At 52.3% G+C, this 57,671-nt stretch carries 55 protein-coding genes (2 of these 55 only partly in view); 19 read left to right on the top strand and 36 right to left on the bottom strand.

What is annotated here, in order from left to right:
* The 11 genes from dtpA to blr all read right to left on the bottom strand — a co-directional run.
* Positions 1-724, bottom strand: partial view of a dipeptide/tripeptide permease DtpA gene (dtpA, locus tag HVZ52_RS11760; RefSeq protein ID WP_016153003.1) — the start only. Its footprint begins 782 nt before the window's first position; the window shows 724 of its 1,506 coding nt (coding positions 1-724); its start codon is at positions 722-724; its stop codon lies off the left edge, out of view.
* A gap of 613 nt (positions 725-1,337) precedes the next feature.
* The gene (nth, locus tag HVZ52_RS11755; RefSeq protein WP_016153004.1) at positions 1,338-1,973 is read right to left on the bottom strand and encodes an endonuclease III; all 636 of its coding nucleotides are present in this window, start codon (positions 1,971-1,973) and stop codon (positions 1,338-1,340) included.
* Positions 1,973-2,665: an electron transport complex subunit E gene (locus tag HVZ52_RS11750; RefSeq protein ID WP_016153005.1), complete on the bottom strand. Its 693-nt coding sequence runs from the start codon at positions 2,663-2,665 to the stop codon at positions 1,973-1,975. The genes nth and HVZ52_RS11750 overlap by 1 nt, the downstream gene beginning before the upstream one ends.
* Before the next feature lie 3 nt (positions 2,666-2,668).
* A complete protein-coding gene (gene rsxG / locus HVZ52_RS11745; protein WP_016153006.1) occupies positions 2,669-3,289 on the bottom strand; it encodes an electron transport complex subunit RsxG in 621 nt (206 codons plus the stop codon).
* Between the two features lie 9 nt (positions 3,290-3,298).
* Positions 3,299-4,351, bottom strand: coding sequence for an electron transport complex subunit RsxD (rsxD, locus tag HVZ52_RS11740; RefSeq protein WP_094169213.1), 1,053 nt, complete (start codon positions 4,349-4,351; stop codon positions 3,299-3,301).
* Complete coding sequence (gene rsxC, locus HVZ52_RS11735; protein WP_181598265.1) at positions 4,352-6,469, bottom strand: electron transport complex subunit RsxC; 2,118 nt, start codon at positions 6,467-6,469, stop codon at positions 4,352-4,354.
* Positions 6,462-7,040, bottom strand: coding sequence for an electron transport complex subunit RsxB (rsxB, locus tag HVZ52_RS11730; RefSeq protein WP_006684670.1), 579 nt, complete (start codon positions 7,038-7,040; stop codon positions 6,462-6,464). Before rsxB ends, rsxC begins: the two co-directional genes overlap by 8 nt.
* The gene (gene rsxA, locus HVZ52_RS11725) at positions 7,040-7,621 is read right to left on the bottom strand and encodes an electron transport complex subunit RsxA (protein ID WP_003029144.1); all 582 of its coding nucleotides are present in this window, start codon (positions 7,619-7,621) and stop codon (positions 7,040-7,042) included. The genes rsxB and rsxA overlap by 1 nt, the downstream gene beginning before the upstream one ends.
* A gap of 76 nt (positions 7,622-7,697) precedes the next feature.
* Positions 7,698-8,138, bottom strand: a complete 441-nt coding sequence (locus HVZ52_RS11720) for a DUF2569 domain-containing protein (protein WP_016153009.1) — start codon at positions 8,136-8,138, stop codon at positions 7,698-7,700.
* A gap of 91 nt (positions 8,139-8,229) precedes the next feature.
* On the bottom strand, positions 8,230-8,445 hold the full coding sequence (gene ydgT / locus HVZ52_RS11715) for a transcription modulator YdgT (protein WP_003832804.1): 216 nt from the start codon (positions 8,443-8,445) through the stop codon (positions 8,230-8,232).
* Positions 8,446-8,738: 293 nt separating this feature from the next.
* Positions 8,739-8,864: a division septum protein Blr gene (blr, locus tag HVZ52_RS11710; RefSeq protein WP_019076739.1), complete on the bottom strand. Its 126-nt coding sequence runs from the start codon at positions 8,862-8,864 to the stop codon at positions 8,739-8,741.
* A 241-nt stretch (positions 8,865-9,105) separates the two neighbouring features.
* On the opposite strand from blr, the gene HVZ52_RS11705 reads away from it, so the two are divergent.
* A complete protein-coding gene (locus HVZ52_RS11705) occupies positions 9,106-10,146 on the top strand; it encodes an oxidoreductase (protein WP_016153010.1) in 1,041 nt (346 codons plus the stop codon).
* A gap of 52 nt (positions 10,147-10,198) precedes the next feature.
* Here the strand turns inward: HVZ52_RS11705 and add are convergent, their stop codons facing one another.
* From add to malX, 3 genes are all read right to left on the bottom strand, one after another.
* Complete coding sequence (add, locus tag HVZ52_RS11700; RefSeq protein WP_016156440.1) at positions 10,199-11,200, bottom strand: adenosine deaminase; 1,002 nt, start codon at positions 11,198-11,200, stop codon at positions 10,199-10,201.
* Between the two features lie 100 nt (positions 11,201-11,300).
* Positions 11,301-12,473, bottom strand: a complete 1,173-nt coding sequence (locus HVZ52_RS11695; protein ID WP_094169217.1) for a MalY/PatB family protein — start codon at positions 12,471-12,473, stop codon at positions 11,301-11,303.
* Positions 12,474-12,483: 10 nt separating this feature from the next.
* Positions 12,484-14,076 (bottom strand): maltose/glucose-specific PTS transporter subunit IIBC, encoded by a 1,593-nt coding sequence (malX, locus tag HVZ52_RS11690; RefSeq protein ID WP_016153013.1) that lies wholly within the window; start codon positions 14,074-14,076, stop codon positions 12,484-12,486.
* Positions 14,077-14,245: 169 nt separating this feature from the next.
* Between malX and HVZ52_RS11685 the strand changes: the two genes are divergently transcribed.
* Positions 14,246-15,274, top strand: coding sequence for a Mal regulon transcriptional regulator MalI (locus HVZ52_RS11685; protein ID WP_016153014.1), 1,029 nt, complete (start codon positions 14,246-14,248; stop codon positions 15,272-15,274).
* A gap of 45 nt (positions 15,275-15,319) precedes the next feature.
* Here the strand turns inward: HVZ52_RS11685 and HVZ52_RS11680 are convergent, their stop codons facing one another.
* Both HVZ52_RS11680 and manA read right to left on the bottom strand, forming a co-directional pair.
* A complete protein-coding gene (locus HVZ52_RS11680; RefSeq protein WP_029139531.1) occupies positions 15,320-16,828 on the bottom strand; it encodes a YdgA family protein in 1,509 nt (502 codons plus the stop codon).
* A 106-nt stretch (positions 16,829-16,934) separates the two neighbouring features.
* Complete coding sequence (gene manA / locus HVZ52_RS11675) at positions 16,935-18,110, bottom strand: mannose-6-phosphate isomerase (protein WP_101700684.1); 1,176 nt, start codon at positions 18,108-18,110, stop codon at positions 16,935-16,937.
* Positions 18,111-18,372: 262 nt separating this feature from the next.
* Between manA and fumB the strand changes: the two genes are divergently transcribed.
* The gene (gene fumB, locus HVZ52_RS11670; RefSeq protein ID WP_016153017.1) at positions 18,373-20,019 is read left to right on the top strand and encodes a class I fumarate hydratase; all 1,647 of its coding nucleotides are present in this window, start codon (positions 18,373-18,375) and stop codon (positions 20,017-20,019) included.
* A gap of 142 nt (positions 20,020-20,161) precedes the next feature.
* Positions 20,162-21,565 carry a class II fumarate hydratase gene (gene fumC / locus HVZ52_RS11665; protein ID WP_016153018.1) on the top strand — a complete coding sequence of 468 codons (1,404 nt, stop codon included), beginning with the start codon at positions 20,162-20,164 and terminating at the stop codon, positions 21,563-21,565.
* Here the strand turns inward: fumC and tus are convergent.
* On the bottom strand, positions 21,562-22,491 hold the full coding sequence (gene tus / locus HVZ52_RS11660; protein WP_047500512.1) for a DNA replication terminus site-binding protein: 930 nt from the start codon (positions 22,489-22,491) through the stop codon (positions 21,562-21,564). The genes fumC and tus overlap by 4 nt on opposite strands.
* A gap of 73 nt (positions 22,492-22,564) precedes the next feature.
* Positions 22,565-23,866 (bottom strand): two-component system sensor histidine kinase RstB, encoded by a 1,302-nt coding sequence (gene rstB / locus HVZ52_RS11655; RefSeq protein ID WP_181598264.1) that lies wholly within the window; start codon positions 23,864-23,866, stop codon positions 22,565-22,567.
* Positions 23,867-23,931: 65 nt separating this feature from the next.
* Here rstB and HVZ52_RS11650 point away from each other — a divergent pair, with 65 nt between their 5' ends.
* Positions 23,932-24,276 (top strand): DUF1294 domain-containing protein, encoded by a 345-nt coding sequence (locus HVZ52_RS11650; protein ID WP_181598263.1) that lies wholly within the window; start codon positions 23,932-23,934, stop codon positions 24,274-24,276.
* A gap of 22 nt (positions 24,277-24,298) precedes the next feature.
* Here the strand turns inward: HVZ52_RS11650 and HVZ52_RS11645 are convergent, their stop codons facing one another.
* Complete coding sequence (locus HVZ52_RS11645) at positions 24,299-25,090, bottom strand: MBL fold metallo-hydrolase (protein WP_181598262.1); 792 nt, start codon at positions 25,088-25,090, stop codon at positions 24,299-24,301.
* 190 nt (positions 25,091-25,280) lie between these two features.
* Between HVZ52_RS11645 and HVZ52_RS11640 the strand changes: the two genes are divergently transcribed.
* Positions 25,281-26,120, top strand: a complete 840-nt coding sequence (locus tag HVZ52_RS11640; RefSeq protein WP_181598261.1) for an aminoglycoside phosphotransferase family protein — start codon at positions 25,281-25,283, stop codon at positions 26,118-26,120.
* Between the two features lie 120 nt (positions 26,121-26,240).
* Complete coding sequence (locus HVZ52_RS11635) at positions 26,241-27,269, top strand: HoxN/HupN/NixA family nickel/cobalt transporter (protein ID WP_016153024.1); 1,029 nt, start codon at positions 26,241-26,243, stop codon at positions 27,267-27,269.
* A 148-nt stretch (positions 27,270-27,417) separates the two neighbouring features.
* On the opposite strand, the gene rstA is transcribed toward HVZ52_RS11635, so the two are convergent.
* A complete protein-coding gene (gene rstA, locus HVZ52_RS11630; RefSeq protein WP_047417562.1) occupies positions 27,418-28,161 on the bottom strand; it encodes a two-component system response regulator RstA in 744 nt (247 codons plus the stop codon).
* A gap of 117 nt (positions 28,162-28,278) precedes the next feature.
* Between rstA and HVZ52_RS11625 the strand changes: the two genes are divergently transcribed.
* Positions 28,279-28,614, top strand: a complete 336-nt coding sequence (locus HVZ52_RS11625) for a GlpM family protein (RefSeq protein WP_016153026.1) — start codon at positions 28,279-28,281, stop codon at positions 28,612-28,614.
* Here the strand turns inward: HVZ52_RS11625 and folM are convergent.
* The 3 genes from folM to ydgH form a co-directional block, all read right to left on the bottom strand.
* Positions 28,611-29,333 carry a dihydromonapterin reductase gene (gene folM, locus HVZ52_RS11620; protein ID WP_104652090.1) on the bottom strand — a complete coding sequence of 241 codons (723 nt, stop codon included), beginning with the start codon at positions 29,331-29,333 and terminating at the stop codon, positions 28,611-28,613. The two genes, HVZ52_RS11625 and folM, sit on opposite strands and share 4 nt — an antisense overlap.
* Before the next feature lie 36 nt (positions 29,334-29,369).
* A complete protein-coding gene (locus HVZ52_RS11615) occupies positions 29,370-30,752 on the bottom strand; it encodes an amino acid permease (RefSeq protein ID WP_181598260.1) in 1,383 nt (460 codons plus the stop codon).
* Positions 30,753-30,996: 244 nt separating this feature from the next.
* Entirely contained in the window at positions 30,997-31,941 is a 945-nt protein-coding gene (ydgH, locus tag HVZ52_RS11610) for a DUF1471 family protein YdgH (protein ID WP_016156455.1), read from the bottom strand.
* A gap of 525 nt (positions 31,942-32,466) precedes the next feature.
* Here ydgH and pntA point away from each other — a divergent pair.
* The 3 genes from pntA (at position 32,467) to HVZ52_RS11595 (ending at position 36,751) form a co-directional block, all read left to right on the top strand.
* Positions 32,467-33,996, top strand: coding sequence for a Re/Si-specific NAD(P)(+) transhydrogenase subunit alpha (gene pntA, locus HVZ52_RS11605; protein ID WP_109017372.1), 1,530 nt, complete (start codon positions 32,467-32,469; stop codon positions 33,994-33,996).
* Between the two features lie 10 nt (positions 33,997-34,006).
* A complete protein-coding gene (pntB, locus tag HVZ52_RS11600; RefSeq protein ID WP_016153031.1) occupies positions 34,007-35,395 on the top strand; it encodes a Re/Si-specific NAD(P)(+) transhydrogenase subunit beta in 1,389 nt (462 codons plus the stop codon).
* Positions 35,396-35,554: 159 nt separating this feature from the next.
* On the top strand, positions 35,555-36,751 hold the full coding sequence (locus HVZ52_RS11595; RefSeq protein WP_181598259.1) for a multidrug effflux MFS transporter: 1,197 nt from the start codon (positions 35,555-35,557) through the stop codon (positions 36,749-36,751).
* Between the two features lie 25 nt (positions 36,752-36,776).
* Here the strand turns inward: HVZ52_RS11595 and HVZ52_RS11590 are convergent, their stop codons facing one another.
* Positions 36,777-37,811, bottom strand: coding sequence for an AI-2E family transporter (locus HVZ52_RS11590; RefSeq protein WP_019076755.1), 1,035 nt, complete (start codon positions 37,809-37,811; stop codon positions 36,777-36,779).
* A 416-nt stretch (positions 37,812-38,227) separates the two neighbouring features.
* Between HVZ52_RS11590 and mdtJ the strand changes: the two genes are divergently transcribed.
* Together mdtJ and mdtI are read left to right on the top strand one after the other, a co-directional pair.
* On the top strand, positions 38,228-38,593 hold the full coding sequence (mdtJ, locus tag HVZ52_RS11585) for a multidrug/spermidine efflux SMR transporter subunit MdtJ (RefSeq protein ID WP_161623250.1): 366 nt from the start codon (positions 38,228-38,230) through the stop codon (positions 38,591-38,593).
* On the top strand, positions 38,580-38,909 hold the full coding sequence (gene mdtI / locus HVZ52_RS11580) for a multidrug/spermidine efflux SMR transporter subunit MdtI (protein WP_016153035.1): 330 nt from the start codon (positions 38,580-38,582) through the stop codon (positions 38,907-38,909). The genes mdtJ and mdtI overlap by 14 nt, the downstream gene beginning before the upstream one ends.
* Positions 38,910-38,943: 34 nt before the next feature.
* Here mdtI and HVZ52_RS11575 read toward each other — a convergent pair whose 3' ends face one another.
* From HVZ52_RS11575 to msrP, 5 genes are all read right to left on the bottom strand, one after another.
* Positions 38,944-39,765 (bottom strand): serine protease, encoded by an 822-nt coding sequence (locus tag HVZ52_RS11575; protein WP_016156459.1) that lies wholly within the window; start codon positions 39,763-39,765, stop codon positions 38,944-38,946.
* A gap of 270 nt (positions 39,766-40,035) precedes the next feature.
* On the bottom strand, positions 40,036-40,344 hold the full coding sequence (gene asr / locus HVZ52_RS11570; RefSeq protein WP_181599291.1) for an acid resistance repetitive basic protein Asr: 309 nt from the start codon (positions 40,342-40,344) through the stop codon (positions 40,036-40,038).
* 137 nt (positions 40,345-40,481) lie between these two features.
* Positions 40,482-41,969, bottom strand: coding sequence for a carboxypeptidase M32 (locus tag HVZ52_RS11565; protein ID WP_016156460.1), 1,488 nt, complete (start codon positions 41,967-41,969; stop codon positions 40,482-40,484).
* 46 nt (positions 41,970-42,015) lie between these two features.
* Complete coding sequence (gene msrQ / locus HVZ52_RS11560) at positions 42,016-42,642, bottom strand: protein-methionine-sulfoxide reductase heme-binding subunit MsrQ (protein ID WP_115190598.1); 627 nt, start codon at positions 42,640-42,642, stop codon at positions 42,016-42,018.
* Positions 42,643-43,647 (bottom strand): protein-methionine-sulfoxide reductase catalytic subunit MsrP, encoded by a 1,005-nt coding sequence (gene msrP / locus HVZ52_RS11555; RefSeq protein WP_181598258.1) that lies wholly within the window; start codon positions 43,645-43,647, stop codon positions 42,643-42,645.
* Between the two features lie 189 nt (positions 43,648-43,836).
* On the opposite strand from msrP, the gene HVZ52_RS11550 reads away from it, so the two are divergent.
* From HVZ52_RS11550 to HVZ52_RS11540, 3 genes are all read left to right on the top strand, one after another.
* A complete protein-coding gene (locus HVZ52_RS11550) occupies positions 43,837-44,559 on the top strand; it encodes a response regulator transcription factor (RefSeq protein WP_016153040.1) in 723 nt (240 codons plus the stop codon).
* Positions 44,556-46,046, top strand: coding sequence for an ATP-binding protein (locus HVZ52_RS11545; protein ID WP_047358412.1), 1,491 nt, complete (start codon positions 44,556-44,558; stop codon positions 46,044-46,046). The genes HVZ52_RS11550 and HVZ52_RS11545 overlap by 4 nt, the downstream gene beginning before the upstream one ends.
* A 152-nt stretch (positions 46,047-46,198) precedes the next feature.
* Positions 46,199-46,885, top strand: coding sequence for a CPBP family intramembrane glutamic endopeptidase (locus HVZ52_RS11540; RefSeq protein WP_181598257.1), 687 nt, complete (start codon positions 46,199-46,201; stop codon positions 46,883-46,885).
* Between the two features lie 33 nt (positions 46,886-46,918).
* Here HVZ52_RS11540 and HVZ52_RS11535 read toward each other — a convergent pair whose 3' ends face one another.
* Entirely contained in the window at positions 46,919-48,172 is a 1,254-nt protein-coding gene (locus HVZ52_RS11535) for an MFS transporter (RefSeq protein WP_181598256.1), read from the bottom strand.
* A 107-nt stretch (positions 48,173-48,279) separates the two neighbouring features.
* Between HVZ52_RS11535 and HVZ52_RS11530 the strand changes: the two genes are divergently transcribed.
* The 3 genes from HVZ52_RS11530 (at position 48,280) to bioD (ending at position 51,348) form a co-directional block, all read left to right on the top strand.
* The gene (locus HVZ52_RS11530; RefSeq protein WP_016153044.1) at positions 48,280-49,188 is read left to right on the top strand and encodes a LysR family transcriptional regulator; all 909 of its coding nucleotides are present in this window, start codon (positions 48,280-48,282) and stop codon (positions 49,186-49,188) included.
* Between the two features lie 118 nt (positions 49,189-49,306).
* Entirely contained in the window at positions 49,307-50,527 is a 1,221-nt protein-coding gene (gene mlc / locus HVZ52_RS11525) for a sugar metabolism global transcriptional regulator Mlc (protein WP_181598255.1), read from the top strand.
* Positions 50,528-50,652: 125 nt separating this feature from the next.
* Positions 50,653-51,348, top strand: a complete 696-nt coding sequence (gene bioD, locus HVZ52_RS11520; RefSeq protein ID WP_016153046.1) for a dethiobiotin synthase — start codon at positions 50,653-50,655, stop codon at positions 51,346-51,348.
* On the opposite strand, the gene clcB is transcribed toward bioD, so the two are convergent.
* The 6 genes from clcB to HVZ52_RS11490 all read right to left on the bottom strand — a co-directional run.
* Positions 51,304-52,593, bottom strand: coding sequence for a voltage-gated ClC-type chloride channel ClcB (clcB, locus tag HVZ52_RS11515; protein WP_181598254.1), 1,290 nt, complete (start codon positions 52,591-52,593; stop codon positions 51,304-51,306). The two genes, bioD and clcB, sit on opposite strands and share 45 nt — an antisense overlap.
* A gap of 119 nt (positions 52,594-52,712) precedes the next feature.
* Positions 52,713-53,327: a Tat proofreading chaperone DmsD gene (dmsD, locus tag HVZ52_RS11510; protein WP_016156468.1), complete on the bottom strand. Its 615-nt coding sequence runs from the start codon at positions 53,325-53,327 to the stop codon at positions 52,713-52,715.
* Between the two features lie 42 nt (positions 53,328-53,369).
* Positions 53,370-54,224, bottom strand: a complete 855-nt coding sequence (locus tag HVZ52_RS11505; protein ID WP_016153049.1) for a DmsC/YnfH family molybdoenzyme membrane anchor subunit — start codon at positions 54,222-54,224, stop codon at positions 53,370-53,372.
* 1 nt (position 54,225) lies between these two features.
* Positions 54,226-54,843, bottom strand: coding sequence for a DMSO/selenate family reductase complex B subunit (locus HVZ52_RS11500; protein WP_181599261.1), 618 nt, complete (start codon positions 54,841-54,843; stop codon positions 54,226-54,228).
* A gap of 10 nt (positions 54,844-54,853) precedes the next feature.
* Positions 54,854-57,292 (bottom strand): selenate/tellurate reductase subunit YnfE, encoded by a 2,439-nt coding sequence (gene ynfE, locus HVZ52_RS11495; RefSeq protein ID WP_181599260.1) that lies wholly within the window; start codon positions 57,290-57,292, stop codon positions 54,854-54,856.
* Between the two features lie 148 nt (positions 57,293-57,440).
* A protein-coding gene (locus HVZ52_RS11490; protein WP_085951053.1) for a DUF1161 domain-containing protein crosses the window boundary here: on the bottom strand, positions 57,441-57,671 show its 3' portion. It continues 78 nt past the right edge of the window; 231 of the gene's 309 nt are visible here — the last part of the coding sequence; its start codon lies beyond the right edge, outside the window; its stop codon occupies positions 57,441-57,443.

Genomic DNA, 57,671 nt, shown 5'->3' with positions numbered 1-57,671 from the left:
GGTTGTGCAGCAACCAGGTTGCAATCGCGATCAGCACCACGACGCCAACAATAGTCAGCAACAGGTTACGGAAGTTGATCGGCTCAAAGTCAGGTTTAGAACCGTACTGTTTAACCCAGCGCTGACAGAATGCGAAGTTAACAACGGTAATCAGCATACCCACGACGCTCAGAGCGAACGCGGTGCTCCAGCCGTAATGCGCAGCCAACCACGGTGTTGCCAGCATAGAGAAGAATGAACCGATGTTGACGGACATGTAGTACATGGTAAATGCACCATCAAGACGCGGGTCATCTTTGGCATAGCAGGTAGAGAGCAGGGATGATGGGTTTGCTTTAAACAGGCCGTTACCGACCGCGATGGCCGCCATGCCCATATAAACGATACCCGCATCGTGACCAGACCATGCTACCAACGCATAACCGATGGCCAGGACAACGGCACCCAGCATAATGACACGTTTTGTACCCAGAACTTTATCACCTAACCAGCCGCCAATGGCAACCAGACCGTACACCAGGGCGCTAAAGGACGAGAAAAGGGTGATGGAATCCGCTTCTGACATACCCAGTTGTTTAACCAGGTAGACGGCCATAATTCCTTGCAGGCCGTAATAACCAAAACGCTCCCACAGCTCAATAGAGAAAATGAGATAGAACGCTTTTGGTTGTTTGAAGGCGTTTAAACTCACGCTTTCTGTTGGTTTATTGTTTGCAGTAGACACTTTTACCTCTTTTTTTACATCCCATATCAACGGGGGTGTTCAGGCACGTGATGAGTCAAGTTCATCCGTCCGATTGTTATAGTGGGAGGGGAAACGGCAAGTAATGTTCACTATCTTGACCATTCAGACAAGTGGTTTGTAATAATCTGTTACATATATCATGACTGGTGAAATCGTCGGGACTGTGAAATGTTATCTAGCGTTAAATTTCTTCATTTGAAAAATGGCAGATTTTTACACTGTTTAATCAGGGTAAAAACCGCAATGTGGCGATATGTTCTGCTATTTGCGCTTGAATCCAGTGATATAGGCCATTATCTGAAAAATAGCCAGTGTAATGTTTTGTTTAGAAACTGTTCAGTTAGGTCATCTGATTGTCACTTTAACTAAAAAATAAATATTTTTTAACATTGTGTTATCTGGATGATCTGGATCACGTATAGATAGAAATTTCTTTTACTAAAAAAACGATTAACCTGCTCAGGTGTTAATTAACAAGAATATTGCATTAGATATGCGCGGTTGAACGGCATCATTGTCGGGAAAATAAACTCAGGGGAGTGCATAACTAATCGTTATGTTAGCGAGGGGCAAGCAGTATGCCCCGGCAGCATCAGATATCGACTTTCTCTTTGAATTCGCAAAGATCTTCGATAATGCAGGAACCGCAGCGCGGCTTTCTGGCTATACAGGTGTAGCGGCCATGAAGAATTAACCAGTGATGGCAATCGACTTTAAATTCACTGGGTACAACTTTCAGCAGCTTCTCTTCAACCTGCTCAACGTTTTTACCCGGGGCGAACTGGGTACGATTACAAACGCGAAAAATATGGGTATCTACGGCAATAGTGGGCCAGCCAAAGGCGGTATTTAACACCACATTAGCCGTCTTTCGCCCAACCCCGGGCAGGGCTTCTAATGCGGCCCGGTCTTCAGGCACTTCGCCATTATGTTGCTCCAGCAGAATGCGGCAGGTTTTAATCACGTTCTCCGCTTTGCTGTTAAACAAACCGATTGTCTTGATGTAGGACTTAACCCCTTCAACGCCAAGCTCCAGCATCGCGGCTGGCGTATTGGCGATGGGGTAGAGCTTAGCCGTCGCTTTATTGACGCTGACATCGGTGGCCTGCGCGGAGAGCAAGACTGAAATCAGCAGTTCGAACGGCGATGTAAAATTTAGCTCGGTTGTCGGATGCGGATTGTTCTCACGCAGGCGCGTCAGTATTTCCAGCCGTTTTGCTTTGTTCATTACACATTCCCTGTTTCACCAGCCGGACTGTCCGTGACAGCCGCCTCGGCACGACGTTTCTTCATTTTCTCATCAATCAGATACTTAACAGCCAGCATCAGACCCAGGCCAATAAACGCGCCTGGTGGCAGCATGGCCAGCAGAAACGGCGTATCGGTATGAAAGATCTCAACGCGCAATACTTTGGCCCAGCTACCCAACAAACCGTCTGCGCCATCAAAGAGTGTACCGTTACCAATTATTTCACGTAGCGAGCCCAGAACAAACATGGCGCCAGTTGCGCCCATGCCGATGGAAAAACCATCGAGTGCGGATAGCGCAGGGCCTTTTTTGGCTGCGAAGGCTTCAGCGCGGCCAACAACAATACAGTTGGTCACAATCAGCGGGATAAAGATGCCCAGAGACTGATACAGGCCAAAAGCGTAGGCATTGATCAACATTTGCACCGCGCTCACCACGGAGGCGATGATCATGACATAAATCGGAATACGTATTTCAGGCGGTGTCCAGCGACGAAGGGCAGAAATCGTCAGGTTCGTCAGCGTCAGGACGAGCGTAGTCGCGAGTCCCAGGCCCAGCGCGTTAGTGGCGGTCGAGGTGACGGCCAACAGCGGACACATCCCGAGTAACTGCACAAGCGCGGAGTTATTTTTCCATAACCCTTGGACAATAACGTCTTTAATTTCGCTCATGGTTTATTCTCCACAGGCGCTAAGTTGAGGAAGTTGCGCGGGCAGCGTCTGCGCATACAAACCGGCGCGTTTTACTGCATTAACTACCGCACGCGGCGTAATGGTTGCGCCAGTAAACTGGTCAAAGTCGCCGCCGTCTTTTTTCACCGCCCAGTGAGCGTCGTTACCCGCAGCGATCGTTTTGCCGCTAAAGTGGGTGATCCAGTCGGACAGTCGCAGTTCGATTTTATCACCCAGCCCAGGCGTTTCATGATGTTCGGTCACCCGCGTACCCAACACGGTACCCGAAAAATCGACACCAACCAGCAGTTGAATAGCCCCGGAATAACCATCTGGCGCTGTAGCTTCAAGAATTGCTGCAACAGGACGATCGTCCTGGCGGGCAATATACACTCGGTGAGTGCCTTTGCCCAACGCCTGCGCATCGACCAGATAACAACTTTCGGACAAGTTATTATTGTAGCGATCGCCTGGCAGAACCTGATCGAACAGCGTTTTTTGCTGCAGCGCGGCCTGTTCATCAATGGTGGACTTGGTTAATTGATTGATTGCCGCGGTTAACCCCGTCGAGCCCGCTGCAAACAGCGCCAGAGTAATACCGTGTTTACGAATCGTTTTCAGCATAGGGAGTCCTTAGCGATGTCCGTACACGCGAGGGCGGGTGTAATAATCAATCAGGGGAACCGTGATATTTGCCAGCAATACGGCAAAAGCCACGCCATCAGGATAACCGCCAAAACTGCGAATCAACCACACTAACAGGCCCGCAAGTGCGCCAAAAATCAGGCGGCCACGGTTGGTTGTTGATGCTGTAACGGGATCGGTAAGAATAAAGAATGCACCCAGCATGGTCGCGCCGGAAAGTAGGTGCAACTGAGGCGATGCCAGCGAATCTGGCGAGAAAATCCAGCCTAAAGTGGCACAAACGGCGAGCGACAGCAGGAAGCTAACCGGGATATGCCAGCGAATCGCTTTCTGCCATAGCAACACGACGCCGCCCACCAGCCAGGCAAGGTTAACCCACTGCCAGCCAGCGCCTGCAAGCATGCCGCTGTAGATTGGGTATTGCATCACCTGCTCAACAGTACGTCCTGCATGCAGCGAAGTCTTAAAGGTATCGAGAGGTGTTGCCTGACTGATACCATCAATACCCATACGCAGCGTGTTCATATCCCCGCCGCTGGCGGTATGTCCGCTAAAGATAACGTTCAGGGCGTCAAAAAAACCAGGCACAGTCGCCGCAATTTCATGCGGCGGCAGCCAGCTTGTCATCTGTACCGGGAATGAGATAAGCAGCACCACGTAACCAATCATGGCGGGGTTAAACGGGTTCTGACCGAGGCCGCCATATAGCTGTTTAGCAATGATAACGGCGAATACCGTACCTAAAACTACCATCCACCAGGGGGCGAGCGGGGGAATACTCACGGCCAGCAGTAACCCGGTGAGCAACGCGGAGTTGTCTTTTAAAATCGCGGCAATGGGTTGTTTGCGCAGTTTAAGCACGCCCGCTTCGGCGGCGATAGCGCTGATGGCGGCCAGAACTATCTGGAACAACGTACCCCAGCCAAAGAACCACAGCTGAGCGGCGATCCCCGGCAATGCAGCCAGTAATACCAGCATCATGATACGCGATGTCTGGCGCTGGTTATGGGTATAAGGGGAGCTTGCTATTCTGAATACCATTTATTCCTCGTTTACAACCTGCCGCTGGGCGGCTTTCTTTGCCTGAGCGCGTGCAATAGCGGCCGCGACGGCGGCTTTACGCGGATCCACCGGTTCGACTGTTTCCGTAGCCGTCTGCTGCTCGAGCTTGCGAGCTTTGGCGCGGGCGATAGCCGCTTCCACGGCGGCTTTACGCGGATCCACCGGTTCGGCTGTTTCCGTTACGGTTTCCTGTTCAAGCTTGCGAGCTTTGGCGCGGGCGATAGCCGCTTCCACGGCGGCTTTACGCGGATCCACCGGTTCGGCTGTTTCCGTTACGGTTTCCTGTTCAAGCTTGCGGGCTTTGGCGCGGGCGATAGCCGCTTCCACGGCGGCTTTACGCGGATCCACCGGTTCGGCTGTTTCCGTTACGGTTTCCTGTTCAAGCTTGCGGGCTTTAGCACGAGCGATTGCCGCTTCCACTGCGGCTTTACGCGGGTCGACCTCTGTGCTGTTGCCTCCAGCTTGGGGAGGGTTTTCCATCCGGGTTGCGCGAGCTTGCGCCTTACGCGCCTCGCGTGCGGCAATCACGGCACTATTGTCAGGTTTTTCGCCAGCCTGAATGACTACCGGCTGCATTGCCTGAGCCTGCTTTTCTTTTACGCGAGCCAGCGCGGCGGCAATGGCATCATGATCTTTAGCCGCAGGCTGAACGGCAGCGCTTTTGTGACGTTCAAGACGTGCTGCTTTTTCACGTTCGAGTCGCGCCTGTCGGGCTTCAAATCGCGCTTTCGCTTCAGCGGCACGTTTTTCTTCCTGACTAATGGCATAAATCTCGGCTTTTTCCTGACGGAAATACTGAACCAGTGGAATATTGCTTGGGCATACCCAGGCGCAGGCACCGCATTCAATGCAGTCCGCGATATTGTGCGCCGTTGCTTTGTCGTGCTGCTGCCCTTTACTGAACCAATAAAGCTGTTGCGGCAGGAGATCGGCCGGACAGGCATCGGCGCATGCGCTACAGCGAATGCAGCCTTTCTCTTCCGGTGTTTCTCCCATTTCACTGGCAGAGGGCGCCAGAAGACAGTTGGTTATCTTCACCACCGGTACATCCAGCCACGGCAGCGTAAAGCCCATCAGCGGCCCGCCCATAATCACCATCTGGTCGGCGGAAGGGCAGAAGCCCGCGTCGTTAAGCAGATGACGAACCGGCGTGCCTAAACGCGCCCAGACGTTGCCCGGACGGCTGACGGCTTCGCCGGTCAGCGTCACGACACGCTCGGTAATCGGTTCTCCGTCAATCACCGCACGTTTAATCGCGTAGGCGGTTCCAACGTTTTGCATCAGCACGCCGATATCTGAAGAGCGTCCCCCGTGCGGAACCTGCTTGCCGGTCAGGATTTGCGTTAACTGCTTGGCCCCGCCTGACGGGTACTTGGTGGGGATCACGCGTAAGCTGATATCGTGTGAATCAGCCAGCACCGCGCGCAGCATGGAAATTGCCTGTGGCTTGTTATCTTCAATGCCCAGTAGAATTTCGCGTGGCTGAAGAATATGCGCCAGGATGCGGATACCTTCGACGACCTGCGCCGCGCAGTCCTGCATCAGGCGGTCATCAGCCGTAATGTATGGCTCGCATTCAGCAGCGTTAATGATCAGCGTTTCAATTTTATCTCCGCCGCCCTGCAGCTTAACGCCGGTGGGAAAACCCGCGCCACCCAGTCCGGCGACGCCGAACTGGTGAATACGTGCGATCAGCTCTTCCCGGCTGCGGGAACGGTAATCGGCCCAGCCGTCTCGCTCAATCCAGCGATCTTCGCCATCGGCGTCAATAATAACGCTCAGCTCAGCTAATGCCGATGGATGTGCAGTAGAATGCGGGGCAATAGCAACAACGGTGCCTGACGTTGGCGCATGTACCGGAAGCATTTTACCACGCCCAAGGGTTAACGCCTGACCACGCAGCACGGTGTCGCCAACGTTTACGCACAGCTCACCCTCCGCGCCAATATGTTGTTTCAGCGGAATAACAAAGCGTGGCGCCAGCGGAACCTGTCGCAGCGGCGTACCGTTCGACTGGGTCTTCATTTCTGGTGGATGAATGCCGCCATCAAAGTCCCAGATTTTGTTTTTTCTGAATGCAGAGAATAACTTAAACATGTTGTTCCACGGGAATGATGCGCACAGGGATGGTGTTTAAATCCCATTTCCAGCTATCAGGTGTCTCGGCCACCGGGCGTAATTCGATACATTGCGTCGGGCACGGATCAACGCACAGGTTGCACCCGGTGCAGAGATCGCTCATCACCGTGTGCATGGCGCGGGTCGCGCCCACGATCGCATCAACCGGGCAGGCCTGAATGCACTTTGTACAACCGATACAGTTATTTTCATCAATGACCGCCAGCATACGCACGGGGGTAACATCGTGTTCATCACCATCAATCGGCTGCGGGTCGACGTTCAGCAGGGCGGCAATTTTTAACATCACCGCTTCGCCTCCGGGTGCGCAACGGTTGATTTTTTCGCCCTGAGAGCCGATCGCTTCAGCGTAAGGATGACAGCCCGGATAGCCGCATTGTCCACACTGGCTTTGCGGGAGAATTTCATCAATTTTCTCCACGACAGGATCATCTTCGACGGCAAAACGTCGTGAGGCGTAACCCAAAATAGCGCCGAACGCCAGACCCAGTAGACTCACTGCGGCAACGGCAATCCAGATAGCATTCATTACAACTTCACCAAACCACTAAAGCCCATAAAGGCCAATGACATTAAACCAGCGGTAATCAGCGCAATCGCATTACCGCGAAACGGAGCAGGCACGTCCGCCACGGCGAGGCGTTCGCGGATCGCGGCGAACAGTACCATCACCAGTGAGAAGCCGACGGCGGCGGAAAAACCGTATAGCGCCGACTGTAAAAAGTTATGACCGAGGTTGATGTTCAGTAACGCCACGCCTAATACCGCGCAGTTAGTGGTGATCAGCGGTAGGAAGATCCCCAGCAGGCGGTAAAGTGCAGGGCTGGTTTTGCGTACAACCATCTCGGTAAATTGCACGACGACGGCGATGACCAGAATAAAAGCCAGCGTACGCAGATAGATGAGATTGAGTGGAATGAGGATCCAGGTGTCAATCAGCCATGCGCAGATGGATGCCAGTGTCATGACAAACGTCGTGGCAAGGCCCATACCCATTGCGGTTTCCAGTTTTTTGGAAACGCCCATAAACGGGCAGAGCCCCAGAAACTTGACCAGTACAAAGTTATTGACCAGTACAGTTCCGACAAACAGCAGCAGGTAATCAGTCATTTTTCGGCCTGAAATAAAAAAGCAGCCTATTATCTGACAATCTACAACAGGCGACAACAGGTTAACTGTAGGGTTATTACGGATTCACAAACGTCGATTTAACGCGTTGCGAGCGTTTGAAATAGGGCACCAGCAGTGCTGCAGCCAGCAATGGGAACAGCAGTTGGCGCACGGCAAAGGCGTCCGGAACCGGTGAAAACGCAAACGCTTTAATCGCCAGTAACACGGAGATCAGCAGCCATAGAATATAATGCTTAGGCACACAGGCTCTGCGTTTGAAAAACGCAATCGTCAGCCACAGCGTGTAATACCACATGGCAATCGCGGTAATAAAAGAGACGCCCCATAACAGCAAATTTGCCGTACTTTGCGCACCCAGCGTTTGGAAGGTTTGCGGTGTAGCCAGCGCAGTGACATAAAGTAATAACGCCAGCGAAGCGCTCAACAATGCGACTAACAGCCAGGCCAGTGGCCCAAGTAGCCAGCCCCCGATACGTTGTGCCGGTGTGGTAGTCATCTCTTCTCCAGGTTTACGCGCGCAATCAAACATGCCATTCATTTTGGGGCAATTATTATAAAGCTTTTAACGTTGAGCGCTACTTTCTTCTTTATTGCACGTAATGCCAGACTGATTTGGGTACCTGACCAACATCAAACAGACGACCTCCTGAGATAAGCTCGGCACGGCGATGGTCTGCAGCGCGATACATATTGATAATGTCGCTATCGTCGGTGAGCGTGTAGTTAAGATGGTCGAACAGTTTTTCCAGACTTTCGAGTGAACTGATTTTGCGGAATTTTAATAAGTAATCCTGAACAGTCATAAATGGAAATCCATATTAATAAAATAATACCAACGGAGTAGTAAATATAAATAATAAACAACATGCACAGGTAAAAGCGGATTGACGCGCAAATGTGAGAAGAGTGTTCATACCTGTGGAAAAGCAGGCGCTATGCGCACCTGCGGTAAGGGTAACGCGCTTCGCTACAGCAGGCAATATGCACCGGAGTGGGATGCGGCATTATTCTCTTTTTTTGACAAAATTCGATCTTTTGCAGCCAAACCCTGCCGTTACTCGATGTTAATTGCCGGGTTATAAGGGACTGCAGATGCTTATTTCTTCTGCACAGCAGCAACGGGCTCCGGGGGCTGGTAATTGTCAATATGATTGGCAACACCCAGCAGGATCACAGAGACGGTGAGAACAATCCAACCTGCTAATTCAATAAGACGATTCATTACTGATGACATTTGCTTTGATTTATCCATAAACACAGGCTGCAAATGTTACTAATCTCTCAATAATACAGCAAGATAATTGGGAACGATTTCTCCCTCTTTTTCGCTGCAAGTTAAGCATAAGTGGCATATGTTTGACTTAAGTTAATAAACAACCTTTGTAGCGCAATGGTTATTAAACTATTGAGACGTTGCAGGGTATGGTGTGAAATAGGTCAGTCCTGAATTGAGAGGCTATAACATGAGTGACAACATCCGCGTTGGGCTAATTGGCTATGGTTACGCCAGTAAAACCTTCCATGCCCCCCTGATTGTGGGCACACCGGGCCTCGAACTGGCTGCGGTTTCCAGTAGTGATGAAGCAAAAGTGAAGGCAGACTGGCCAACGGTGGCGGTTGTTGCTGAGCCTAAACACCTTTTTAACGATCCGAATATCGACCTGATTGTGATCCCCACGCCTAACGACACTCACTTCCCGTTAGCGAAGGCTGCACTGGAAGCGGGCAAACATGTGGTTGTTGATAAACCTTTTACCGTGACACTGTCACAAGCACGCGAACTGGATGCGTTGGCGCGTAGCCTTGGCCGCGTGCTGTCCGTTTTCCATAACCGCCGCTGGGACAGTGATTTTCTGACGTTGAAAGCCCTGCTGGCGGATGGCGTTTTGGGGGAGGTGGCGTATTTCGAATCCCATTTCGATCGATTCCGCCCCCAGGTTCGTGACCGCTGGCGTGAACAGGGGGGGCCGGGAAGCGGCATCTGGTATGATTTAGCACCGCATCTTCTGGATCAGGCGATTAACCTGTTTGGTTTGCCCGTCAGCATGACGGTAGACCTGGCTCAGCTTCGCCCAGGTGCGCAAGCGACGGATTACTTCCATGCCATCCTGACTTACCCGCAGCGTCGTGTGATTCTGCACGGTACCATGCTCGCTGCCGCTGAGTCGGCCCGTTATATCGTGCACGGATCGCGTGGCAGCTATGTGAAGTATGGTCTTGACCCGCAGGAAGAGCGCCTGAAAAATGGCGAGCGACTTCCTCAGGAAGACTGGGGTTACGACATGCGCGATGGCGTGTTGACGCGAATAGAAGGCGAAGAGCAGGTTGAAGAGACCTGGCTGACTGTACCGGGTAATTACCCGGCGTACTATGCTGGCATTCGTGATGCGCTAAATGGTCACGGTGAAAACCCGGTACCGGCGAGACAAGCTATTCAAATCATGGAGCTGATTGAGCTGGGTCTTGAATCGGCGAAACATCGCTCGACGCTGTGCCTTGCCTGATTAGGCAAATGCCGGATGGCGATGCTCAGCATCTCATCCGGCACTTTAACCGTCACGCTGCGGCGACTTTCTCGCGCAGGGCACGTTTTTCTTCGTTACTCAGAAATGCCATTTCCAGGCCGTTGATTTGCGCCTGACGGATCTGTTCGCGCGTGAGTCCTGCCGCTGGCGCGGCAATGGTGTACTCGTGAATAATATCCACACCCTGTACCGCCGGATCGTCCGTATTCAAACTGGCTAAAACGCCATGCTCAAGGAATGTTTTCAGCGGGTGGGTTGCCAGAGAGGCGACGGTGCTGGTCTGAATGTTCGATGTCAGGCAGGATTCGATGCCGATACGGTGTTCGGCGAGGTAATCCATCAATGCACGATCTTCAACGGCTTTTACGCCGTGACCAATACGTTCTGCGCCCAGCTCTTTAATAGCCTGCCAGATACTTTCTGGTCCCGCGGCTTCGCCCGCATGCACGGTAATACGCCAGCCGGCGTCGCGCGCCTGATTGAAATGCGACAGGAACAGACTGCCCGGGAAACCGAGTTCGTCACCCGCCAGATCCAGTGCCGTAATATGGTCACGGTGGGCTAACAGCGCATCCAGTTCCTGCAGGCAGGCGGTTTCGCCGAAGGTACGGCTCATAATGCCAATTAAGCGAGCTTCGACGCCAAAGGTCTTGCAGCCCTCGCGTACGCCGGCAATGACGGCTTCAACCACGCCCGCAACCGGGAGCTGATGCGCCATCGCCATATAGCCGGGTGAAAAACGTAATTCTACATAGTGCAGGCCGTTACGTGCTGCATCCTCAATATTCTCAAATGCCACGCGGCGACACGCATCCAGCGAGGCCAGTACCTTCACGCCCCAGTCAAGCTTGGATAAAAAGCTCACTAAATCCGGCTCAGTTGATGTGACTTGCACATGAGGGATCAGCGTCTCCAGCGTTTGTGCCGGAAGCGTTAAATTGAACTGACGACCCAGATCCAGGATCGTTTGGGCACGGATGTTACCATCAAGGTGGCGATGGACGTCGGTCAGGGGGAGGGAAGTATCAATCATGGTCGCACTCGTGTATTTAGGTAAAGTGCGTCGTATTATATGAAAAAATCGGGATAAAAAGCTATGTTGCGCAATGAATAATTTCATTGCGCAAACTTAATTAACGTACAGAACGGATGGCGTTAATCAGCCCCTGAACGCCTTTTTCAAGCTTGGATCTTGGGCATCCGGCATTGAGGCGTACAAAACCGCGACCTTCTTCTCCGTAGGTGTATCCCGGCATGATAGCCACTTTCTGCTGGTGGATGAGAACATCCTGCAAGGCATGGTCATCAATATTGAGCGGACGCAGGTCAATCCATGCCAGATAGGTGGATTGCGGAATCTGCCAGTTGAGTTCGGGGAATGCGGCATTAAGCTCACGCGCAACGTAATGCAGATTGCTGGCAAGATAATCGCGCAGCGCATCAAGCCAACTTGCACCCTGTTGATAAGCGGCAATATGTGCGCTAAGCGCCAGCACCGCAGGCGAGGAAAGACCATCGCGGCCTTTTAACGCGCTGAGGTAATCGTTGCGGCTTTGAGCATCTTCAATGAGTCCGTAAGCCCCGGTTAGTGCCGGAATATTAAAACTCTTTGAGCCGGAAGTGAGCAGTGCCCAACTGCCGCGCGCGACGTTACTCCACGGGATGTGCGGCCGGTCTGACCATACCATATCCATATGAATCTCATCGGAGATAACTTTTACACCATGGCGCTGACACAGTTCCGCCATGGCTTCCAGCTCGTCGCGCGTCCACACTTTGCCCGTTGGGTTTTGTGGGCTGCAAAGCAGAAGAATTTTGCTTTCAGGTCGAGACAGGGCTTTCTCCAGCGCAACCATGTCACAAAACCAGCCGTCGGCGCGTTTTTCTAGTCCGACTGCGCACACCTGGCGCTGATTACCTTCAATCGCTTTGTAAAACGCATCGTAAGCCGGAGTATGGATAACCACCGCATCGCCCACGGATGACCACTGGCGGATCAACTCCGACACCATATAGATGACCGAGGGGCCATATACCAGCGACTGAGGATCTATTTGAGTGTTATGCCGCGAAAGAAACCAGTGGCTTATCGCCGCCAGAAACTCATCGTTTTTCCAGCGGCTGTAACCCAACACGCCATGTGACAGGCGCTGAGTCAGCGCCTCCAGAATGCAAGGTGCGGTGGCAAAATCCATATCGGAGATGGTGAATGGCAGCAGGTCGGCTGAACCAAAACGGTCGGCAACGTAATCCCACTGAGTACACCAGGTACCGTGCCTGTCCACAACCTTTGAAAAATCAAACATATTGTTATCCTTAAGCCTGTACGGTGTTCATCAGAACCGCGATCTCGTCTTTCACTGACTGGACCTGCGGACCGATAACGACCTGAAGGTTATGCTGATTGAGTTGTACTACGCCAATGGCACGATTGTCCTTCAGAGCCTGTACGTTAACAAGCGACATATCTTTCACTGACAAGCGCAGACGGGTGATGCAATTATCCAGGCTGACAATGTTTTCTGCGCCGCCCAGCGCCGCCAGAATAGCAGGGACGTTATAACCTGATTTACCAGGCGCTCCGGCCATTACTTTTTCGATATTGCTGGCAATTTCGACTTCACGGCCCGGCGTCTTCAAATTGAAACGCGTGATGGCGAAGCGGAAGATCACGTAGTACACCGCAAACCAGATAGCCGCGACAACAGGGACCAGGTACCACTTGGTGGACAATCCGTGCAGGATGCCGAACACCACGAAGTCAATCAGGTTACCGTCAGTGTTACCGATAGTGACGCCAAGCACTGCCATCACGGTGAAGCCAAGACCGGTTAGCAGGGCGTGGATTACATACAGAACCGGAGCGACGAACAGGAATAAGAACTCGAGTGGTTCAGTTGTACCGCCGATGACACAGGCAATCAGACCAGAAATTAATAACCCTTTAATTTTATGACGATTTTCAGGGCGTGCGCAGTGGTACATGGCTAATGCCGCACCCGGTAAACCGCCGAGGAACGCCGGCATTTTACCCTGGGACAGGAAACGTGTTGCGCTTTCAGAGAAACCTTGCGTTGTCGGGCAGCTCAGTTGAGCCTGGAAAATAGTCAGTGCGCCGCTCACGCTATGGCCGCAGACTTCCTGTGTGCCGCCAGCTTCGGTGAAGCGAATGAGTGCCACCAGAATATGGTGCAGGCCAAAAGGCAGCAACAGACGTTCACCGGTACCAAACAGCATAGGACCAAATTCCCCCGCGCTATTGATGATGTGACCGAGTCCGGTAATGCCCATGGCGAAAACCGGCCAAATCAAGGGAATGACCAGCCCGACCAATCCCATCACCACCGAGGAGATGATAGGCACAAAGCGCGTACCACCGAAAAACGCCAGCGCATCCGGCAGACGAATGTTGTGGAAGCGTTCATGCAGCATCCAGACAATGATCCCGGCAATAACGGCTCCGAGGATCCCGGTGTCGATCGACTGGATCCCCAGAATGTTTTGCACGTTGTTGGCTTTCAGGATCGCCGCATCTGTGGTGGGTAAGATACCTTTGGCGGTTAACCAGAAATTGACGGCGAGGTTCATGACCGCATAACCGACAAAACCGGCAAACGCCGCAACGCCTTTGTTCTCGCGCGCCAGGCCCAGAGGAATGGCAATACAGAACATGACTGGCAGGAAGCTAAACGCAAATGAGCCAACTTTACTCATCCAGGTAAAGATGGCCTGCAGCACCGGATTCCCCAACGCCGGGATCAGCGTTAAGACATCATGGCTGCTCAACGAGCTGCCGATCCCCAACATGATCCCGCAAAATGAAAGCAGCGCTACAGGCAGCATAAAGGTTTTGCCCAACTGCTGGAAAAATTCCCATAACGTTATTTTTGGTGTGGTTCTCGCCGTCATCAAACGACTCCTTGTAAAGGCTAGCTGACTAATGATGGCGAGAAGATAAAACGTTTTACCTAATTTTAGTGCGGTATAAATCACATTATCGAACGATAATAGGGGGTATAAATATAAGTGATTGATAAAACGTTTTATCCGTCACGTTATCAGGGAGTTTTCTGTTTTTATGGCTATAGCCAAAAAAATAACCATCCATGATGTTGCGCTGGCTGCGGGGGTTTCGGTCAGCACCGTCTCATTGGTGCTCAGTGGAAAAGGGCGAATTTCATCAGCGACTGGGGAGCGAGTGAATGCTGCTATTGAGCAACTAGGGTTTGTGCGTAACCGCCAGGCATCAGCGCTGCGCGGCGGGCAGAGCGGAGTAGTTGGTTTGATTGTACGCGATCTTTCAACGCCGTTTTACGCCGAGCTGACGGCGGGTCTGACGGAAGCGTTAGAAGCGCAGGGGCGCATGGTCTTCTTACTGCACGGCGGTAAAGATGGGGAGCAGCTGGCGCAGCGTTTCGCGATGTTACTCAACCAGGGGGTGGATGGCGTGGTCATTGCCGGGGCCGCCGGTAGCAGTGATGCACTGCAACAGTTGGCCGCTGATAAAGGGATCCCGGTGGTATTTGCATCACGCGCCAGCTACATGGATGACGCAGACACCGTCAGGCCCGATAACATGCAGGCTGCACAGTTACTGGTTGAACATCTTATCCGCCACGGACACCAGCGTATTGCATGGCTGGGCGGGCAGAGTTCTTCATTGACTCGCGCAGAGCGCGTCGGCGGCTATTGTGCAACGTTACTAAAATATGGTTTACCGTTTCATAGCGACTGGGTGCTGGAGTGCTCATCCAGCCAGAAGCAGGCCGCAGAAGAGGTAACGGCACTGTTACGCCGCAATCCCACGATCAGCGCGGTGGTGTGCTACAACGAAATAATCGCCATAGGCGCCTGGTTTGGCCTGATGAGAGCAGGACGTCAGAGTGGTGAAATTGGTGTCGATCGCTATTTCGAACAGCAAATATCGTTGGCCGGATTCGCTGATGTGGCCGAAAACGCGTTGGACGATATCCCGATTACCTGGGCCTGTTCGCCCGCGCGTGAAATGGGATACACCCTTGCTGAACGTATGCTACAACGCATTGCCCACGATGAAGGTCATTCACGCAATCTGACGCTTTCCGCTCGTCTAGTGGCGGCGAAATAAAAAAGCCCGATAAACACTGTTATCGGGCCTGTCACCGACGAGTGATTATTGTTGCGGGATGGCAGGGGCGTCCGGCTGTGTAAGAGAAGGCATACCGAACATACCAACAAACTCATCCAGCGGCATTTTTTGTCCGTTCAGCGTCACCTGGCCGTTTGCGTATTGCAGGCTGGTGCCGATAACGTTGTCCTGCAAAGTCGTAATGCGGAACATCTGACCCATCGCCGCCAGGCCATTAACCTGTTGCTTCGCCAGACCAGCCGCTTCTTCCTGCTGATATCCTTCCAGTTTGGCAATTTGCGTCATGAACTCAGTCGCCATATCGACAGGGATGGTCAGTTTCGCATCCAGCGATTTGACGGAACGATCCACTTCCTGGGCCAGCGTTTGCGGCTCCACCGTGTTTGCTGTCGGATCTTTTAGCAGCAGTGACAGATTAAATGTGGTTTCACCTTTTGCATTCTTCCAGCTCAGTGGAGCAATGGTGACAACCGGTTCGCCTTTCATCAGAATCGGTAGCGCATTAAAGAAGGCTTCGGTGACTTTCTGCTGATAAAGCTCAGGATTTTGGACCACATCAATCTGCGCCATCAGCGCTTTGGTTTGGGCGCTGTACTGCTGGCTGAACTGGTGCAGTGCTTCACCGTCAATCTGGCCAACTTTTAACGTCAGCTTACCGCTCCCCATATCCTGGCCCTGCAATTTAAGGCTGTTCAGGGTGTAATCCAACTGGCTGTTGACGGTTTTGCCATCGTTAATCAGATCGGATTTGCCATCGATACCCATGCCTTCCAGCACCGCCAGCTCTTTGCCCTCGACTGAAATCGACAGTTTTTCGAGGGACAATTTCTGATCGCCGATGCGCTCACCAAAGCTTGCAATACTGCTGGAACCTTCAGTTTTCAGGTTATTGAAAGTAACTTGTACTTTCTGATCATACTCATTGACGGCATTAACCAGGCCACTTTGCGCCTCGCCAGTCAGCGACACCGCATTACCATCCTTATCTGCCGTAAACTGGAACTCCCCGCCGCTAAAGGCCACTTTTTCGTCGCCTTTCTCGTAGTTCAGCGGTTTGAGGGAGAGATCGGAACGGGTATCCCCACTGTAGCCAATACGGGAATTAATGATGAATGGCGTCTCACCTTTGGCAATATCAAACAGCGGTTTCGTCACGTCGTTATTGACCAGCGTCGTTTTCACGGAGGCCATTGCCGGAACAAGATTCAGTGATTTCAGCTGAGCCAGCGGGAAAGGGCCGTGATCCACGGTTTCATTCAGGACGATGCTTTGTCCCGGTTTCAGCCAGGAATCTGCCTGACCGGCGACAGGTTTCACCACCAACTGCAGTTGGCTATTGAACACGCCGCGCTGGTAGTTTTGATAACTCAGTTCAATGCCCGCCTCTGGGGAGTAGCGTTTTAACTGATCGTTTGCCTGCGTCACCATCTCGGCGAGATGCGTTTCGAGTTTCTTTCCTGTGTACCAGGCGCCGCCCGTCCAGACGATACCCAGTGCAACCACCACACCCGCAGCTACCAGCGATTTTTTCATTTTGATATCCATAAAATAAAACCAGGCGTTTGAAGACGCCTGGAGGAGTGACATGTCTTTAACTCACTACAGCTTAGCAAGAGTTGTTAAAAATATCAGTATCTTGCTACAGCTTGTTATAAACCCGAGCTAAACGGCCCGTGCCGCTGACGTTTACCGGCGATTCATTCGCGCTAATAAAGGCCGACTCACCCGGCTGCAGCACCAGACGCTGCTCGCCCTTGCTCAGCACGGCTTCACCTTCGATGCAGAACAAAATGGCCGCACTTTGCTGGTTGATATCTGCGCCATTGGCGGTCAGTTCATGCAAGGAGAACGCGAAATCGTCGACCGGAATGGGGAAGTCCAGTTCGCTGTCAGTCTTAACTGGCGTGGTCAGCAGCTGATTGGCTGGCTTGGCGACAAACTTAACGTTGGCGACCAGCTCCGGGATATCAATGTATTTTGGCGTCAGTCCGGCGCGCAGCACGTTGTCCGAGTTAGCCATTACCTCCAGCGCCACACCTTGCAGGTAGGCGTGTGGGGTTTCGGCAAATAAGAACATCGCTTCGCCAGGATTGAGTTTCACCACATTGAGCAGCAGCGGGGAGAAGAGCCCGCTGTCATTCGGATAGAAATCGGCGATCAGGCGAATGGTTTGCCACGGTTCACCCTGCTGGCTGTTCAGCGCCGATTTCAGGATCGCCAGCGCATGGGATTTCTCCTCATCCTGCATATTCAGCAAGCTGGCGAAAAGATAGCTCAGACGTTCCGCGCTCGGTTCCTGCAGGAAATGCGCAATAGCCGGATGCGCGGCGGAAACCGGTTGTAACAATGCGACAATGTCAGAGAACTCGCGGAATGCGTTCATCGCCAGGAACGGTGTCAAAGCAAAAACCAGTTCCGGTTTGTGGTTAGGATCTTTGTAATTGCGCTCGGCGGCATCCATCGGGATCCCCGCCGCGTTTTCTTTGGCAAATCCGATTTCAGAGTTGTGCTTGTTAGGATGAACCTGAATCGAAAGAGGTTGCGCGGCGCACAGTACTTTAAACAGGAAAGGCAGTTCACCAAAGCGTTTCGCAACAGCATCGCCTAACAGTGCGGATTTATCGTGTTCGATGACATCACGCAGAGCGACCGTCTGGCCGTCAGCGTTCAGAACCTGCGAACTGCTTTTCGGATGCGCGCCCATCCACAGCTCAGCCATCGGTTGCTGAGTGGGGTTGGCAATCCCATAAAGTTCCGTTAACGCAGTTTTACTTCCCCAGGCGTAGTTCTGCACTGAGTTGATGAGTTTTTGCATTCTCAAGCCCTGTTTCAATGTGGAATTTTCTACGGCTATTAAACCAAGAAACCCTGAGCGAAGTAACCTGCACATGTAAAAAGTCGTACTTGTCTCAGTTTTTGTTAAAAAATTGTGTAGGATATGGTGACTCGCTTTTAATACCCTGAGTAATTCCGGTTGCAGAAAGCCTTTCCTTCTACAACCCGACCTGCGGCAGGGAAGCAGGGCAATGGAACATCTGCCCAGAGAATAACCAGACCGAGCAGTAAGTGAGAGCACAATGTCAAACAAACCCTTTCATTATCAGCATCCTTTCCCCCTCAAAAAGGATGATACCGAATACTATCTGCTGACCAGCGACCATGTCTCCGTTGCCGAATTTGAAGGGCAGGAGATCGTTAAAGTCGCGCCGCAAGCCTTAACGCTGCTGGCTCGTCAGGCCTTCCATGATGCATCGTTTATGCTGCGTCCTGCGCATCAGCAGCAGGTGGCCGACATTCTGCGTGACCCGGAGGCCAGCGAAAACGACAAATATGTGGCCCTGCAATTCCTGCGGAATTCTGATATTGCGGCAAAAGGTATTTTGCCGACCTGTCAGGACACCGGCACCGCGATTATCGTGGGTAAAAAAGGTCAGCGCGTCTGGACCGGCGGCGGTGATGAAGCTGCGCTGGCGCGCGGTGTGTATAACACCTACATCGAAGATAACCTGCGCTATTCACAAAACGCCGCGCTGGATATGTATAAAGAGGTGAACACCGGTACCAACCTGCCGGCACAGATAGATTTGTATACCGTCGATGGCGATGAATACAAATTCCTGTGTATTGCCAAAGGCGGTGGTTCGGCGAACAAAACCTATCTGTACCAGGAGACCAAAGCGCTGCTCACGCCGGGCAAATTAAAAAATTACCTGGTTGAGAAGATGCGAACGCTGGGAACAGCGGCTTGCCCGCCGTATCACATTGCGTTTGTGATCGGTGGAACCTCAGCGGAAGCCACGCTGAAAACGGTGAAACTGGCGTCGGCTAAATATTACGATGAGCTGCCGACCGAAGGTAACGAACATGGTCAGGCATTCCGCGATGTGGAGCTGGAAAAAGAGCTGCTGATTGAGGCACAGAATTTGGGGCTGGGCGCGCAGTTCGGCGGGAAGTATTTCGCTCATGATATCCGCGTGATCCGCCTGCCGCGTCACGGTGCGTCGTGTCCGGTTGGTATGGGCGTTTCTTGCTCAGCCGATCGAAATATCAAAGCTAAGATCAACCGTGAAGGTATCTGGATCGAAAAACTGGAGCATAATCCAGGCAAATATATACCAGAAGAGTTGCGCCAGGCGGGAGAAGGCGAAGCGGTACGCGTTGACCTCAATCGTCCGATGAAAGAGATCCTGGCTCAGCTGTCGCAGTACCCGGTTTCTACACGTCTGTCGCTTAACGGTACCATTATTGTTGGCCGTGATATTGCGCATGCGAAACTGAAAGAACGTCTGGATAACGGTGAAAGTTTGCCGCAGTATGTTAAAGATCATCCGATCTATTACGCTGGCCCGGCAAAAACGCCGGAAGGTTATGCCTCTGGTTCACTTGGACCAACCACGGCAGGGCGTATGGATTCGTATGTTGACCAGCTTCAGTCCGCAGGTGGCAGCATGATCATGCTGGCGAAAGGCAACCGCAGCCAGCAGGTGACCGATGCCTGTCATAAGCATGGCGGCTTCTACTTAGGCAGTATCGGCGGCCCGGCAGCGGTGCTGGCCCAGGGCAGTATCAAGAGTCTGGAGTGTGTGGAATACCCTGAACTGGGGATGGAAGCCATCTGGAAAATTGAAGTGGAAGATTTCCCGGCGTTTATCCTGGTGGATGACAAAGGCAACGATTTCTTCAAGCAGATTCAGACGTCGCAGTGCGCACGCTGCGTTAAGTAACGTCAGCCGCCCTTCGGGGCGGTTTTTTTTTACCGCACGAACCACCAAACGACAGATTAATCCTCGTTAATACTCATAAGACCAATGCAAATGGGCAATGTCGAAACATAACCTAATCAATTGTTAATGTAAGGAGCAGGTAATGGTAACGGTACGCCGCGAGAATGATTCAATGGGGGCGATTGATGTTCCAGCCGATAAGCTTTGGGGCGCGCAAACCCAACGTTCACTGGAGCATTTTCGTATCTCTACGGAGAAAATGCCGGTCTCGCTGATCCATGCGCTGGCGCTGACGAAACGCGCCGCAGCAAAGGTTAACCAGGATCTCGGGCTGCTGGCGGAGGATAAAGCCAGGGCTATTATGCAGGCCGCAGATGAGGTGTTGGCGGATAAACACCGCGATGAGTTTCCGCTGGCCATCTGGCAAACCGGGTCAGGTACACAAAGCAATATGAACATGAACGAGGTGCTGGCAAACCGGGCCAGCGAGTTGCTGGGCGGCGTGCGGGGGATGGAACGGAAAGTTCACCCCAACGATGATGTAAATAAAAGCCAAAGCTCGAATGATGTGTTCCCGACCGCAATGCACGTTGCCGCGCTGCTGGCGCTGCGTAACTCACTGATCCCGCAGTTAAATGTGTTAACTAAAACGCTCAGTGATAAATCACACGCTTTCGCGGATATCGTCAAAATTGGTCGTACACACCTGCAAGATGCAACCCCGCTTACGCTCGGCCAGGAGATTTCCGGCTGGGTGGCAATGCTTGAACATAACCTCAGACACATTGAAAACAGCTTACCCCACGTGGCGGAACTGGCGCTGGGAGGAACCGCGGTAGGGACCGGACTGAACACGCATCCGGAATATGCCCGTCGGGTCGCGGATGAATTGCGGGACATTACCTGTGCGCCGTTCGTTACCGCACCGAATAAATTTGAAGCGCTAGCTACCTGCGATGCACTGGTTCACGCCCACGGCGCGCTAAAAGGGTTGGCGGCATCGCTGATGAAAATCGCCAACGATGTGCGCTGGCTGGCATCCGGTCCGCGTTGCGGGATTGGCGAAATTTCGATTCCAGAAAATGAACCGGGCAGCTCCATTATGCCGGGTAAGGTCAATCCTACCCAGTGTGAAGCGCTGACCATGCTTTGCTGTCAGGTAATGGGCAACGATGTCGCCATCAACATGGGCGGAGCGTCAGGTAATTTTGAGCTCAACGTTTACCGACCGATGGTCATCCACAATTTCCTGCAGTCGGTGCGTCTGCTGGCTGACGGTATGGAAAGCTTTAACGAGCACTGCGCGACAGGAATCGAGCCTAATCGTGAACGAATCGATCAACTGCTCAACGAGTCACTAATGCTGGTGACCGCGCTCAATACCCATATCGGTTATGATAAAGCCGCTGAAATTGCCAAAAAGGCGCACAAAGAGGGGCTGACGTTAAAAGCCTCCGCCCTGGCGCTGGGGTATCTAACCGAAGCGGAGTTTGACAGCTGGGTACGCCCGGAACTGATGGTGGGCAGTATGCGGCCAGGCAGTTAATCCGCAACGTACAGGTGCAGCCGGGGAATAATCAATCTCAACGGCTGCGCCTGAGGTTTAAAACGATGCTGAACATTGTCGGCATCATAATTCAGTAACTCGCCGATATCTGGTACGGTCATGCCGTTTTCATTGTTGATCAACGCGATCAAGGGCGTCGGGCAGGCATATTGCACCTGCTTTTGTTCTCCTTTGTACCAGACGCGGGCGATGGGCTGCACTTTTACCGGCCGTTTAATCTTCAGGCGCGCCTGCTGGCCCAGGGCGGCGACATCCTGATATTCCCGTTCAAGCTTCGCCTGCCACTCTTCCCGCGTCCAGGGATGTACGCTGCGCGGCGACGTCAGGCTTTTTTCCAGTTGCTGTAGTACTTCATCGCGTTTCAGATTTTTAATAATGTGTTTGTTGGCCCAGCCAAATCGCAGGGTGGCAGGCTCTCTGACAAGGGTGAGCGTACGATAGGCATTCAGCGTAATCAGTCCCGGCAGGTGGCGATGCACCCATTCAAAACGCGCTGCCGGTGCCAGCCCTGATTCCACCGTGACAATGCGCTCGAAGGTGGTTTTTAGCTGGTTAATACGCTGTATTTGCTCTTCCAGAGCGCGCTGAGCTGCGTTATCTACCTGATAACACAGTACGCCTGGCAGGCGGACGGCCGCTTTGCTGCTACGATTCTCGGACTGTTGCTGGATAAACAGATGACGATAGTGGCGTAGCGCCAGCGTTTCAGCCTCTTTACCTAAATGCTGCTTAACATCAATGTTCTGCAGTGGGGCATGCTCTGCCTCTTTGGCCACTTCCGGTAACGAGAAGACGCGCGCAATCAGCAGCGTCTGCTGCAAAAGATTGTCGTTCAGAAGCGCCAGCTCTTGCTCCATCTGGCGGAAGGTGCCGTTCAGGCGGTCGACGAGATCGTAACGGGCCATAGATTTACCATTTTAGTTACAACATACTTTTTTATAGCACAACCTCCACCATTTGACCACCGAGCCGAATGGGTCAGGCAGCTGAAATTTCAGGAATGTTATGCCAGATGGGCCAACTGAAACAAAAGCGGGCGCCGCCGAGTTCACTTTCATCACAGACGACCGTACCGCCCATAGCCAATGCGATCGAGTGAACAATGGCTAGCCCAAGCCCGCAACCACCGGTCGCCCGGTCACGGCTGGGGTCAAGGCGTACAAACGGTTCAAAAACCTGTTCGCGGGCGTCTGGAGCAATACCGGGACCGTCATCTTCCACAACCAGCGTCGCCTGATTGCCATTCAATAACAGGCTCGCTTGCACCGTAGACTGGCAATAGCGCAGGGCGTTATTCAGTAGATTATCCAGTACGCGCTCCATCAGGCGCATATCCAGCGCGCCGTAATCGCCAATATTAAGATGGCGTAAGCGCACCGCACGCTCAGGGTTTACGCTTTGCACATCCTCCAGATGGGTTGTCAGCCAAACGGCCAGGTCTGGTACGCTGAGCTTCAGTTCATTTTGCGGGCGGTCCAGCCGGGCATAGGTCAGTAATTCTTCGATTAACCCTTCCAGTTGGCCAATATCGCGATTCAGCGCCTGGGATTCCTGCGCGGTGAGGTTATCACTCATTTCCAGCCGGTAACGTAAGCGTACCAGTGGGGTACGAAGCTCATGGGCAATGCCATCGATAAGTTGTTTCTTACTGGCGATTAGCGCATTGATATTGTCTGCCATCTGGTTAAACGCGATACCCAATCGCTCAAAGCTGGAACCGCTGTCAAAATGGAGGCGTTCGCCCAGATGTCCTTCCCCAAAACGCTGTGCAGCAGCTTCCAGTCGCAGCATTTCCTGCCAGTGCGGACGCATCCAGATAAGTACCGGAAAGGCCAGCGAGATGGCAATAAACGCCATCAACGCGATGTCCAGCAAGCGCATTTGATGAAGAAAATAGAGATAGGGAAGCGGGCCGACGGCCAGCACGTAATGGCTGCGTGGGATCCGTTGAATAAATGTGTACTGATCGTCAAGCGCCACGATATCGCCTTCGCGCAAACGTTGCATTGTTTGAACGTCCAGCGTGTACTTATTTAACGGTTCAACGCGCAGGTCAAAGGAGAGGTTCAAATCCATCTCCTTCAGCGTTTTACCCCAGTCACGTGGCGGGATCTCGCGAAGCTCGCTGCGCATCAGGTATAACGAACTTTTCATTAAATCGTCGAGCGATTGTCTGCCTGCGCGCTCTGCGGTGAATTTATAGACCAGGCCGACCAGCAGGGTCATCACCAGAAAGCAGACAAACAGCAGGAGATAAAACTGTACAAACAGCTTCTTCATAAAAAATCACCGAATACATAATATAATGCTCACCGATACTCTCAAAATTGCTGTGATATAAAAATATGAATTTCAATCGCTGTTGTTATTTACTACTCATTTGCACGGCGTTAGGCTGCATTTTCACCTCGCATCCCTTTGTTATATGGTTTTTGCTCGCCAACATAGTGACGTTGGTAATGTACGGTGCGGATAAAATGGCAGCGCGCAGGGCCTGGCGCCGAGTACCGGAGTCCACTTTGCTGCTGTTTGGCGTTGTTGGCGGGTGGGGTGGCGCGATAGCCGCTCAACAACTCTTTCGCCATAAAACACAAAAACAGCCATTCAAAACCTACTTTATTATCAGTGTGATAGTTAATGTGTCTGTCATCGGAGCGGCCTATCATTTCTATCCCATTTCATCCTGGTGAACGTCAGTGACAGGCAGCCTGCTTACTTGAGACAGGAAACGTACTTTTCACCTGAGCGCTGCACGATGTCATCGGCATTTTTCGTTATGTCTTTCCCTTCAAACGCGCCATAAAGTTGCTTAAATTTCACCGAACTCAGACGGTGGGTAATGTCGCTGACCGTTGCGGCTGGCAATGGCAACATATTGGGGTAGCTCCACATAAAGGAGACGGCATGCGCCCCAGGGGTGACCTGAACGATATCGCCGGAAAGCACCACGCCTTCATCTCGCGCCCAGTGCAGAACGCAGCCGCCAGCAAAGTGTCCGCCGAGGCGTATCACACTGACGTCGCGTGTTAGTTCCTGGGTGTCGCCATCCCAAAATTTAATCCACGGGCTGTCGCGCATTACCCACTTGCGGTCGTTGGCATGGAGATAAATGGGAGCGTTAAATTCGTCAGCCCAGTCTTGCATGGTGGTGTAGTAATGAGGATGCGAAATCGCGATGGCCTTAAGCCCGCCCAGGGACGTTATTAGCATTTTTGTGGCGTCGTCGAGCGTGGCAATGCAGTCCCATAAAATATTGCCTTCCGGAGTACGCAGAATAAACGCCCGTTGATCAATTGCAAAACCAGGAACGGTGCGGATGCTGAGGAGGGTGCTGTCATGTTGCCGCCACTTATTTGTGTGCGAAGCACAAAGTGCGGCAAAATCGACCCATTCCTGCCCGGTCGCGGGGACATACTGACGTTCGTCCTGGCAGATATCGCAATGTTCAGGAAGGGCGGCTGCCACCTCATAGGATGTTCCACAGGCTTTGCATAACGTGATCATCGTGTCTTCCTCTATTGAAAAAACACAGTCAGCATGGCACACCGATACGCAAGGGTGTGCCCTTTAGTGCTCTACACGATAAGCCAGTGATGGTGAGCGTGGGTCGTTGTGGCCCAACCAGCAGAAAGCAGGAATAATGTCTACACCGTCCCTGTCGAGGGTCATTTCCGGCGAAAAATGAGGATAATGTTTGGAAATTAGTCTGTTCAACACCTGGCTCAGCCGTTGGGGACTTACTCCTGATGGCCAACCGCTTGAGACGCACACATCACAGCTTTTGCCCGTGGTGACCAAAGATGGTCAGAAAGCCATACTCAAACTCACCGATGATGACAGTGAACGAAACGGCTGCAAACTAATGGTCTGGTGGAACGGGAATGGTGCTGCGAAAGTGCTTGCTCATGCAGCAGGGGCGATTCTGTTAGAACGTGCAACCGGGGCGGGGTCTTTAGCGGACATGTCCTGGTCCGGCAATGATGCGCAGGCCTGTCGCATTATTTGCCATGCAGCCAGTCGACTCCATCTCCCCCGGAATGCGTCAACGCCTGCGTTAACACCGCTGCTTTATTGGTTTCGCTGTCTGGCTCCTGCCGCGAAAAAGCATGGCGGCATCCTGACGCATTGTGCAGAGGTGGCAAACGTATTGCTCTCCTCTCCCCAGAATGAAGTCGTATTGCACGGTGACTTACACCACGGCAATATTCTTGATTTCGGAACGAAAGGTTGGCTGGCTATCGATCCTAAAGGGCTGGTGGGCGAGCGTGGCTTTGATTACGCCAATATTTTTACTAATCCCGATCTTGCCGACCCCACCAAACCTGTCGCCATTGAGCCAGAAAGATTCACACAACGGGTAAAGATTGTGTCTGAAATCGCGAGGATTGAACGGCAACGTTTGCTGATGTGGATTATTGCCTGGTGTGGGTTGTCGTCTGCCTGGTTTCTGCAAGAAGGAGACTGCGCCACGATACCCCTGCGCATCGCAGAGTTAGCGAGCGCGGAACTCGCTTTTGGGGGTAATCAATTTTGATCTACGACACTGGGCTGGTAATTCTTTAGAGTTATCATTAGCCTGGTAAATGTTTTATTAATCAATCAGTGAACGGCGGTGTAGTGTGTTTTTTAGCGCAAATTTGACAGGCTGTGAGCAATGAACGCATTGTTTTTATTATTAAAAAAGCGCCCGAACATTATTTTGTTGATGGTCTTACTCATCGGGGCAAACATCGTGGCGTGGCTGTGGGCTTTCACCGCGTTTAGCAACAACACGTCGTTACTGGCGCTTAGTTTGATCGCGTGGTGCTATGGTTTGCGCCATGCTGTTGATGCCGATCATATCGCCGCGATAGATAGCGCTACGCGCAAACTTATGCAGCAGAAAAAACGCGCCCTGACGACGGGAGCCTGGTTTTCCCTGGGGCATTCCACCATTGTGGTACTGGCAAGCATTGGCATTGCGTTGACCACCAGCGTGTTTAAGCAACACATGGCATGGTTTCAGAATGTCGGCGGTCTGATAGGTACCACGGTCTCTGCCGTATTTCTGCTGATTCTGGCTACCATTAATCTCGTTATATTCTGTCATGTCTGGAAGGCTTTTCGTCATCTAAAACGCACCGGTACTTACGATGGCACCACAGAGGAAATGACAGTTTCAGGCCCGCTGAACTGGCTTTTCCGCTCGGCGTTTCGGCTGGTAGGCAAAGACTGGCATATGTATTTTGTCGGCTTTTTGTTTGGCCTGGGTTTTGATACCGCTACTGAAATTTCTCTGCTCGGAATTTCTGCTTCAAGCGCGTCCAGTGGCATGTCGGTGTGGTCAATTCTCGTGTTCCCGGCGCTGTTTACCTGCGGCATGGCGCTGATTGACTGCCTTGACAGTATCCTGATGGTTGAGGCCTACGGATGGGCATTCAATAAGCCGCAGCGTAAGCTCTATTACAATATGACCATCACCGGGACCTCGGTAATTGTTGCGCTATTTATTGGCGGGCTGGAGGCGCTGGGGCTTCTCTCTGACGCATTTTCGCTCCAGGGAGGTTTGTGGGATACCGTCAGCGAGTTGAGTGACCATATGGGGAATGTCGGGTTTGCGATTATTGGCGTCTTTATCGGCTGCTGGATTATTTCTGCAGTAAATTACCGTTGGAAAAAATACGACGGGCTGACGTTTAGTTGACACAAAAGAAAGCCTTCCGTGAAAGGGAAGGCTTGGATCTTACTTGAGGGCTGACTAATTCGCGGTGATGATACTCACCATCTTCATCACCCAAATCTGGGTGATATTATAAGTGACGGTGTAACGTATAATGGTCGACCCGGTGGGATTACATTTGAGGCTCATCGTCCCAGGCGTGCGGTGCAAACAGATAACCTTTGTTGCGCACCGTTTTGATTCGATAGGGTTCAGTCGCGTTATCGAGCAGTTTTTTGCGTAACCGGGAAATTGCGACATCAACGCTGCGATCCATGCCGTCATAACTTACGCCGCGCAGGTTCTTCAGCAGCGCATCGCGGTCCATAATTTGCCCGGCATGGGTTGCCAGCTCCCACAGTAATTCAAAATCTGCGGTGGAGAGTGAGACTTGCTCGCCGCCGAGCAGCACGGAACGATTGGTTGGGTCGATAGTGAGTGTGCCAAAGCGCAGCGTCGTGTGCGGCGTGATGGTTGCCGCCTGAATGCCTTTAGACTGGACTGAATGTTCATTCTGGCGCAGATGCAGACGCAGGCGAGCAAGCAGCACTGCTGGCGGCGTTGTCTTCAGAATATAGTCACAGGCACCCATTTCCAGCGCCAGAATATGGTTCATATCGCTGTCCAGCGAGGTGAGCAGGACAATAGGACCCTGCCAGCGTCCGCGCAAATCGCGGCAGATAGTCATCCCATCTTTGCCCGGCAGCATGATATCTAATAACACCAGATCGGGTTGAACTTGCAGGATTTTCTCCTCGGCCAAATCACCTCGAGGCTCAATGATAACCTCAATATCATGCCGGGCCAGATAGGCTGCAATCAGCGAGCCAACTTCGGGATCATCTTCAACAAATACGATGGTGTTCATATCATTCATTTTGAATATAAAACGCCAACATACACCGCCCTGGTTTTTCCTTCCATTAATCTTTTCTAAACAAGAACGCTTCCGTTATGCTAGGGGCTGATGTTATTGATGTGTTAAGGCAGGGTGATGGGACTCGTTATAAAAGCGGCGCTCGGTGCGCTGGTGGTGGTGTTAATTGGTGTGCTGGCGAAAACAAAGAACTACTATATTGCCGGATTAATTCCGTTGTTCCCGACCTTTGCGTTGATTGCCCACTATATCGTGGCCAGTGAACGTGGGATCGAAGCGTTACGTACAACCATTGTCTTCAGCATGTGGTCGATTATTCCCTATTTTGTCTACCTCGTTTCGCTGTGGTATTTCACCGGATTTATGCGCTTACCCGTTGCGCTCGGCGGTTCAGTGGTGTGCTGGGGCCTGAGCGCATGGTTGCTTATTTTTTGTTGGATTAAATTGCACTAACGCAGATGACGCCCGCCATCAAGGGCAAAACTACGCCCGGTGACAAAACAGCTGGTCAACAGATAGTCAATTAAATCAATGACCTCTTTTTCACCCGGCGCTGTTTTCATCAGTGATTTGTTCAATGCCTGCTGACGATACTCTGCATCGTCACCCTCGTTAAACAGGATTAGCGAGGGGGCAATCGCGTTCACTTTCACTTCTGGTGCCAGTTTGCGCGCGAACGAGCGGGTCATGTTGTCCAGCGCCGCTTTGCTGGCTGCATAAGCGATGTGCTTATCGCTGCCACGCTCCACAACATAATCTGTAAAATGGATAATATCGCTGGCCGCATGTCCATGCCCGCGCAGCAATCCTTCCAGCGCGTGGTTGAGCAGGTAGGGGGTATTGACGTGAATCTGCATCATGGCCGACAGCACTTCGGTTAACGGCGCACCGGGCTTTTCTGCAAGCCAGGCACTGGCATTATGCACAATACCGCGCAGGCCATCCGTCTGTGCTTTGACCTCATCCGCAAAGGCCAGTACGCCCTCATCGGTGGAAAAATCAGCCTGGATACACAGCGCGCCCGCATCTCGCAGGCCATCAATAGTTGGATAATGCGTACGGTAGCTGACGATAACTGGCTGTTTTTGATTAATAAAGTGCCATGCGACGGCGAGGCCGATACGTCGACCTCCTCCGGTGATAAGAATTGGCAAAGGGGGTTTTTTACCCATCGTAATCTCCATGTGTCGCGAACGATGGGGACAATGTTACCCCATCAACATCCAGGTCGCCGGAACAGCAGCAACTAGCAGCAGGCCGATCAGCGCCATTTCCTGGCGTTTTAATACGTTTTCATGCGCGTGTGTTTTACGGGCATAAAGGAAGACCAGCAGCCCTGGCGCATACAGCACCACAGACAGCAGCAGGTGCATCGGACCTGACGCATACAATAACCATATGCCATAAATACTCGCTCCGATACCGACAGCCTTATGAATTGGACGAGTGGCAATTTTCAGCAGAAATGCGCCGACCAGTAAATAGGGCACCAGAATCATTTCTGAGGCGATGGTTAATAACGTATTGTAGTCGGAACCTGTGAGCCAGATCAGCACCAGGCAAATCTGTACGCAGATGTTGGTCAGCCACAGCGACGCCGATGGCGCGCCTTGCGCGTTCTGCCGCTCAAAAATGCGTGGAAACGCTTTGTGCGTGGAGGCGAGGAACGGCACTTCCGCCGCCATAATCGTCCAGCTTAAATAAGCGCCGCACACGGAGACAATCAGGCCTGCGGCAATAATAATTTCACCCCATGGCCCCATCATTTTCACCATCAGACCGGCCATTGACGGGTTGCGGATCTCCGCCAGTTCGGGACGCGCGACAACGCCCAGAGACAGCAGGGTGACAAGCAGGTAAACGCCCAGCGCGGCGAGTACCGCCAGCAGCGTAGCGCGTCCGACATCGCGTTTGTTTCTGGCACGAGCTGAAACCACCACCGCGCCTTCCACACCGATGAAAACCCACAGGGTGATGAGCATGGTGTTTTTTACCTGCTCCCAGACAGGAACGCCCAACGCTACGCCGGTAAAATCGAGGGTAAAGGTGTCGAGCTTAAACAGCATAAACGCCAGCACGATAAACAGACCAAGCGGCAGTAATTTCGCCAGCGTCGCCACCAGGTTAATACTGGCTGCCGTTTGCACACCACGCAGCACCAGAAAATGGACCACCCACAACAGCACCGATGCGCCAACAATCGACTGCCAGGTATTACCGTCGCCAAACAGACGTAACTCCGGCGTGTCGGTAAAGAAGCTGAGCGCAGAGAAAACGATCACCAGATACGAAACGTTAGCGATAACAGCACACAGCCAATATCCCCACGCGGAGCAGAAGCCAATCAGCTCACCGAAACCTTCACGTGCATAGGTAAATATGCCGCCATCCAGTTCAGGACGGATACGCGTCAGAATCAGCATGGCAAAGGCGAGCAAAAGGATACCCGCACCGGTAATCGCCCAACCAATCAGTAATGCAGCCGGGCTTGCTACCGCCGCCATATTTTGTGGCAGGCTGAAAACACCAGCGCCGAGCATTGAGCTTAAAACCAGCGCGGTGAGTGCGCTCAGACCCAATTTCTTTTCCATTTGTATCCAGTGACAAAAACGAGAGTGAGAGAATAATTATTTTGGCAAACCGCATAAAAATGGTGAAAGCCACTAAGGCGCGGGATTTTACGGAGAGAAGAGAACGCATGCAATGGGGATAGAGAGATTTGTGACTAATAGTGTGAAAAGTAGTCTTAATACTGCTGTTTTTGTTTCGCCCGAGGGGAGGATGGCGGGAAATTATCAGGTCTACAAGGCTGTAGACCTGATAAGGTACTGAGTATTACTTATACAGGTCAGCGCTGATGGTCATGTTATTACCACGTTCAGACCACTGGCGGGTGATGTGATAATACTTAGCGCCTTTCTTCGCTGCGCGTTTGGCAACCTGGTAAGAGATTTCAGTCATGTTGCCATAGTTACCGGTGAACTTGATGCTGTCGAACGGCACCATCATAGCGGCGGTTGCTTTGTTCAGTTCTTCAACTTTGGTTCCATCCGGCAGCGTGACAGTGTAACGTCCACCTTTTGTGGATTGCGTTTCGAAGAAACGACCGACTTCAGCGCTCGGAGACGCGGTAGTCGCAACGCCTGGGATCTCAACTTTCTTCGCGGCTTCGCCACCGGCAGCTAATGCGGCACGTCCGGCATCTGAATCTGCTGGGATCGCATCAGGGCTTTGTACTACGCGTTTTTTCGCATCAGCTTTATAGATGAATGCGGTAATACGCTGGTTGCCGCCCTGGTTGGCATCGACCTGGCGCACGATGTAGAAGGAGTAAGCGCCTTTCTCTTTCGCTGCTTTGGTTATGGCATCGTTCACTTCAGGCTGGCTGCGGTAGAAGCCCTGCACCGTAACGGTATCGAATGGTTCTATCAGAACGGCCTGATCTTTCGGTAATTCCATCACGCCGTTAATGACACGGTTTTTGGACGCTTCCGCTTTTTCAGCATCGGCTTTATAGATGTCGGCTACAACGCGCCAGTTACCGCCGCTGCCAAAATCTGAGGTATCAACAACATAAAAGGAGGCTGCACCGTCTTTATCTGCACGGCGTGATACGGCGGTCACCGCGTCACCGATAGCATTAAAACGACCGGTAACCACAATGCGGTCATAGGGTTTCAGGGCAGCCGCTTGCTCCGGCGTCAATTCTGTCGCTGCATTTACAGAAAAAGCAGTCGCAGAAATAAGTGCGGACGCCAGGAGAGTGTTCTTAAGCTTCATAAAAATAATCCTTCGCCTTGCGCAAACCAGGTACTGGTATTGTTATTGACTAGAAACGTCGCTGATTATTGCATTTAAATTGTGTCAGTGTCTGCGTCATTTTTCACTCATCGTGCCACGTGACGTAACAACACAGATAACATTTTGTGATATGTCGAAAATTTCGGCATTTGGCGACCAAAACTGATAAAGCGGTTGAATTTCATAAGTTAATTTAATGTTAATCAATTGTTTTTGGCAGGCACGTAATCATGTTTTGCCGCTTCGCTTGAGCGAATTATCGGCCTTTGTGGGCTATTTTTAGGGTATTTTATCTGCCAGCGGTCCGATTCATCTCTATTTCGCGAATTTCATAATAAATACTGTTTTTTGGCGCTAGATCACAGGCGTCATTTTCAGTAGGTTATACAGAGTTTGTTACTGTTTTATTTTATTGGGGTAACACTGACCTCTTTCGAGAGTGCGCGCATGCCTCGTGCGAACATTGATAAACCATCATCACAAATACAGATGGAAGGGAACATTATGCGAATTGGCATACCAAGAGAACGGTTAACCAATGAAACCCGCGTCGCAGCTACGCCGAAGACGGTTGAGCAGCTGCTTAAGTTGGGTTTCAGCGTCGCGGTTGAAAGCGGTGCAGGTCAACTGGCAAGTTTTGACGATAAGGCGTTTGTACAAGCAGGCGCAGAAATTGTTGACGGAAATGCCGTCTGGCAGTCAGAGATCATCCTGAAGGTCAACGCGCCGGAAGAGGCGGAAATCCCGTTGCTCAACCCGGGCACGACGCTGGTGAGTTTTCTTTGGCCCGCGCAAAACCCTGAGCTGTTGCAGAAGCTGGCAGAGCGCAACGTGACGGTTATGGCGATGGACTCCGTGCCGCGTATTTCGCGCGCGCAGTCGCTTGATGCCTTAAGCTCGATGGCGAATATCGCCGGGTATCGTGCCATTGTTGAAGCCGCTCATGAATTTGGCCGCTTCTTCACCGGCCAGATCACCGCCGCGGGCAAGGTTCCACCTGCCAAGGTCATGGTGATTGGTGCGGGTGTGGCAGGTCTGGCTGCTATCGGTGCAGCAAACAGCCTGGGCGCTATCGTTCGTGCTTTTGACACCCGTCCGGAAGTGAAAGAACAAGTTCAGAGTATGGGCGCTGAGTTCCTCGAACTGGACTTTAAAGAAGAGGCCGGCAGCGGCGACGGTTACGCCAAGGTGATGTCCGAAGCGTTCATCAAAGCCGAAATGGCGCTCTTCGCCGCGCAGGCGAAAGACGTTGATATTATCGTTACCACCGCGTTGATTCCGGGCAAACCGGCACCGAAACTGATCACCCGTGAAATGGTCGATTCGATGAAGGCGGGCAGCGTGATTGTCGATCTCGCCGCGCAAAACGGCGGTAACTGCGAATATACCGTGCCCAACCAGGTGACCACCACCGAGAACGGGGTGAAGGTTATCGGTTATACCGATCTGCCAGGCCGACTGCCGACGCAGTCTTCCCAGCTTTATGGCACGAACCTCGTTAACCTGCTCAAGCTGTTGTGCAAAGAGAAAGACGGCAATATCACCGTCGATTTTGACGACGTGGTCGTACGTGGCGTTACGGTGGTTCGCGAGGGTGAAATCACCTGGCCTGCGCCGCCTATCCAGGTTTCTGCTCAGCCGCAGGCTGCGCCAAAAGCCGCGCCCGCGCTGAAAGAAGAGAAAAAACCGGCCTCACCGTGGCGCAAATATGCGTTGATGGCACTGGTCGTCATACTGTTTGGCTGGCTTGCTGATGTCGCGCCGAAAGAGTTCCTGGGTCACTTTACGGTGTTCGCGCTTTCCTGTGTAGTGGGTTACTACGTGGTCTGGAATGTGTCGCACGCGCTACACACTCCGCTGATGTCCGTGACAAACGCTATCTCCGGGATCATCGTTGTCGGGGCGTTATTGCAAATTGGCCAGGGTGGCTGGGTGAGTTTCCTGAGCTTTATCGCGGTGCTTATTGCCAGCATTAATATTTTCGGTGGCTTCACCGTGACTCAGCGCATGCTGAAAATGTTCCGGAAAAACTAAGGGGTAACATATGTCTGGAGGATTAGTTACAGCTGCATACATTGTTGCCGCGATCCTGTTTATTTTCAGCCTGGCGGGGCTTTCGAAACACGAAACCTCTCAACAGGGTAACAACTACGGTATCGCCGGGATGGCGATTGCGCTGATTGCCACGATTTTTGGCCCGGAGACCGGCAACGTTGCGTGGATCCTGGTGGCGATGATCATCGGCGGCGCGATTGGTATTCGTCTGGCGAAGAAAGTCGAGATGACCGAGATGCCGGAGCTGGTGGCGATTCTGCACAGCTTCGTCGGTCTGGCGGCGGTACTGGTGGGTTTCAACAGCTACCTGTATCACGACACGGGCCTGGAACCGATTCTGGTTAACATTCACCTGACGGAAGTGTTCCTTGGTATCTTCATCGGTGCGGTGACCTTTACCGGTTCCGTGGTGGCGTTTGGCAAACTGCGCGGTAAGATCTCTTCTAAACCGCTGATGCTGCCGAATCGTCACAAAATGAACCTGGCGGCGCTGGTTGTTTCTTTCCTGCTGCTGGTGGTGTTTGTTCGTACCGAAAGCGTGGGTCTGCAGGTTCTGGCGCTGTTGGTGATGACCATTATTGCGTTAGCCTTTGGCTGGCATCTGGTGGCGTCCATCGGCGGTGCGGATATGCCGGTCGTCGTTTCAATGCTTAACTCCTATTCAGGATGGGCGGCGGCGGCGGCGGGCTTTATGCTCAGCAACGATCTGCTGATCGTCACCGGTGCGCTGGTCGGTTCTTCCGGTGCGATCCTGTCTTACATCATGTGTAAGGCGATGAACCGTTCGTTTATCAGCGTGATTGCCGGTGGCTTTGGTTCTGACGGTTCTTCTACGGGGTCTGATGAAGAAGTCGGTGAGCATCGTGAGATTAATGCGGAAGACACGGCAGAAATGCTGAAGAACTCGCACTCCGTGATAATCACCCCGGGCTATGGCATGGCCGTGGCACAGGCGCAATATCCGGTTGCTGAAATCACCGAGAAACTGCGCGCCCGCGGCATCAAGGTACGCTTTGGTATTCACCCGGTAGCAGGGCGCTTGCCAGGTCATATGAACGTACTGCTGGCGGAAGCCAAAGTACCCTATGACATCGTGCTGGAAATGGATGAAATCAATGATGATTTCGCCGATACCGATACCGTGCTGGTGATTGGCGCCAACGATACGGTAAACCCGGCGGCGCAGGACGATCCGCGTAGCCCAATCGCCGGTATGCCGGTGCTGGAAGTATGGAAAGCGCAGAACGTTATCGTGTTCAAACGCTCTATGAACACCGGCTATGCTGGCGTGCAGAACCCGCTGTTCTTTAAAGAAAACACCCATATGCTGTTTGGCGATGCCAAAGCTAGCGTGGATGCGATCCTGAAAGCGCTGTAATCGTCAGCGCAAACCAAGACGGCCTCTGCGGAGGCCGTTTTTTTAATACTCCGCTATTCATGATTACCACTCATAAACCCATACGGTTTTAACCGTCTAATCACCGTAAAACGCCGTGTATATACTGCTTCCTGACTTTTTAGAACATAACAGGGCGCTATGCGTACACGTAAACATGCCTCGTCGGCGGCTATAGCAAGCCAGACTGGTCTTACTTTTATTCTGATCCTCAGTGGCCTGATGGCCTTTGCCTCGCTTTCCACCGACATTTATCTTCCGGCAATGCCGACAATGGCAGAGGATTTACATGGCAATGTAGAACTGACGATCACCGGTTTTTTGGTAGGTTTCGCCATTGCGCAATTGATTTGGGGGCCGATAAGCGATCATCTGGGACGGCGTAAACCGCTGTTAATTGGCATGGTGCTTTTTATCATCGGCTCCGCAGGATGTGCGATGTCCACGAGTATTACGCAAATTGTTTTCTGGCGAGTTTTTCAGGCGCTTGGAGCCTGTACCGGACCTATGCTGGCGCGGGCGATGATCCGCGATCTCTTTGCACGTACTCGCGCGGCGCACATGCTTTCAACTCTGGTGCTGGTCATGGCGATTGCGCCAATAGCAGGACCGTTGATTGGCGGACAAATTATTCGCCTGAGCACCTGGCACTCTGTTTTTTGGCTGCTGGCGGTGATAGGGGCGCTGATGTTTATCTCCTTAAACTGGCTGCCGGAAACATTGCCGGAAGAGAAACGGGTGAAAGCTTCTTTAGCTGGCGCATTTCGTAATTATCGTTCGTTATTCGCCAATGGACGTTTTATGCGCTACACCCTGAGCCTGACGTGTTATTACGTTGCCGCGTATGCGTTTATTACCGGTTCGCCGTTTGTTTATATTAGCTATTACCATGTTGAACCACAGCAATACGGCTGGCTGTTTGCGCTCAATATTGTCGGAGTCATGGTCATGAGCGTAGTAAACCGTCGTCTGGTGCAACGGCATTCTCTGGAGCAACTGCTAAAGTATGCGACGATGCTGGCGGCGCTGGCTGCAGTGGCGCTTGCGGTGCTGGTTAAGCTGGAGTCTGGTGGCGTTGAAGCCATTATCATCACCGTTTTTCTGTTTTTCTCAATGAATGGCATTATTGCTGCAACTTCAACCGCTGCTGCGCTGGACGCAGTACCGAGCATCGCCGGTTCAGCCTCCGCGCTGATTGGCGCGTTACAATACGGTAGCGGCATTATCTCGTCATTGCTGCTGGCCGTCTTCAGCGACGGAACGCCATGGACTATGGCCTGGATAATTGCGTTATTTACGTTGTGTAGCGCCGTTCTGGCGCTACGGGCTAAACGATAAAAATGCCCGCAATGGCGGGGCGAATTCACTCTTTATTGAGATCGCTCAGCAACACGGCAATGCTTTGACCGCCGTTGGTTTGCTCAAGCGCGATTTTCACGATGATGGTCAGCGGCACAGAAAGCAGCATCCCGACAGGCCCCAGTAACCAGCCCCAGAAGATTAACGACAGAAACACCACCAGCGTAGACAACCCAAGTCCACGCCCCATGATCCGCGGTTCGAGGATATTCCCGAACACCAGGTTAATGACCAGATAACCTGCGAAAACCACCAGAGCGTCATAAAGGCCGCTAAATACCAGCACCTGAGCAATAGGGGGAATGGCGGCCAGCACCGAACCGATATTAGGAATATAGTTGAGCGCAAACGCCAGCAGTCCCCAGACAAAAGCGAAACGCACGTCGAGTGCGGCGAGCATGCCCCAGGCCACCAGCCCGGTCACAATGCTGATCGCCGTTTTGAGCACCAGATAGTGGGAAACGCTGTCGATGGCGCGTTGAATCGCCGCCATTCCCTCAATGGGACGGCTCATCATTTGTTTGAGTTTGTTGGGTAACTGCGGTACTTCCAGCAGCATAAAAACCACCGTCAACAGCAGTAAAAATATCGAAGACATGGCATTAGACAACTGCGCCAGTAAATTGGTCACCAGCGTCATTGCCGCGTTCGGGTCGATATATTTGACGAGTTCATCCACGGAAACGCCGATCCCTGCGCGCTGTAACCACGGCTCAAGGTTTTTGAGTGGGATAACCAGTGAAGAGCGATACTGCGGCAGCGTTCGTGCAAGCTCATTTAAGGATGTACCTAAATACGCTAATAGCAACACCATTAGCATCACAATAATAACAATGAGCAATGATACCGCTATTACGCGCGGTATGCGAAGTTTGACCATCCGCTGCACCACGGGGTTAAGCACGACGGCAATAAATAACGCCAGAATAAATGGGACGATGATATCTGCGGCAACGCGGATGCCGCTCAGGATGATAACCAGCATGCCCAGCATAATGACTATTTTTAGGCCGTTAAGCGTGATGATCGGTTTCGCCATGTGTATTCCTGCATTTTTCATTTTTGAATCTGAATAATAATGTGATTTGCGTCGAGCCGTTATAACAAAAATCAAATGGGGCAGGTAAAGAAGTGAAAAGACTTTGAGTTCGCATTGAAGCTATGGTACAAATCATCTGTGTTTAACTACCGAGGACAATTATCATCCGCGATGATGAGAAGCAACACTGCGGATAATTGTAATATTATGGACAATATGTTCAGGATGTTTTTGCGTTTACCTTCACTTCTTCGTACCTCCTCCACTTTCTTGCTTGCGGGTGAGCAACACTGGCGCAACGCGCTTTAGTCCCTTCTTCTGCCTGAGCTGGCGCTGTGCGCTGAGCTAACTAATTTTATTTTTTGGTTTACTGCATGCAGTAGGCCCAAAGGACTATATTCTCAAGCAGGAGAAGCATTATGTTTTACTGGATATTATTAGGTCTGGCCATCGCGGCTGAAATTACTGGTACGCTGTCAATGAAATGGGCAAGCGTCGGCCATGGTAATTCGGGCTTTATTTTAATGCTGGTAATGATTGCCTTATCGTATATTTTTCTCAGTTTTGCCGTTAAAAAAATTGCCCTTGGTGTGGCCTATGCCTTATGGGAAGGTATCGGTATTTTATTTATTACGCTGTTCAGCGTGCTGTTATTTGACGAAACCTTGTCCACGATGAAGGTGGCTGGACTGGTCTCGCTGGTGTTAGGTATTGTGCTGATTAAATCCGGTACACGAAAACCGACAAAGGCGGGCAGAGAGGTGAGCCATGCAGCAGTTTGAGTGGGTTCATGGCGCATGGCTTGGCATAGCCATTGTGCTCGAAATCGTCGCTAACGTCTTTTTGAAATTTTCAGATGGGTTTCGCCGCAAGACTTATGGCGTGCTGTCGCTGGCAGCGGTGTTAGCGGCCTTTAGCGCGCTGTCCCAGGCGGTAAAAGGTATCGACCTTTCTGTTGCCTACGCCTTGTGGGGCGGCTTTGGGATTGCTGCGACGTTAGCGGCAGGTTGGGTATTGTTTGGTCAGCGCCTGAATCATAAAGGCTGGATCGGTTTGGCGCTGCTGCTTGCCGGAATGGTGATGATTAAACTTGCCTGATCTCAGTGCTGCCCGTTACTACGGGCAGCATAGGTTATTCGTTCGCCAACTCATCCAGCTTATCGCGAAAACCGGTCACGGATATGGCGCGATTATCGGCCCGCCAGCGATCTTTCGCCGCCGGAGCGGAGCTTTGTACGCCAATCAACTGCCAGCCAGTATCTGTCTTCAACATCAATGGTGAACCGCTGTCGCCCGGGAGTGTGTCGCACTGGTGCGACAAAACGGTATTCTGCGCCCAACCGGTCACCACGCAATCCTGATGCGTGTACAAGTCATCGAGATGATCTTCCGGGTAACCCGACTGCGTAACTTTACGATCTGCGGTTTTCAGCGCCGCGGTTAATGCCGCTTTATCACCTTCAAATAATGGCAGCGGTGTGATCCCAGAAGGTGGGTAACGCAGCACCACCAGACCAAAATCCCACGGGGCCGCGGAAGGCGGCACAATCCAGCCATCGCCATCGGCTTTTAAACGTTTTCCGAGCGAGGGATCTACCCGTCCTTCAATGCCGTGGATCTCGTAGCGCCAGACACCCTTTTTCGACACGAAGCGTAATGCCACGGCTTTATCCGGCTTGCCTTTCGGGGGGGTGAGTAAGCAGTGTCCGGCAGTCAGTGCCAGTCGTGGTGAAATGAGCGTGGCAGTACACAGGTTACCGCTGGCGGTTTCCAGTTGCCCGATAGCGTCCCAAGGAGATTGCGTTGGGTCAGTCACTTTTATGCGATCGTCATGACCAAAAAACAGCGTTTTTACGTTTTCTGCTTCAGCGCTAGCCGTTGCAGGCTGGTCCGCATGCGCAACGACAGGAAGTAAACAAATTGAACCCAGTAACACAGCAATGGTTTTATGCATATCACACTCTGGTGGGGAATTATGATTTTTAACAGCAAACCCTCAGTTAATACTATAGACGGGACGGCGGGAAAGTGGGAGTAAAATCAGATAACTACACTCAGGAAAGATAAAAATGCATGGCAATGAGGGCGCAAATTATCAGGGTAATAAGAATGAACTCAAAGCGATAATGTGACACCATTTTACCCTCCAAAAGGCGGCGCTAAATCAGGTCGATTTAGCGCCGTATGCTATGGCGTGGGGGACGCCATAGTAACTACAAATGTGTTATGCAGCTGGTTGAGCAGCGGGTTTGGTCGCTGCTTTTTTGGTGTGTTTTTTAGCAGCCTGAGCTTTCTGCTCTGGCGCTTTCTGTTCTACAGCCGGTTTTGTGGTGGATTTTTTAGCGTGTTTCTTGGCAGCCTGCGCTTTCTGCGGCGCTGCTTTGTGCTGTTTTTTATGATGAGTGGTTTTTGCCGGAGCTGCTTTGGTGGTTGCAGCAGCAGCCGGAGCGGTGGTAGCAGTTGTTTCAGCAGCAAATGCAGCAGAAGACAGACCCATAGCAGCGGCAACAACCAGAGCTAATACTTTTTTCATTCTCATACCCTCGATTTGGTTTTTCATTCAACCCCACTGCGGGGCCGTTGAAATAACTATATCGCTGTAATCACAGGGCTTCCGTGAGTCATTGGTTTCGGCGTGTAACGATATGTACAATGACTCACGGTATGAGATTACAAATAGCGGGCTTCCAGGTGAGCGCGGAAATAACGGCTGCTGAGCGGCTCTCCGGTGGCCTGGGTAATAAGTTGTTCAGTGGTGAAACGGCTGCCATGCTGCCAGATATTCTGACGTAACCAGTCAAACAGGGCACCAAACTCACCTTGCGCAATAGACTGCTCTAAATCAGGCAATGCACGCTTAGCGGCACTGAATAACTGCGCCGCATACATGGCGCCTAAAGTATAGGAAGGGAAGTAGCCAAAGCCGCCATCGGTCCAGTGAATATCCTGCATACAACCGTTACGATAGTTACCGATGGTTGACAGCCCCAGCCAGGACTGCATTTTCTCATTCCACAATGCCGGGATATCATCTACTTCAATATCGCCATTAATGAGCGCGCGTTCGATTTCATAACGCAGGATAACGTGAGCAGGATAGCTCACCTCGTCGGCATCAACACGGATAAAACCGGGTTTAACCTGCTGGTTCCAGGCGATGAAATTGCTTTCTTCAAACGCAGCCTGATCGCCAAAGTGGCGCGTCACAGCAGGAATTAACCGCGTCAGAAATGCTTTACTGCGCCCCAGTTGCATCTCAAAGAACAGACTCTGGGACTCATGAATAGCGGTTGAGCGTGCCAGTGCGATAGGTTGCCCTGACCAACTGTGCGGCAGATTTTGCTCGTAGCGGGCGTGACCGGTTTCATGGATCACGCCAAACAGCGCGCTAAGTAATTCGTTTTCATCATAGCGGGTGGTGATACGCACATCTTCAGGTACGCCACCACAGAAGGGGTGCGCACTGATATCCAGTCGACCAGCCGTAAAATCGAATCCCAACTGCGCCATCGTTTCAAGGCCCAACTCTCGCTGGATTGCGGTTGGGAAAGGCCCAACCGGGGCGATGAGCGACTGCTGAGACTGCTTTGCCACCACCTTGTTGAGCAGATCCGGTAACCAGCTCTTAACGTCTGCAAACAAGACATCCAATTGGGCACTGGTCATCCCTGGTTCGAATATGTCCAGTAGCGCGTCATACGGCGAACAGCCTGTGGCTTCGGCACGCAGCCGGGCTTCTTCACGACTGTGCTTCACGACCTCTTTCAGGTTTTCGGAAAATCCCTCCCAGTCATTGGCTGGTCGCTGGCTGCGCCAGGCATGCTCACAGCGGCTACCCGCGAGTGATTTCGCTTCTACCAACGATTCAGGTAGTAAGGATGCCTGATGATGCAGTCGCGACATTTCGCGCAGGTTGGCCTGCTCAACATCGTTAAGGTCTTCCTGTTGGGCTGCGGCGATCCACGTTGCTACCTTCGGGTCGGTTAACAACTGGTGCTCAAGCACGCTCAGCTCGGCCAGTGCTTCGCCGCGAGCTTTGCTGCCGCCAGATGGCATCATGGTAAACATGTCCCAACTGGCGATTGCCGAGAGGTGGGAGAAGCGAGAGAGCCGCTGGAACGTGCGGGTGAGCTGATGGTAATTATCATTGTTACTCATTTTTTGTTCTCGTTCTGTTTAGGTGTGATGAGAAGTTTACCGTGATTCATTCACTTTTCATAAACACACCTTTGTACCCGACTTTGCGTAACAGCTTTTTATAGCGAAAAGCCAGTAGCACGAGAAAACAGAGGGCATAAATAATGGGGAGCGGTGATAACACTTTTACCGACCACAGATAATGCAGCGGAAGCAAAACGGCCGCCAGGTAGACGTAGTTGTGCAACGTTTGCCAGCGTTTGCCCATTTTACGCTGCGCGGCTTGCGTTGAGGTCAGCGTCAGCAGGAATAAGATTATCCAACCAGTCATGCCCAACGTTAGCCATGGGCGTGAAACCAGTTCACGTCCCAATAATCCCAGATTTTGTATACCCAACTCCAGCAGCGCATAGCTGGTCATATGCAGCGTGGCCCATGCAAAACACCATAACCCTAATAATCGACGGGTGCGATACAACAACGGCTGCTTTGCGTAGCGGGCAAGCGGTGACACCAGCAGGGTAGCAAGCAGAAACTTCAGCGCGGTGATGCCCGTAAAGTGCTGGATATCTTTACCCGGGTCGGCCCCCAACTCACCACGCTGCGCGGCCCAGAAGAGCCATAGCAGGGGTAATAAACCGGCGAGATGCAGCAGTACTTTCAGGCCGGTTATCTGTTTTGCGGTTAACCTCACTTAAAAATACTCCCGTAGATCCATGCCCTGATATAAAGAAGCCACCTCATCGGCATAACCATTAAAAGGCAACGTGGGCTGTCGCTGCACATCGAGAATGCCACCCGAACCGATAAAACGCTCTGTGGCCTGAGACCAGCGGGGGTGATCGACTTGCGGATTGACGTTGGCGTAAAAACCGTATTCGTTAGGTGCCGACATATTCCAGGTCGTCGGCGGCTGTTCACGCGTCAGCTTAATACTGACTATCGATTTAATGCCCTTGAAGCCGTACTTCCAGGGTACGGTCAGGCGTATTGGCGCTCCGTTTTGCGGCGGCAACGCTTTGCCATACACGCCCACGGTCAGAAGGGTAAGCGGGTGCATGGCCTCATCCAGACGTAAACCTTCAACATAGGGATACTTCAACCCGCCACCAATGAAGCGATCTTTCTGGCCGGGCATTTCATCAGGCGCGTAGCGTGTTTCAAAGGCGACGTATTTGGCGTGGCTGGTGGGCTCAACCAGCGCCAATAATTTATGCAAAGGAAAGCCGACCCACGGTACAACCATCGACCACGCCTCAACGCAACGCATCCGGTAAATACGCTCTTCTAATGGAAAACGAGTCGTCAGCGCATCATGATCCAACGTTAAAGGTTTGTTCACTTCACCGCTGATGGTTAACGTCCAGGGATCGGTTTTCAGGCTACCGGCATTCGCGGCAGGATCGGCTTTATCCAGACCAAATTCGTAGAAATTGTTGTAGCCCGTTACCTTGTCTTCCGGCGTCAAGGGCAGATTGTTTTGCCAGATCTCGGGTTTTGTGAACTCAAGCGGTTTGCCCGCTGGTGCAGACGGACGATCGTTGCCTTTAAACCAATTCAGCAGACTGGCCTGTGTCGGGGAAGAGAACGAAGCCGCCGCCGCACCTATCCCAAGAGCTTTGAGGATCTGTCGTCGTTGCATAAAAAAAACGGACTCGGCGGTAACATCAGCTTCCCGAAGTGGATGTTTTTTCTGCATAACTTTTCCTTTTTATTTTCATGTTAAGGAAAACAAATCGACGTTTCCCTGTTGATGCCTGACCTATCTATAACGACATACTGGACGCATGCGTATCCCTGATTCCTCACGAAAAGTTAAAAATTTTGTGATAACTTCCGCCCCTTGCCTGAGGTAAGCTTTCAGCATGACGAGAGGGGGATGACACTGATGGCAGGCGCAAAAAAGATATTTTTGGTGGAAGATGACAGCGATATTGCCTCACTTTTGCAACTTAGCCTGAAGGATGAGGGGTACGAAATTATTCATGAGGCTGATGGGGCACGAGCGGTCGAGCTACTGGAGAAGCACGTCTGGGATGCCGTTATCCTCGATTTGATGCTGCCGGGCGTGGACGGTCTGGAAATTTGTCGTCGCATTCGGCAAATGAGTTTCTATCTACCTGTCATTATTATCAGCGCTCGCACCAGTGAAACTCACCGCGTACTGGGGCTGGAAATGGGCGCCGATGATTATTTAGCCAAACCTTTCTCGGTGCTGGAATTGATGGCCCGGGTGAAGGCGTTGTTTCGCCGTCAGGAGGCGATGAGTCAGAACCTGCGTATGGAGGCGGGGATTATCACCGTCCATGGTGTGGAGATTGATCCATTAGCCCGGGAAGTCCGCCTGCAGGGTAAATCCCTCGATTTAACGCCGCGTGAATTCGATCTGCTCTATTTTTTCGCCCGCCATCCCGGGGAGGTCTTTTCGCGTCAGGCGTTGTTAGACCAGGTGTGGGGCTACCAGCACGAAGGATATGAGCATACGGTGAACAGTCATATTAATCGCCTGCGCACCAAAATTGAAAAAGATGCTGCGGAGCCGGAAATTATTCTTACCGTTTGGGGACGAGGCTATAAGCTTGCTGCGGTTAACGCGGAGCATCAACCATGATTTATCGATTGTCGCTGAGCCAGCGTCTGACCCTGGTCTTTACCGCTATTATGTTGATTTGCGCGGTTGCGGTCAGCGTTGTCCAGATCCGCAGCAGTAAACAGTATGGCGACGCCATGGTGCAAAGGCTCTCGCTGGAATTGGCAAGCAAGATTGTCAAAAGTGAGTCGCTTATTGATGCCAGCGGGCAGGTTAATCGGCAGACCTTAAAAGGACTGTTCAATCACCTGATGACGCTCAACCCTAGCGTGGAGCTGTATCTGGTTTCACCGTCAGGTGAAATCCTCGCCGATGCTGCTCCACCTGGACATATTCAGCGCCACATAATTAGCGTACAGCCGATTCAGGTTTTCCTTAATTCGGACGAGTTGCCCGTCTATGGTAATGATCCGCGCAGCAGCCAGCAAAAGGTATTCAGCGCTGCGCCAGTTTTATTTAACGGCAAGCTGCATGGCTATTTATACATTATTCTCCAGGGCGAAGATCTCAATATATTGGCGAATGCCGCCTGGCAAAAAACGCTTTGGAACACCGTGACCGGGACGTTAATACTGGTTTTATTAGCCGGTGCAATCGCGGGGTACCTGGTGTGGAGATGGGTGACGAATCCGGTGAAAAGGCTGACCGGACAGGTGGTTAATCTGGAGCAGGACAGCATTAGCGTCATCAAACAGTTGGCGCAGAAAAAGCCCGATTTAGCTCCGGCGAATGAAATTGCGTTGCTGAACAATGCATTTATTGAGTTAGCACAGAAAATTGCTCACCAATGGGATTTATTAGCTGACAGCGATCGTCAGCGCAGAGAGTTTATCGCTAATATTTCGCACGATTTACGTACGCCGCTCACTTCACTGCTGGGGTATCTGGAAATGCTGTCGCTGAAAGCCGATACGATGACGCCGGAGGAAAACCGGCATTATCTAAGCATTGCACTGCGCCAGGGGCATAAGGTTCGCCATCTGTCACAACAGCTTTTTGAGCTGGCGAGACTTGAGCATGGCGGCATAAAACCACAGCGTGAACGTTTTGCTATTGGCGAGCTGATCCAGGATGTGGCACAGAAATTTGATCTACCCGTTGCCACGCGTCATTTGCAGTTGCACCTTGACGTAATTGGTCCGTTACCGCTGGTGAATGCCGATTTATCGATGATGGAAAGAATCGTCACTAATTTGCTGGATAACGCTATCCGCCATACGCCTGACGGGGGCGAAGTGTGGCTAAAAGTCTGGCGTGATGAAGACCGCTTGTTAGCAGAAGTGCAGGACAGCGGGCCTGGCGTCGAAGAGGCTGTTCGCGAAGTATTATTTCAGCGCCCGACGGCGTTACTACCCCGTGAGCAGCGGGCTGAGCGTGGTGGTCTGGGCTTACTGATCGTGCGCAGAATGCTCGAACTGCATGGGGGAGATATCCGCCTGATTAATTCAACGGCAGGGGCCTGTTTCCGTTTTTCGTTGCCGCTGGCGGATTCTCCACTGAGTAGCTGATGAGAATGTTCCGCTGAAAAGAGTCTGTAACGCTCTACGCGTTGTAAACCGTGGGCATTGCGTAAATGTTGGTAGGTTGTCAGTGATAATGAGAATTTTTATCATATATTGATAATTCATCAAGTTATCTTTGATAAGCGCAAGGAGATCGTATGTCACTGGATGCCGACAACCTGTATATCGTCAGGACCAAAGCGGTTGCTGGCTGTTTTACCATGTTTTTGCTGATGTTTGGCCTCACGTTTATTCCGTTGTTTTTCCCCGCCAGCCAGGTTCTGCTTGCCAAAGGGCTACTTTTTCCGCTGCTGTTTGCGCTGGAATTTGTCGTGCTGGTCCCGCTGTATTACTTCTTCTTCAGAAAAAGAGAGGGGCTGGGAAAGGGAATTTTCAACGCCAGGTGGTTTGCCATTTTGTTCGTGGCGCTGCTGTTTATTCAGCTTATCCTGCCATGGTTTCTGGGCCTCAGACAAACCGAAGCGTGGGTGACCAGCCAGATATCCCTAAACAGCTACGCGCTGTGGTTATCCACTCTGACCCTGATATTTATTGCGCCAGTATATGAAGAGATTGTTTTCAGGGGCTGTTTATTCAACGCATTCCAGTACTGGTTCAATAATAAAACCTGGCTGTCGTCGGTGGTGGTATCGGTCATTTTTGCCATCATGCATACCCAGTATGTGGATCTGCGCACGTTGCTGATGCTGTTTCTTGTGTCGCAGGTTTTGATCATCGCCAGACTGAAAAGCAACGGCCTGCTGATGCCGGTTATGCTGCATATAGCGATGAACGGGACGGTTATTGCCCTGCAAATGGGGGCTCAGACGTTACAGCCTGGTTGATGAAGGCGATGCCCGGAACCCGGGCATCGTGGATTATACGTGCAGACGATGGTGCAGAAGTGCACCGACCAGCAACGCTAGCACCAGCATCAGGGCGATAAATCCGCCCACGCCGTTCCAGCCGTAGCTGTGCCAGAATACGCCACCCAGCGTACCGGCAATACTGGAACCCAGATAATAGCTGAACAGATACAGGGAAGATGCCTGGCCTTTAGCGCGTTTTGCCCGTGGTCCAATCCAACTGCTTGCCACAGAGTGCGCGGCAAAGAACCCGGCTGAAAAGAGCAGCATCCCGGCGAAGATCAGCCACAGCGACGTGAACAGGGTCATCAACAGTCCAACTAGCATCACGCCGGTTGAAAAGAGCATTACCGGACCACGTCCATAGCGGGTGGTCATCGACCCCGCTTTCGGTGAGCTCCAGGTCCCGGTCAGATAGGCCACGGACAACAGACCGACAACCGCCTGGCTGAGTTCCCACGGCGAGAGCATCAGACGGTAGCCGATGTAATTAAACAGCGTGACAAACGACCCCATCAGTAAAAAACCTTCCGCAAACAGCAGCGGCAACCCTCTGTCGCGCCAGTGCAAACGAAAGTTGATAAACAGCGTTTTCGGTCGCAGCGACGTTGGTCTGAAATGACGAGATTCCGGCAAGATTTTCCAGAACATCAGCGCGGAGGCGAGGGCAAAACAACCGATCGCCGCCAGCGCGATACGCCAGTTAAAAAAGTCGGTAAACACGCCGCTTATTAAACGGCCACTCATACCACCAATCGAGTTACCGCTGATATATAAGCCCATTGAGAAGGCGACGAAGCTGGGATGTATTTCCTCGCTCAGATAGGTCATTCCCACTGCCGCCACGCCGCTGAGCGAAAGACCTATCAGCGCACGCATGATTAAAATACCGTGCCAGCTGGTCATCATCGTCGAAAGCAACGTACAACAAGACGCGAGCAGCAGGGCGGTAACCATCACCGGCTTGCGGCCTATCGCATCGGAAAGTGGACCGGTAAACAGTAAACCGATCGCGAGCATCGCCGTTGAGATGGAAAGCGAAATACTGCTGCTGGCGGGAGAGACCCCAAACTCGTGCGAGAGCACTGGCAGTATGGGTTGCACGCAATAGAGGAGAGCAAATGTCGCCAGTCCGGCAGAAAACAGCGCCAGCGTGACGCGCATAAATGGGGATGTTCCGCGTTTGATAAAACTATCCGGCGGGGTAACTCTCTGTTCATCAACATCGCTTGTCGGCGCGGTATCGACAGTGGTTGTACGGCTCACTTGAAATCCTTGCTCAATCAATTACCTCTACATGACTAGCTTTAAGAGTATGAAAATTGCATTATTCTGTCTAATATATTAATAATCTCAAATGATATCTTAAAAATATGAATATCGAGCTGCGTCATTTACGTTACTTTGTAGCGGTTGCCGAAGAATTGCATTTTGGCCGGGCGGCGGCACGGCTGAATATTTCGCAACCGCCGCTGAGCCAGCAAATCCAGATCCTCGAGCAGCAGGTCGGCGCCCGACTTCTGGCGCGCACTAACCGCAGCGTGGCGCTGACCTCAGCCGGAAAGCAGTTTCTGGCAGACAGTCGTCAGATCCTGGGGCTGGTTAATGAGGCCGCTGCCAGGGCTGAGCGTCTGCATCTGGGAGAAGCGGGGGAATTGCGTATCGGCTTTACGTCATCGGCACCGTTTATCAAAGCGGTTTCAGATACGTTATCCCTCTTTCGCCAGAGCTACCCCGCTGTACATATGCAAACCCGTGAAATGAACACGCGCGAGCAAATTGCTCCGCTCAATGAAGGAACGCTGGATTTGGGACTGCTGCGCAACACGCAGCTTCCGGAAACGCTGGAGCGTGAAATCATTCTGCATGAGCCGCTGATGGCAATGATCCCGCGCGCGCATCCGCTGGCGCAAAAGCCCGTGGTCACATTGGCGGAGTTGGCCAATGAGCCATTTGTCTTTTTTGATCCGCATGTGGGGACGGGGTTGTATGACGATATTCTTGGCCTCATGCGTCGCTATGGACTGAAGCCGACTATCACTCAGGAGGTTGGTGAGGCGATGACTATCATCGGGCTGGTGGCCGCAGGATTAGGCGTTTCCATTCTTCCCGCTTCCTTTAAACGGGTGCAATTGTATGAAATGTGTTGGATCCCGATAGCGGAAGAAGATGCCGTTTCGGAAATGTGGCTAGTGTGGCCAAAACATCATGAGCAAAGTCACGCCGCGCAACGCTTTCGCGAGCAACTGCTGGCGGCCGTTCAGGCGATTAATTTAGTTTAAAAATGGGCGAAAATGTGCAGTAAATCACAAGGCTAAGTAAAAAGTTGACGGAAGCCATTGAAGTGCTTCACCATAGCCCGCAGATTATTTCGGAGCGCGAAAATAAAGGGAGTAAGTGGTGGTTGCTGATAGTCAGCCTGGGCATATCGATCAAATTAAGCAGACCAATGCGGGCGCGGTTTATCGCCTGATTGATCAGCTGGGTCCGGTATCGCGTATTGATCTCTCTCGCCTGGCACAATTGGCGCCTGCCAGTATTACTAAAATTGTCCGCGAAATGCTCGAAGCGCACCTGGTGCAAGAGTTGGAAATCAAGGAAGCGGGCAGCCGAGGACGTCCGGCCGTTGGGCTGGTTGTGGAAACGGAAGCCTGGCACTATTTATCCATTCGTATCAGTCGCGGCGAGATCTTTCTGGCGCTGCGCGATCTGAGCAGCAAACTGGTGGTTGAAGATTGTCTTGAAATGGCGCTGGTCAGTGAAACACCATTACTGGAACGCGTTATTACCCAGGTCGATCAGTTTTTCATCCGCCACCAGCAAAAGCTGGAGCGCTTAACCTCCATCGCCATTACCTTACCCGGTATTATTGATACTGAAAACGGTATCGTTCATCGCATGCCATTCTACGACGATGTCAAAGAGATGCCGCTGGGTGAAGCGCTTGAAAATCATACCGGCGTGCCGGTCTATATTCAGCACGATATCAGCGCCTGGACTATGGCCGAGGCGCTTTTTGGCGCATCGCGCGGCGCGCGCGACGTCATTCAGGTGGTGATCGATCATAACGTGGGGGCCGGGGTAATCACCGACGGTCATCTATTGCATGCCGGCAGCAGTAGCCTGGTGGAAATTGGTCATACCCAGGTGGACCCCTACGGCAAGCGCTGCTATTGCGGCAACCATGGTTGCCTTGAAACGATCGCCAGCGTCGACAGCGTGCTCGAACTGGCACAGGTACGCTTGAAGCAGTCAATGAGTTCTTCTCTACACGGGCAACCGTTAACGGTAGACGCGCTGTGTCTGGCGGCGATGCAGGGGGATTTATTGGCGAAAGATATCATTAGCGGTGTCGGGACCCATGTCGGACGGATTCTGGCCATCATGGTGAATTTGTTCAACCCGCAAAAGATATTGATTGGTTCTCCGCTCAGTAAAGCGGCGGATATTTTGTTTCCCACTATTGCTGACAGCATTCGTCAGCAAGCGCTCCCGGCCTACAGTCAGCATATTATCGTCGAAAGTACGCAGTTCACCAATCAAGGGACGATGGCAGGGGCGGCGCTCGTGAAGGACGCGATGTATAACGGTTCTTTGTTGATTCGTCTATTACAGGGTTAACATTTTTTAACTGTTGTACGAAAAATTGCGCTATCTCAAGCCGATTCTCGTCGTCATACCTTAGACTTTCTCCACTGTATTATTTTCCTGACTTATATTTTCAAAGCATAACGGTGGAGTTAGTGATGCTGAAGCGTTTCTTTATTACAGGTACAGACACTTCTGTTGGGAAGACCGTGGTTTCCCGCGCATTACTACAAGCGTTAGCGTCAGGGGGTAAAAGCGTTGCGGGCTACAAACCCGTGGCCAAAGGAAGCAAAGAGACACCTGAAGGTCTGCGCAACAAAGATGCGCTGGTGCTGCAAAGCGTGTCCACTATCGAACTGCCCTACGAGGCGGTCAACCCGATTGCGTTGAGTGAGGATGAAAGCAGCGTAGCGCATAGTGGTCCGGTCAATTACACCCTGTTATCCAACGGCCTTGCAAGCCTCAGCGAAAAAGTGGATCACGTTGTCGTGGAAGGCACAGGAGGCTGGCGGAGCCTGATGAACGATCTGCGTCCGTTATCTGAATGGGTGGTGCAGGAACAACTGCCGGTGCTGATGGTGGTGGGTATCCAGGAAGGTTGTATTAATCATGCCATCCTCACCGCACAGGCGATTGCCAGCGACGGACTGCCTTTGATTGGCTGGGTCGCGAACCGAATCAATCCGGGGCTAGCACATTATGCGGAAATCATTGATGTGCTGGGCAAAAAATTACCCGCACCGCTGATCGGTGAACTGCCTTATCTGCCTCGTGCAGAGCAGCGCGAGCTGTCTCAGTACATCCGTCTGTCAATGCTCGGCAGCGTGTTGTCGGTAGATAGAGTCCTGGCGTAACGTTCGCGACAGCACAGACGCCACCACACAGGCAATCAGCAATCCGGGGAGCAGACGATACTCCCCGGTCATTTCACAAACCATCAGTGTCGACATTATTGGCGCATGCGTGGTCGCTGCCAGCAGCGTGGCCATCCCCGTTAATCCCAGCAGAATGGCAATCTCATCCGGACCCGGAAGCCATAATCCCCACACTCGTCCCAGCAGCATACCCACCGAAAGACCGACAAACAGCGTTGGCGTAAACACACCGCCAGGCGCACCGGAACCACTGCTGGCAAGCACCGCCAGTAATTTGCAGATGAAGATCCCGCTCACCACGGCCAGCAGCGGTGGGGAGAGTAAATATGATTGCACCACGCTGTAGCCGTTACCCCAGACCGCAGGCGTGAGCAATGACAGCAGGCCAACGATCAGCCCGCCGAGCGCCAGTTGCCACGGGGGCGAGAGTTTTAAGCGCAAAAACCCATTATGGCTGGCGGTCATCAACCACATGAATAGCGGTCCGCAAACGCCGGCAGCCAGACCGGTGCTGATGATCATGACGTATTCCAGCGCATGCAGTTCCCGTGTGAAGTGCACGGCATACAGCAGCGCATTGCTGGCGCTCAGCATATTGGTGGTGAGCAAGGCGACGACGGCGGATACCACCACCGGTCCCAGTGAAGCGAGGATCAAGGTGCCAAACAACACTTCAGCAATAAATAGACTGCCCGCCAGTGGGGCATGATACGCTCCGGCCATACCCGCAGCGGCTCCGCAGGCAATCCATAACTTCCATTCTGTGCGCGGGGTGAAGCGTTGAGCAAAGCTGGAGGCTGCCAGCGCTGCCAGTAAAATCATGGCACCTTCGCGCCCGATGGCACTCCCGCTGGAGACGACCAGTAACGAGGCCAGCGATTTCACCAGGCTTGCACTGACGTCAAATTGTCCGTTAGTTTGCAAGGCTTCCATGTAATCAGTGGGAGCCTGCGGGCGTAACCGGTTGAACGTTTGCCATCCCCAAAGCAGCAAACCCGCCGCCAGCCCTCCTAACGCAGGAGTCAGCATGCGTCTTACAGGGGAAAGGTTTGTTGCCGCGTTGACCAGACTCCCTGTGTCATTGCTCAGGAACAGCCATTCAAGAAGGAGCATGGCGTGGCGAAATCCTGCGACGGCCAACGCAGCAAGGATACCAATCACCGCAGCAATCAGCAGGCGGCGGAACATGGCGCGCAGGTCAGGATAAGCATGTAAATGATGCATGAGTGGCCAGACAGGAAATTTCAGACGCTTTATTTTGCGGCTATTTGGCAACAGAAGCAAAAGCTCAGCGTGCGCAACAGGATGCTACACAGGCAGGACACATCCTGCCTGTGGTGAAACTAACGAAAAAGTGGCTTATCGGCTATCGGGATCAGTAACTGCGACTGCCATTGCGCCAGCGTCAGACGGGCCAGCTCCCCCAGCGCCTGGTAAAACGGGTGATCAGCTTTTTCGATAAACACATCAAGGAAGCGGGATGACCACGGGAACAGATGCCAGGCCAGCAGCTGTTCGCACTCGATGTGGCGTTCATTTTCAGCAAGCCAGGCCGTCAGCAACAGCAGTGAACCAAAGTGATCTTCTGGCTCATTTTGCTGCATGGCAAACTGGATGCCGTTGTCCCGCATCCACTGACGAAGTGCCAGCGTAGAGTCGCCAAACAACACGTTTTCGCGATCCAGCCAGACAGATCCCCAGGGCGGAGAGGGTAGCGCATATGGACCGACAAACAGGCGTTGCCAGGCCTGCGGGAGAGGCTCATCGACCTCGGCTTGTAGCCGTGCTGCCAGCGGGAAAAGCATTGCCTGATCGAGCGGCCACTGCGCCTGCCAGCCATCGGCTCTTAACGCGCTGACTAATGCAGAGGCTTCCGCGCTATCTGGCGCATAGTAAAACAGTGCGCCGAGTACGCGCGCCGCGGTAGAAAAGTTGTCACCTTGCGAAAAATGGGTCATGCAAACAATCCTGAACAGTGCGGGTTGCCCCGCACCCGAAAGTTAACCTGCAACAGCCATTCCGACTGTCATATGTAAACCGTAAAACAATCCGCGGCCAATGATTTCACCGGCGAGGACTAACACTAAGCCCAGCGCCAGGCCGCCGACGGATGGTGCTTTACGACGGATCAGCGGGCATATCCAGCAGCCCAGACCGGCGGCCAGCAGAATGATGCGCCAGACCTGCAAGCTTCCGTAGTCGGGAACCAGCGCGCTGGCGGATTGCACCGAACTGTGGATCCCGCCGAGAGATAGCCCCTGCAGAACAATAACCACCACGATCACCAGTAGGGCCAAAACGCTCACGTAGGCGAATCTGGCGGTGCCAGAGGAAACACCCGCAGCACGCAGCAGCAGGGCGGCAAACAGCGGTCCGCTTAGCAACATCGTCATAAAAAATGCCACCGTAGTGTAGCCGTTATACCAGGTCGGGACAGTGTCTATCTGGTAGACGCTGGTCATCGCCAGCACAAATACCAGACCCAGCAGCATGCCCACCAGCAGCCAGATTTTACCTAACGCTGCGGGCATTTTACCGAGAAACGCCACCAGCCACCACAGGCCACCAACGGCGAAAAACAGTGAACCACTGGCGATTTCGTTACTCAGCGCAGATGCGCCAACTCTGTTCAGCGAGTTAAAGGCGCGCAGTGGCGAACCCAGGTGCATTACCGAGGCGAGAAAGGCGATGCCCATCACCAGCCACAGAAAAAACATGCTGCGCACGATACGTTGTTTTGCCACCTCGTCTTTAGCGGTCAGCCAGCCATAGCCACTCACTATCAGCGCACCGGCCACGCACTGGCCCAGCACCGTAAACAGGACCAGCGGCCATTCATGCCATCCATTGCCCATGTTACACCTCCTGCGGATTCGCCAGATAACCCGTGGTATCCCCGGTCGGGCGGCTATTGGCGTTGGGGTTGATCACAATGCTCGGTTTGGTGAAGTGCGCACCTGGCAGCGGAGCGACCGCCGCCAGTTCACCGTGCTTTTTGCGCAGCTCATCAATTGGGCCAAAGTCCAGCGCGCGCAGCGGACAGGACTCGACGCAGATGGGCTTTTTGCCGTCGGCCACGCGGTCATGACAGCCATCGCACTTGGTCATATGACCTTTGGCGGCATTGTACTGCGGTGCGCCGTACGGGCAGGCCATGTGGCAGTAGCGACAGCCTATGCATATGTCTTCATCCACCACCACAAAACCATCTTCACGCTTATGCATAGCGCCGCTGGGGCAAACCTTGGTGCAGGCCGGATCTTCGCAGTGGTTACAGGCAATGGAGAGGTAGTAGGCGAAGACATTCTGTTGCCAGACGCCGTTATCTTCCAGCCAGTCGCCTCCAGCGTATTCGTAAATACGCCGGAAACTGACGTCGGGATTGAGATCCTTGTAATCTTTGCAGGCCAGCTCGCAGGTTTTACACCCCGTGCAACGGCTGGAATCAATAAAAAATCCATACTGAGTTGTCATGGGTTAGTCCTTATGCCTTCTCGATCTCGACCAGGTTAGTATGCTGTGGGTTGCCTTTTGCCAGCGGAGACGGGCGCTGAGTTGTCAGCGTATTGACGCAGGCGCCGTGGTCAATCTTATCGCCAGCCATATCGGCATCGTGCCATGCACCCTGGCCCATTGCGCTTACTCCGGGCAAAATTCGTGGTGTTACTTTTGCCGGGATACGCAGTTCACCGCGATCGTTAAAGACTCGCACCATATCGCCATTTGCAATCCCCCGTTTTTGGGCATCGACGGGATTTATCCATACTTCCTGACGACAGGACGCCTGGAGAACATCGATATTGCCGTAGCTGGAGTGGGTGCGGGATTTGTAGTGGAAACCAAACATCTGCAGCGGGTATGAACTGCGTTTCGGGTCATCCCACCCTTCAAACGTGGATGCATAAACGGGAAGCGGACTGATTACCTCGTCCTTTTGCAGTTCCCATGTACTGGCAATTTTCGCCAGTCGGCTGGAGTAAATTTCAATCTTGCCAGACGGTGTTTTGAGCGGGTTGGCCTGTGGATCCTCGCGGAATTTTCTATAGGCGACAAAGTGTCCGTTAGGATCTTTGCGCTTATAGATCCCCATGTTTTTCAGCTCGTCATAAGTCGGGAGCGCGGGGTCTTTAGCCAGCATTTTTGCATACAAATACTGAAGCCACTGCTCCTGGGTACGGCCTTCAGTAAACCGTTGATAGACATCATCGCCAAGACGTTTTGCGACTTCACTCATTATCCAGTAGATCGGTTTGCGCTCGAACTTAGGCGACGTCGCGGGTTGAATAAAAATGAGGTAACCCATGTTGCCTGCATAATCGTTAGGAATGATGTCTTCCTGTTCGACGGTCATTAAATCAGGCAACAGAATATCGGCATATTTGGCCGAAGAGGTCATGAAGTTTTCGATGACCACAATCATTTCGCATTTCGTGTCGTCCTGAAGGATCTCATGCGTTTTATTGATATCTGAGTGCTGATTGGTGATGGTGTTGCCCGCGTAGTTCCAGATAAATTTAATCGGCACGTCGAGCTTATCTTTCCCACGTACGCCATCGCGGGTAGCGGTCATTTCCGGGCCCCGGACGATTGCGTCGGTCCAGCTAAAGCAGGATATCTGGGTCTTAATGGGATTTTCTGGCAGCGGCATACGCTCAATCGTGATGGTGTAGGTTGATTCTCGTGCACCGCTATTGCCGCCGTTGATGCCAACGTTGCCAGTCAGGATTGGCAGCATCGCGATTGCGCGTGAGGTCAGCTCGCCGTTAGCCTGGCGTTGCGGACCCCAGCCCTGACAAATATATGCGGGTTTTGTACTGCCGATTTCCCGAGCCAGTTTGATAATGCGCTCGGCTGGGATCCCGGTAACATGTGAGGCCCACTGGGGAGTTTTAGCGATACCGTCATCGCCGTTGCCCAAAATATAGGCTTTGTAGTGCCCGTTAGCGGGTGCGTCGGCGGGCAGGGTTTTCTCGTCGTAACCAATGCAGTATGTATCCAGAAACGTCTGGTCAACGAGATCTTCGTGAATCAGGACCCAGGCGATTCCGGCTACTAATGCAGCATCGGTGCCTGGACGAATAGGGATCCATTCATCTTCACGACCCGCTGCGGTATCGGTATAACGCGGGTCGATGACGATCATCCGGGCATTAGAGCGCTCCCTGGCTTGTTCCAGGAAGTAAGTTATTCCACCTCCGCTCATACGCGTTTCGGCGGGATTATTGCCGAACATCACCACCAGCTTCGTGTTTTCGATATCGGAGGTGCTGTTGCCTTCGTTTGAACCGTAGGTATAAGGCATTGCCGCCGCGATTTGTGCGGTACTGTAGGTGCCGTAATGACTCAGGAATCCGCCATAGCAGTTCATCAGGCGAGCGACCAGCGAGGCATAAGGGGAGGAGCGAGTAATGTTGCCGCCTACAATGCCAGAGGTGTAGTTGATATACACGGCCTCGTTACCGTATTTGTGCACGGTATTTTTCAAACTGGCACTGATGGTGTCCAGTGCTTCCTGCCAGCTTATACGCTCAAATTTACCTTCACCACGTTTGCCTACGCGCTTCATGGGGTAATTCAGGCGATCCGGATGATTGATCCGTCGACGGATTGAGCGGCCACGCAAACAGGCGCGAACCTGGTGTTGACCATAAATATCGTTCCCGGTCGTATCGGACTCCACCCATACGACTTCATTATCTTTGACGTGGAGTTGCAGGGCACAACGGCTGCCGCAGTTTACGGAACAAGCGCCCCAAACCACTTTTTCTTCAACGGGTTGTATCGCCTGCTGTACCGCTGCGGCGGCAGTGCGCATTCCGAAAGGTAACGACAGCCCACCCGCGGCAAGCGCCAGCGAACCGATTGCCGAGGATTTCACTAACGTCCTGCGGCTAATGCCTCCATATTGCTCAGTTTTTGACATTACTCACCCCATTATAGTTATCGCTATATATTAATTTCTATAACGAAATTAATAGCATGCTAATAATGGTTTGAGTTTACCCACTTATGGGTATGTCATCTTAATGCATATCAAACTGGAGTGACCCTCCGCGTACGGAGGGCGTGATTTATTGCGGTTCGGCGACGTGCCCGTCCTGGGCAGGGGTGCTATTGGCAGGGGCGTTGCCACTGTTGGTTCGGGTATAGAGAATTTTGTGCGTATCGTTTGCACAATGTCCCACGACCAGTGAATCAGGCTGATCGGCCTGATCGTTGGGGACAATGTTCAGCGTAAAGCTGGATTCAGCAACGCCATTATTAATGATGCGCTGTTCGATATCACTTTTCACACGTTCACA

Source organism: Citrobacter sp. RHB36-C18, from assembly GCF_013814485.1.
Lineage (GTDB): Bacteria > Pseudomonadota > Gammaproteobacteria > Enterobacterales > Enterobacteriaceae > Citrobacter > Citrobacter braakii.
The sequence above is the reverse complement of the archived record's forward strand: the minus strand, read 5'-3'. Positions and strand labels throughout refer to the sequence as shown.

Coding starts and splice junctions, on each gene's coding strand:
- nth (WP_016153004.1), bottom strand. CDS start 1,973: ATGAACAAAGCAAAACGGCTGGAAATACTGACGCGCCTGCGTGAGAAC.
- HVZ52_RS11750 (WP_016153005.1), bottom strand. CDS start 2,665: ATGAGCGAAATTAAAGACGTTATTGTCCAAGGGTTATGGAAAAATAAC.
- rsxG (WP_016153006.1), bottom strand. CDS start 3,289: ATGCTGAAAACGATTCGTAAACACGGTATTACTCTGGCGCTGTTTGCA.
- rsxD (WP_094169213.1), bottom strand. CDS start 4,351: ATGGTATTCAGAATAGCAAGCTCCCCTTATACCCATAACCAGCGCCAG.
- rsxC (WP_181598265.1), bottom strand. CDS start 6,469: ATGTTTAAGTTATTCTCTGCATTCAGAAAAAACAAAATCTGGGACTTT.
- rsxB (WP_006684670.1), bottom strand. CDS start 7,040: ATGAATGCTATCTGGATTGCCGTTGCCGCAGTGAGTCTACTGGGTCTG.
- rsxA (WP_003029144.1), bottom strand. CDS start 7,621: ATGACTGATTACCTGCTGCTGTTTGTCGGAACTGTACTGGTCAATAAC.
- HVZ52_RS11720 (WP_016153009.1), bottom strand. CDS start 8,138: ATGACTACCACACCGGCACAACGTATCGGGGGCTGGCTACTTGGGCCA.
- ydgT (WP_003832804.1), bottom strand. CDS start 8,445: ATGACTGTTCAGGATTACTTATTAAAATTCCGCAAAATCAGTTCACTC.
- blr (WP_019076739.1), bottom strand. CDS start 8,864: ATGAATCGTCTTATTGAATTAGCAGGTTGGATTGTTCTCACCGTCTCT.
- HVZ52_RS11705 (WP_016153010.1), top strand. CDS start 9,106: ATGAGTGACAACATCCGCGTTGGGCTAATTGGCTATGGTTACGCCAGT.
- add (WP_016156440.1), bottom strand. CDS start 11,200: ATGATTGATACTTCCCTCCCCCTGACCGACGTCCATCGCCACCTTGAT.
- HVZ52_RS11695 (WP_094169217.1), bottom strand. CDS start 12,473: ATGTTTGATTTTTCAAAGGTTGTGGACAGGCACGGTACCTGGTGTACT.
- malX (WP_016153013.1), bottom strand. CDS start 14,076: ATGACGGCGAGAACCACACCAAAAATAACGTTATGGGAATTTTTCCAG.
- HVZ52_RS11685 (WP_016153014.1), top strand. CDS start 14,246: ATGGCTATAGCCAAAAAAATAACCATCCATGATGTTGCGCTGGCTGCG.
- HVZ52_RS11680 (WP_029139531.1), bottom strand. CDS start 16,828: ATGAAAAAATCGCTGGTAGCTGCGGGTGTGGTGGTTGCACTGGGTATC.
- manA (WP_101700684.1), bottom strand. CDS start 18,110: ATGCAAAAACTCATCAACTCAGTGCAGAACTACGCCTGGGGAAGTAAA.
- fumB (WP_016153017.1), top strand. CDS start 18,373: ATGTCAAACAAACCCTTTCATTATCAGCATCCTTTCCCCCTCAAAAAG.
- fumC (WP_016153018.1), top strand. CDS start 20,162: ATGGTAACGGTACGCCGCGAGAATGATTCAATGGGGGCGATTGATGTT.
- tus (WP_047500512.1), bottom strand. CDS start 22,491: ATGGCCCGTTACGATCTCGTCGACCGCCTGAACGGCACCTTCCGCCAG.
- rstB (WP_181598264.1), bottom strand. CDS start 23,866: ATGAAGAAGCTGTTTGTACAGTTTTATCTCCTGCTGTTTGTCTGCTTT.
- HVZ52_RS11650 (WP_181598263.1), top strand. CDS start 23,932: ATGAATTTCAATCGCTGTTGTTATTTACTACTCATTTGCACGGCGTTA.
- HVZ52_RS11645 (WP_181598262.1), bottom strand. CDS start 25,090: ATGATCACGTTATGCAAAGCCTGTGGAACATCCTATGAGGTGGCAGCC.
- HVZ52_RS11635 (WP_016153024.1), top strand. CDS start 26,241: ATGAACGCATTGTTTTTATTATTAAAAAAGCGCCCGAACATTATTTTG.
- rstA (WP_047417562.1), bottom strand. CDS start 28,161: ATGAATGATATGAACACCATCGTATTTGTTGAAGATGATCCCGAAGTT.
- HVZ52_RS11625 (WP_016153026.1), top strand. CDS start 28,279: ATGGGACTCGTTATAAAAGCGGCGCTCGGTGCGCTGGTGGTGGTGTTA.
- folM (WP_104652090.1), bottom strand. CDS start 29,333: ATGGGTAAAAAACCCCCTTTGCCAATTCTTATCACCGGAGGAGGTCGA.
- HVZ52_RS11615 (WP_181598260.1), bottom strand. CDS start 30,752: ATGGAAAAGAAATTGGGTCTGAGCGCACTCACCGCGCTGGTTTTAAGC.
- ydgH (WP_016156455.1), bottom strand. CDS start 31,941: ATGAAGCTTAAGAACACTCTCCTGGCGTCCGCACTTATTTCTGCGACT.
- pntA (WP_109017372.1), top strand. CDS start 32,467: ATGCGAATTGGCATACCAAGAGAACGGTTAACCAATGAAACCCGCGTC.
- pntB (WP_016153031.1), top strand. CDS start 34,007: ATGTCTGGAGGATTAGTTACAGCTGCATACATTGTTGCCGCGATCCTG.
- HVZ52_RS11595 (WP_181598259.1), top strand. CDS start 35,555: ATGCGTACACGTAAACATGCCTCGTCGGCGGCTATAGCAAGCCAGACT.
- HVZ52_RS11590 (WP_019076755.1), bottom strand. CDS start 37,811: ATGGCGAAACCGATCATCACGCTTAACGGCCTAAAAATAGTCATTATG.
- mdtI (WP_016153035.1), top strand. CDS start 38,580: ATGCAGCAGTTTGAGTGGGTTCATGGCGCATGGCTTGGCATAGCCATT.
- HVZ52_RS11575 (WP_016156459.1), bottom strand. CDS start 39,765: ATGCATAAAACCATTGCTGTGTTACTGGGTTCAATTTGTTTACTTCCT.
- asr (WP_181599291.1), bottom strand. CDS start 40,344: ATGAAAAAAGTATTAGCTCTGGTTGTTGCCGCTGCTATGGGTCTGTCT.
- HVZ52_RS11565 (WP_016156460.1), bottom strand. CDS start 41,969: ATGAGTAACAATGATAATTACCATCAGCTCACCCGCACGTTCCAGCGG.
- msrP (WP_181598258.1), bottom strand. CDS start 43,647: ATGCAGAAAAAACATCCACTTCGGGAAGCTGATGTTACCGCCGAGTCC.
- HVZ52_RS11550 (WP_016153040.1), top strand. CDS start 43,837: ATGGCAGGCGCAAAAAAGATATTTTTGGTGGAAGATGACAGCGATATT.
- HVZ52_RS11545 (WP_047358412.1), top strand. CDS start 44,556: ATGATTTATCGATTGTCGCTGAGCCAGCGTCTGACCCTGGTCTTTACC.
- HVZ52_RS11540 (WP_181598257.1), top strand. CDS start 46,199: ATGTCACTGGATGCCGACAACCTGTATATCGTCAGGACCAAAGCGGTT.
- HVZ52_RS11530 (WP_016153044.1), top strand. CDS start 48,280: ATGAATATCGAGCTGCGTCATTTACGTTACTTTGTAGCGGTTGCCGAA.
- bioD (WP_016153046.1), top strand. CDS start 50,653: ATGCTGAAGCGTTTCTTTATTACAGGTACAGACACTTCTGTTGGGAAG.
- clcB (WP_181598254.1), bottom strand. CDS start 52,593: ATGCATCATTTACATGCTTATCCTGACCTGCGCGCCATGTTCCGCCGC.
- dmsD (WP_016156468.1), bottom strand. CDS start 53,327: ATGACCCATTTTTCGCAAGGTGACAACTTTTCTACCGCGGCGCGCGTA.
- HVZ52_RS11505 (WP_016153049.1), bottom strand. CDS start 54,224: ATGGGCAATGGATGGCATGAATGGCCGCTGGTCCTGTTTACGGTGCTG.
- HVZ52_RS11500 (WP_181599261.1), bottom strand. CDS start 54,843: ATGACAACTCAGTATGGATTTTTTATTGATTCCAGCCGTTGCACGGGG.
- ynfE (WP_181599260.1), bottom strand. CDS start 57,292: ATGTCAAAAACTGAGCAATATGGAGGCATTAGCCGCAGGACGTTAGTG.